Origin of the sequence: Zobellia barbeyronii, from assembly GCF_018603515.1 — a bacterium.
GTDB lineage: Bacteria > Bacteroidota > Bacteroidia > Flavobacteriales > Flavobacteriaceae > Zobellia > Zobellia barbeyronii.
The window spans coordinates 230,686-288,356 of the sequence record NZ_JACATN010000001.1 but is presented as its reverse complement, the minus strand read 5'-3'; the positions used below and the strand labels follow the sequence as shown (position 1 = coordinate 288,356).

Below are 57,671 nucleotides of genomic sequence, written 5' to 3'. Positions count from 1 at the left end.
TATTGGTACCGAGCTAGAGAAATTTGTAATTAATAGGCCGGAATATTGGCACGGGATAATTGCTGAAATCAGAACTATTTATGATGGAAAACTTACCTATGCGGCCAATTGGGATGAGTATTCTCGTGTTCCTTTTTGGGAAGATTTGGATTATATAGGAATTGATGCGTATTTTCCGCTGTCGGAAGAAAAGACACCTTCGGTAGAACAACTACGAGAAGGTTGGCAACGGTGGAAAGGAGATATTGCCGCTCTTTCAGAAAAAACAGGTCGTTCTGTTATGTTTACGGAATTTGGTTATAGAAGTATGGATTATACGGCTCATAAGCCTTGGTTGGTAGATAGAAATGAAGATCAGGTAAATCTAGTTGCTCAGGTAAATGCTAAAAAAGCCATCTTCGCAGAGTTTTGGGATGAAGATTGGTTTGCCGGCGGTTATGTGTGGAAGTGGTTCATAGATTATAAGAAATCTGGTGGAGAAGCAGACAATAGGTTTACGCCACAAAACAAACCGGCCCAAGAAATAATAAAAGAAGTCTATAAAAATCATTGATATGCGTTCAGTCATTTTTTTTATTCTATTGCTTATAACGGTGAGCTGCTCATCCGATTTAGAAAACCAAGATGTTACCCTGAAGGATGCTTTAATGGACAAGACGTCTGTAGTAGATAATGTTATTGCCTGTGCGGCCAGTAACGAAAACGATGATTTGGTAAGTGTGTTTTTCTATCCCAGAGACGGAGTGTCTAATATTAGGTATTATGAAACCAAAGATCTTGATGTATCTAAGAATGATTACAATCAATATTATCGTTTAGATATTGCGTCTTTTGAGGTCTTTAATGGATATCTAAGGAAATTTGAAGTAGCAGTTTCCAAAGAAAAATGGGTCATTGTTAGTTTTGAAGAAGCAGGGAAAACACATCTTTCAAACCCAATTAGGTTAAAGCATTTTACCAAGCCTACGGAGTATGCCTCAGATAATGTTAAGGTTGATTCACTGCAAACCGGTATGCCATTGTTCTCTTGGGAGGATGGAGAATATACAGATACTAAAATCTATTTTCAAGTGGTATCTGATGCTGCAGATAACCTGATTTCTGGATCGTATACCTACGAGAATAGTTTCCAATATTACGACCTTAAAAACGTGGTCCTGAATATTACAAAAGGGAACCCTCTTGCATTAAAAATAGAAGAAAAGCATAATTTCACTTTAATGGGGGTTAGTGAAGATAACTGGGTGAATCTTTTTTCTGAAATAGAATTTTAATGAGTATACATTATATCTACAGTTCCTTAGCTTAAAGTATGGTTAGAAGAATACTTCTTTTTTTTATTTTAATATTAAATGGAGTGTTCTCTCAAGCACAAGAAGGGACGGTGCTAAATGTAGAAATTCAAGGAGCTAAACGTACAAAAACTTCTTTCTTAAAAAAGCTAATCACCTTAAAACCGGGTATGGTGCTAGATTCCGTTCTTTTGGAACAGGATATTGCCCGTTTACAAAGGCTTCCGTCAGTATCACATGCCTATTATCAAGTTTTTTCCTCAGATGCTAACGAGCATAACGTATTCTACAACGTAGAGGAGAACTTCACTTTAATTCCTTTTGCCAATCTTTTTTCATCTTCAAACGATGCTTTTGCCTTTAGGGTAGGTTTGCAAGAATTTAATTTTTTAGGTAGGGATATAAATATCGGAGGTTTCTATCAATATGATGTCTTCAATTCGTTCGGAGTGGCCGTGAGAGCTCCTCATCTATTCAGTAGAACTACAGGTTTATCTTTTAGCTATAATGATTTTACGACCCAAGAACCTGTTTTTTTTGATGGTACAACGGCAGATTATAGATATAACAATCGTGGTTTTGAGGTTATGGGTTTACATGAATTCAACTTCAAAAACCGAATAGAATTTGGAGGGAGTCTTTTTACAGAAGATTACAGATACATATCTGGCGCTACAAATGACATTGTGCCAAGGGCTTTGAAAGTGGACAAGCATCTCATTAAATTGATTTACAATTATGAAAATATCAAGTACTATTTCTATTTGTTGGACGGCTTCAGAAGCACTCTTAATTTTCAATATGTGGGCAGTACTAATGAGAATCTGCCGGAATTTTTAATTGGCTTTAATGACTTTGTTTACTTTAAACGCGTTGGTGATAAGGGTAATTGGGCGAACCGTCTTCGGGTGGGGTTGGCAAGTAATGTAAATACTCCTTTTGCACCTTTTACGGTAGATAATAACTTAAACATAAGAGGCGTAGGTAATACTATTGATAGAGGTACGGGGGCTATTGTTTTTAATACGGAATATCGTCATACCCTTATTGAGAAAAACTGGTTTGTATTACAGAGCAATGTTTTTATTGACGGTGGGTCTTGGCGTAACCCAGGAGGTGGTTTTAGTGATTTTTCAGATAAACAGAACATTCGTATTTACCCAGGAGTAGGGTTGAGGTTTATGCACAAACGCATCTTTAATGCTATTTTTAGAATAGACTATGGCTACGGTATTACCAAAGATGCTTCTAGAGGACTTGTTTTTGGAATTGGTCAGTACTTTTAATTAGACCTTCCAGTAGGTATCGTACTCTTCTTGAAAAGTTAAGGTTTCCATATTTGGCATACGATCAATTAACAAAATCCCGTTGAGGTGGTCTAGTTCATGTTGGGCAACTATAGCCGAGAAATCATCCAAAACCTTTTCGAACTTTTCTCCTTTTATATCAAACCCGCTTAGTTTAATCTTTTTGTAGCGTTTCAGCCTACCTCGTATTCCGGGTATGGATAGGCAACCTTCCCATCCTTCAACTTCTTCGGACCCTAAGGGTTCTATTTCTGGGTTTATGACCGTTGTGAGTGCAAAAGAGCCTTTATCCGGATAGCGGTCGTTCTTTTTCATTTCCATGGTAAATACCCTTTTGAGCACGCCCACTTGTATAGCAGCGATACCTGCACCACTTTCTTCTCGCATGGTTTCAATCAGGTCGGCTACAAATTGTTGAAAATCGGCTGATAGTATTTCGTCCGGTGTAACCGCTTCGGATACCTTTCTTAATAAAGGATTACCCATTTTTATAACTTCAAGGACAGCCATAATTTCTGTTTTATTTATCCAAATTTACAACGTTCTCTGTTTCTATTTTAGAAAGCTCTTCCAGTTTTTCTTTTTCTAATAAAGAAGGTAGGTCTGTTAGCGTAGTACCAATAGGTGCTTTGTAGTTAATGTAATCTTGAAATATTATGCCATCTACGGTCCTACGATTATAGGAACTCCTTAAGCGTACGCCACCATCGTTTGTTTCGTATTTGTAAGCTAAATAATCTATGGTTTTAGATTTTGCGTTGATCCAATACATAAACACATCATCATGATCGGTGCCTCCACCTTTTTGGTCAAAAGTCACCTCTATGGCTTTGTAATCTTCGCCTTTGATCGTAGTGTGCTCGATATAGGTTTTGTTTACCGCCTTATCATTTAATTTATGCGGTAAAGTGGCAAAATAAATGACAGAGTTTAAGGCTTCGGTGTACTTGACGTTATCTTTTGGGGAAAGGGAGACAGGTTTGCCATTTACTTTACGTAATAATTTACCATTGTCAAGTAGGTCTATGATTTCATTACCTTTTTCTTTCATTGATGCGGTGTAGATATATGTATTACCATCGTTTTGAAAAGTATAATCTTTGTCGCGAAAGGTAAAGCCGTAATGGGCCTTGTTATAACGATCTCCGCCATGTGCGGTAATTGCCTGCTGAACCAAAGTTTCTGCTTCGTCCGGTTCTTCTCTTTGAGTAGTCTTATCAATAGACTGTGTAATTTTAAGAATAGGTTTTTCTACTATTTTCTCCTTTTCTTTTGACTTGCAAGAAGATAATCCTAGGAGTACTAATAGGGTGATAAGATAATAGCTGATTTTCATAAGTGTTTAAATTTCTACAACCCCTTTTGGGCTTTGTATACTAGCCTTTAGACTAATTTTTTCGTTAGGTTCTATTCTTAGCTGCACGCCCAATTTATTGAATGTGTTATAAACTATGTCGGGATTTGGGTGTGTACCATACAGCTCAATCAATTTGCAACCCATATTAGGTAAAGCATCATGTGGATGCGTTTCTGTCTGGCTCCAGTCTACCATAAAAGGAACAAGCTCTATTTCTGGTGTGGGCAAGGGCAATATAAGTTCCCATTTTAATAGTGCTCCATTTGCCGTATTACGACTTCCGCCTGTAATATTTCCCATTTCTGGGAGGTATTGTTTTACTATGATGGCATCTTTTTGAAGCTCGTTAGATTTTAATGCCCAACGCGTTATTTGATCATGCGTAAGCATATCTACGCCCATCCATCTTGGTGGTGCTATATTTTTATTGGACTCATCCGCGGCTAAAAGTTCAAGATACGTTCCGTTGTCTAAGTTTATTAAAGCATTTTTGGTGCCTTGTGTAGGATGGTGTCCTCCAAAAATAGCCTTAACACCTAATTTCTTCTCCAGAGCAATAACTGCAGAGTCTAAATCACTAACGGTATAAACAATATGGTCTAATAATCTCTTATGTGGATTTCCTGAATTCATTAAGTTAAAGATATTTGAAAAGTAAACAGTTGCATCATATGTTTCCGAAAATTACCATGGATTCTCTCTATTGTCCCGTTCTCGACCATAGAACCAAAATACCTTTGTTCTAACAAAACTCTAAAAAATATAATACGATGAAAAGAGCATTGATAATTGGCGGCAGTAGTGGGATTGGAAAAGCAACGGCTCAGAACCTTTTGAATGAAGGTATAGAAGTTCATGTTGTTGGCACAAACCAAGATAAACTTGGAGTTTTTGAAATAGAAACAACGGGTAACTTAATAACTCATAAAGTAGATATTACAAGTGCGAAGCAATTGAAGGAGTTGAATAATAAAATTGATAGTTGGGATAATCTGGACTATTTGGTAAATGCTTCGGGAATTTTTGGTCCAAAACCTTTTTTAGACCATAGTGAGGCAGATTATGATTCATATATGGATTTAAACAGAGGGTTCTTCTTTATAACTCAAACCGTAGCTAAAAAGATGGCGGCTACAGGTGGCGGTTCAATTGTTAATGTTGGTTCTATGTGGGCCAAACAAGCGGTAAAAGTTACACCATCATCTGCATATTCTATGCAAAAGGCAGGGTTACATTCACTAACGCAACATTTAGCTATGGAGTTGGCGGATTCAAACATTAGGGTTAATGCAGTGTCTCCTGCAGTGGTAGAGACTCCTGTTTATGACGGTGTTTTTGGAGGAAAGGAAGAGGCGCATAAGGCTTTACAAGGTTTGCATAGTTTTCATCCTATTGGGCGATACGGAAAACCGGAAGACGTGGCAAATACCATCTCTTTTTTACTATCCGATAAAGCTTCCTGGGTAACAGGTGCCATTTGGGATACGGATGGTGGTGTAATGTCAGGAAGAAATTAATAGTTTATACTTATCAAGTTTAAACGCAGTTCAAAATGCTTGCATTTCTGAATTGCGTTTTATTGCTGCAAATCATGTAATTTCATATTCTAATTATGACAGAAAAAATCTCAGAATATATCATTATAGGAGCCGGGTTATCTGGGCTTACTTCCGCGTATTATTTGAGTAAAAGCGGAATAACCGATTTTAAGATACTCGAATCCCGTGACCGAGTTGGTGGACGTATTGTAACCCGAGATGGCATTGATTTTGGTGCTACTTGGTTTCAGACCCATCATGAAGAAGTTATAGCACTTTTGGATGCACTTGGTGTTGAGAAACATCATCAATATAATGAAGGAAAGAGTGTTTTGGTTTACAGTACCATGGCTCCGGAGCATTATTTTGAGAATGATCCAGATACGCCATCTGCCTATCGTATGAAGGGGAATTCTCAAGCTTTGATTCATGCTTTGGCCAAACCTTTATCCGAAAAAATAAAATTGAACACCAATGTTGTTGGTATTCATGAGACTGAAAACGGAGTAAAGGTAGAGACCGATAAAGAAACGTTTTTTGCAAAAAAGGTTATTGTGACCATTCCGCCTTTAATAGCTACTCGCATTTCTTTTTCTCCTGAATTGCCTCCCGAGGTAAATGAAACAATGAAAAAGACCCACACATGGATGAGCAATGCCATTAAAGTGGGCTTGACGTTCAAGACACCTTTTTGGAGAGCTAAGAATTTTTCGGGTATGGTCATTGGGCAAGTAGGTGCGGTAACGGAGTTATATGATCATAATGATGCAGAAAACTCACATTTTGCACTCATGGGATTTGTAAATGAAGGGCTTAGGGACGTGTCTGAAGAAAATAGAAAACAACGTATTTTAAATTATTTATCTAAATATCTTGGAGCTGAGGTTATAGATTATCTTACTTACGAAGAAAAAGATTGGTCTCAAGACAAGCATACTTCTTGCGAAACTATTAAGTCTATTTATATGAGTCCGTCTTATGGAAATCCAGTATTTGCCAAAAGTTTTATGAGCGGTAAGTTGCGGTTCTCAGGAGCAGAGACATCACCAATTCATGGCGGATATATGGATGGCGCCATTTACAGCGGAATCAATACAGTCAAAAAATTTCTAGGTTGATGCGTTAGTGAGCCATTTTTTTTGCGACCAAGAGATTATAAAATAGTCCCAAGCTAAGCGAATGCAAAATTCGAAGACCAAAATTGAACAGTACCATTTGCATAAGGAGCATCCTAGAAAGCTTCAGTTTGAACTGTACGACCTAAATACCTACAGAAAAAAAAGTGGGGATTTAGCTGCAGTGCCCCATTCCCATAGTTATTATCAAATTATATGGTTCTTTAATGAAGGCGGCACGCATGCCGTAGACTTTAAGAAGTACGATGTAAAGAAAAACACAGTCCTGTTTGTTACTAAGGACCAAGTGCACGCTTTTGATGAAAATGAAGAGGTTCAAGGTTGGTTAATTCATTTTAATGAAAGTTTTTTTAAGCATACAGATATTGATATGTTTTTGAAATTCAACATATTTCATATGTTGGAAAAACCTTGTTATACCATTGATGAAAATAGTGTAACCGTGGCATCTACTTATATTTCTTTGATTCAAAATGAATTGCAAGAACGTGATCGTTTTGGTTATGAAGATATCATACGGTTTTTGTTGAAAGCTTTTTTAATTCAATTGGAGCGCATTCATCGAAGTGATGCTAGTAAGCCTATTCAACTCAATAGCCTTTATGAAAGGCAGTTTTTTGAATTCAAAGAGCTGGTAGAATTGCATTTTAAAGACGGGCTTTCGGTTGGTGAGTATGCCAATTTTATGAACGTTTCTCCTAAAACATTATCTACACTTACAAATGCAATCGTAGGGAAATCTCCATCTCAGATTATTGCCCAAAGGACCATACTGGAGGCTAAGCGTCTGGTAAGGTTTACTACTTTGCAGATTAACGAAATCGCTTTTCGATTGGGGTTCGAAGATGCTTCTTACTTTGTAAAATATTTCAAGAGACATATAGGGCAATCTCCTAAAAGCTATCGCCAAAGTCGGTTTACTTAAAAGTCAATAAAATATAGACTGTTGAAGAAATCGTTAACTAAATTATTCAAGGTCTGGTAGTTTTAATGTTTGGTTCTTTAATTTTGCATCGGATTCAAATAATTTTAGGCATTGTTTTTGATTTTCTGGAATTAGGTAGTTTACCGCAGGAGTAGATGTATGATGGTTTTTTTGATAAAGTTGATTAATGAATTATAGTTTTTCTTATCGTTTTAAGGTGCTAGGCCTCTTAGTTTTTTTTATGGGTTTCACTGTGTCGTCCTTTTCACAGGATACGATACAGACTGTTGTTGCCCAAAAAGGTGATGGTATACTTTCTTTATTGAGAAAACAAGGTGTAAATCCTTATGATCATTATGATGATTTTATTTCATTGAATATTGAAAATCTACGAGATAGCATTCACCTGTATGCAGGTAGAACTTACCGCATTCCATCTGCAGACCTTGATACGGTAGCTATTGTAGACACTATCCAAAGTAAAACCAAAGAAATCAAAAAAATAGAAGGGAAGGTCTATCCTATTTTTGGTAAAGATTATGAAACAGTCCTTCCAAAAAGTAAATTATTGAAAGGGGCGGTCTATTACTTGGTTTCCGGACATGGTGGTCCAGATCCTGGTGCCATGGCCACATATGGAGGTAAATCTATTGCGGAAGATGAGTATGCTTATGATATCACATTACGTCTAGCCAGAGAGCTATTAGCTCATGGAGCAGAAGTGTATATTATAATTAGAGATGAGAATGACGGGATTAGGGATGAGCGTATCTTGGAGATTGATCATGATGAGGTTGCCTATCCTAATAAAACCATTCCTTTAAATCAGGTAGCTCGTTTAAGGCAACGTGTAGATATTGTAAATAGTTTATACAAGAAAAATAGAGGTAAGTTCCAACGCCTAATTGTTACTCATATAGACAGCCGTAGTGTGGGGCAGAATATAGATGTGTTTTTCTATCATCATGAGAAGAGTAGAAACGGTAAGAAACTGGCCGAAAGCATACATAAAACCTTCCAAAAGAAATACAAAAAGTATCAACCTAATCGGACATATTCAGGAACTTTTGAAGATAGGACTTCTTTGTATCTTGTAAAAAAGACACACCCAGCAATGACTTTTATTGAAGTGGGGAATATTAAAAATAAGAAAGATCAAAGGCGTATTCTTGATCCAGAAAACCGACAAGCTTTAGCAAAATGGATTAGCGAAGGGGTACTGCTAGACCATAAATTAGGAGAAATAGGGCCTATTCGTTAAACTGAAATCTTCCGCTTGTAATAATCGTACAGTTGATCTGGACCAGCACCCAAGTAATTTTTTAAATGCATTATTCCAAAGTGATATTGCAGTTTTACCATACCTCTTTCTTGATACCTTCTTGCTGATGTTTTTACGTGTCGCGGTAAGATTTTAAAGAATGTACTTTTATATAATCTACCAATAAATTCATTGTCTTCATAGACCACATAAGCTTCATTAAAACCACCTGAGCTATTAAAGAGTTCTTTTGTAATGAACAAAGATTGATCGCCGCCTCTGCATATTTGATGATTTACCCGCGTAAACCAAGCAAAAAAGCTTAGAAAGATACTATTGCTGTCAAATTTCATTTGAAAACAACCAGTTTCAAAACCGTCTTCTACAGCGTCTTTCACAGATTGGTCAAAATTATGAGGAGGCAAGGTATCTGCATGTAAAAAATAAAGAATAGCTCCCTTCGCATTTTTGGCTCCATAATTCAGTTGTTTTGCCCTGCCTTTTGCAGAATGTATAACTCTTGCGCCATGATGTTCTGCTATAGCCGCAGTGTTATCTGCACTTCCACCATCTACAATCAATATTTCTTTGATGTTTTCTGGGGAGCTGTTCGCGGTTAGATAATTGATTGTTTGAGCAATACCTTTGGCCTCATTCAATACCGGAATAACAATACTTATTTGGAGTCTATTTTTTTTCATTTAAACTCCAGTCGTATGTAACATATTTAATGTCGGCCTTCGGGTCTATGTCTTTTTGGCTATAAGTTTTGATATAGTCTATAAGGCTGCCGTTTTCCGTAAAATCTTTCTTATACCATTTAAAAATGTTGGAAAGCTGTAATTTTTCTTTGGAAATAATATTTCGGGTAGGATCGTTTACAAAGTCTTCCGAGGCTTGTTGCAATTGGTCTTCAATTTTTTCTGAAGTATAGGCTTCGTTCAATAGCTTCGGACAGGAGAAAGATGCGCAGTTTATGGCAAAATGAATACGAGGCTCGTTCATTTTACGAAGAATTTTGTGCTCTATATCTCCTAAAGAAAAGGTTTCGCTACCAATTCTTACCCATTCTTTGCCCCAAGGGTCTTTAATGTCTTTAATACTTTTAGTAGGGTAGTTGTTTAAAATTAATTGAACCGTTGCAGCATTGTAAAGATTAATATAGTAGGCTAGAGCTTCTTCTTTAGACCATATATCAGACGGACTTGTGTTTCCTAAATACTCTAAATAGGAGGTAAGTGCTGCCTGGTCATTGTTGAAGCCTTTATAGTCAACATTACCTATGTTGTCTACATATTTTTTTAAAAGGGAGTTCCATGCGGTGTGGTCTAAAACCTCACTTTGAGAAGTGCCTGAGAATTCATATTGAGGCATTTCTTTGCCTCCAAAGAAAGAAAAAAGCCCAGCTAAAGAAAAAATAGATAAAACTGTCATTTGAGCCATTAGTTTAAATTGCATAGCGTGTAATTTCTAATAATAAGTAGTGCTTACTTGCAAAAACTTACATTGGAGGTTATAGCAATTTTGCTGGAGACCTCATTATTTGCGCTAGAGCGTCTTTATTAATTCTCTAAATAGTTTAACCATTTTTGGTTCTGCTGCTTCAGCGGTTTTGAGAATCTGTTGTATGTCAGCCGGCTTTAAATTGTCTGGATTACATTCATCTGTAATAACAGAAACCGCTATGATTGGAAGGTTAAGGTGGTTTGCTACAATAACTTCTGGCACTGTGCTCATTCCAACAGCGTCTGCGCCAATTATTTTAAGCATGCGGTATTCTGCCTTGGTTTCTAGTTGCGGCCCCACTACAGATGCGTATACTCCTTTGTGTAAGGTTATATTTTCTTTTTCGGCAATACTTGTCAAAGCTTTGCACATGGGTACATCGTACGGTTCTGACATATCCGTGAAACGGGAGCCAAATTGCCCAACACCTTTAAATGCTAATGGGGATCCGCCCTGAAGGTTAATGTGGTCTTCAATTAGCATTAAATCACCTTCCTTGTAATCTAAATTGATGGCGCCGGCAGCGTTTGAAATAAACAATTTTTTAATACCTAATTCATGCATTACCCGAATAGGGTAAGTAATATCCATAAAGTCATAACCTTCATAAAGATGAAAACGCCCTTGCATAACTACAGTCTTTTTGCCTTCTAAAGTGCCATAAATTAGCATTCCGGAGTGAAATTCTACGGTTGCTAGCGGGAAGAATGGAATATGGTTGTAGTGTGCTTCAATCGCGTCTTCTATCTGATTCGCCAGTTTGCCTAAGCCAGTGCCAAGTACAATTCCAATTTCAGGATTATCAAATCCTTTACTTTGCAAGTAGGCTACGGATTCGTTCAATTGTTTTCTTATCATGCTTTAATATGTTTTAAATAAGGCTCAAAAGCTTTAATGTCTTTAATATCTTCGTAGATATCCACATCGTTTCGTTCCTCTAAAATATGATGTTTTTCGTTTTTTAAATCTTCTAATGTGTTGGTTAGAACAGTATCATTACCCCAATTTTTATTAGAAAAGAGCTCCGGTTTAAAACTGTTCATGCCTAAAAGGTAATATCCTCCATCTTCCGCGGGTCCTACAACAAAATTGTTTTTCTTTAATTCCGAAAAAGCGTTTTGTAAGTCATTTTGGTCTAGGTCGTACATATCACTACCTATCACAATAATCCGTTCAAATCCTGAAGCAAACCCGTCTTGAAAAGCTTTTGCCATGCGAACACCTAAATTCGGGCCATGCTGAAGTCTCTTGTCAAATATGCTTGAACTCCAAATGTCATCTTCCCAAATCTCCTCTGAATACCAAACTTGTTTAGCGGCATTTAGATTTTCTGTGATGTTTGCAGTATGGTCAAGTAAAAATTTATAGATATCCAAAGCTACTTCGTTACCAACGGTAGCTGCTAACCTGGTTTTACATTTACCTAATTGCGGATTCCGTGTAAAGATGAGCAGTAGGTTCTTAGATGCCACATTAGTATAGTTTACCGTAGCGGCGTCTTTCTGTTTTTCTTGCGGAGATATGATACTCAAATGATAGTGATTTTATTGATTTATGATTTATTGAAAAGGAAATTCTGTAAAAAATATTAGACGTTTTATTTGTCGTAAACTTTCTCTCCGCTAGTAAGTAGTTTTCCCCAATGTTTATTAAAGGCATGTATCTTTTCGGTAGTGTTTCCTATAGAATCATATACCGGAAGCCCTTCGTTCTTCCATTCAAAAATACCTCCATATAGATTTTTGACATTGGTATAGCCAGCCTCTTCTAATTCTTCTCCAATATTTTCAGAACGTACGCCTATAGAACAGTAAACGACTATTTCACTGTTTTTATTTTGAACTTTTTGTAGAACAGAATCCAATTGAAAGGTGTCATAGCCTACCCAAATAGCATTTTCTAGGTGGCTAACATCATATTCCTTTTTCTCACGGGCATCCAACAAAATACGGTTTTCGGTCTTTTCAAGTGCTTCAACGTGAATGTAATCAACTGATTCTTTGTTGAGTTTTCTCAGGGTCTTATCTATCTTGCTTTGAGAAAAAGAAGTAGAAGCTATCAAAAAAAATAAGAGGGTACTTAATATAGTTTTCATGAGAATTTAACTTGTAGTACAATAACAAATATACTATTAAAATGATCTGAGCTTTGTTAAGTAAAGGCTAAGGGAGTTCAAAGTCTATGTACTTTTTTTCAACCATTTCGCGCGCTAGTGCCTCAAGATCAATGCCCATATTTTCTTTGTTTACTTTCAGAGCTTGGGTGCGCAGCGCCACAGGTAGATTGGAATAACCGTCTTTAGCGCCTAATATCATACCTGCTACCGCTGCAACTGTGTCATTGTCACGACCGTAGTTCACTATAAATTGCATGGTTTGTTCAAAATCGCCTTCGCCATACTGCAGGGCGGTAATCAGAATTTGCCAGATTTCCCCAGAGTGAAAGGGAATAGCTTTTTCATGCTCTTCTAAAAATTGATAAGCCATTTCTTGACGCGTCCAGTCTTTTTGATTTCCTTGAAATCCTTTGGGAACTTTAAAAATAATGCTGTCTTGAACCGTTAAGGTATCAGTTAAGGCGAGTTGCTTTAAAGCGAGTATTTTTTTAACGGAGGCATCTGCCATGTCATATGAAATGCGGCCTACCAACCTGCTATCTTGATAACCCAGTGGGTCTACAAAAGTTGCAGTGTTAATAATAGAATCCATGTTCGTGGTGCGAAGCGCCATATGCGTCATAGCTGAAACCAAAGCAGAAATATCTTTAGCATATCCCAAGTCGAACAAAGTGTGCTCGTAAGCAAGTTCATAGGCGCTTTCAGGGGTGTTACTAACCAATCCTAGCATAGGTGTGTACAATTGCCCTGCACAAGACATTTCGCCGCCGTAAAAGCGATTCATGGCTTTTAGGTAAGTATCAGTATCTTTTTGATAGGCCATACTTACGCGGGCCCATTCTTTGATCCAGTCTATTTTCTCAATTTGGGTATCTAAGAAATCGGTATCGGGTACGGAACCGCTATCGCTTATGGTTTTTGTTAGCGACCCATAGTATTCGGTAATAAACTTAGCAAAGTTAGAGGCGTTGAGGTTTTCCTTGTTTTGAGATAGGTACTTTACCATTGCATATTTCCAACGGGTATCATCAGTGGTAGCGCCAGCAATTAAGTTATGACCCCAAGTGCCTTCAGGAGATTGTTGGCGAACGGCAGGGGTTAATGTTGTAATATATCTATATTTAAGTTGAATGTCTTTTCGGGACCACATTTCTGTAGAAGCGCCCATGGCATCGCCAATGGCAGAACCTACAAGCGCACCCAGAACCTTGTCATAATAGACTTCTTCTGAAAGGCGTAAGGTGTCTGAGGTATATGTAGTTTTCTTTGGAGCGGGTATGTTTATAGAGGTAGTATTCTCTTTGCAACCAATGGATAAGAGAATTAGAAAGAAGCCTATTAACTGTTTCATGAAGCCAAAATGAGTTTACGCGCTTTTTTTAAAAGCTTGCTTTTTTCTTTCAAGGAACGTTCTAGGGGTAATTGCGCTAGTCCAATTAGTCGTCTCATAATCTCAATACCTGCCACTTGAGACATCAATTTTAAATCGGCATCACCTTGGTAAGCGGTATGAATACGTTTTAAATAGCCTTTCTTGCCTGTGGCAATAATAATATGCGCGGCCATAACACCTAAATCAAATTCAGGAAAACCTACAAAACCAAATTCTGGATCTATTATGTAAAGATTATCTGCTTCGGTCATCCAGCTGCCAGGGTAATAATCGCCATGTAGCAAGGTGTTTCCGGGTGATAAGTATTTTTTTCCAACCTTTTTTACTACTTTTTTTATCTTCTTGTCTTTTTTAAACTGAAGTGAAAGTTCTTGAAGGCCAGGTTGTATGTCATCTAATTGAAATCCGTTGTCTTCTAAAAAAGGAAGCTCAAAAACGTGTTGGTGATTAAGTTGGCGCATTTCCATGTTCTCTGGAAAACTGCTAGGAGCTTCTTTTCTATGAATAAGGCCTAGAATAAAAATAAGTCGGTCTAACTGCCCGTTTGATATATTCTGTTTGCCATAGATGTAGGTCATGTCTTCACAATGTCCTAAGTCTTCTAGCAACAATAGATTTTCGGCGGCATCAAAACCAATAATTTTTGGAACATGTGCATGAACAGCATTGTCTCTAACCGCTTGATAGAATTTTTTTTCTACTGCAATCCGGTCCAAAGGCGCTTTGATCTGCTGATACTTTTGTACATATGGGCGCGATTGCTTTAAGATAAAAGAGCGTTGGTCCGTTATAACGCGGAGTACCACGTTCATATTTCCATCACCTGGTTTTTCTACAGCAGTTATTTTTTCTGACGTATGTAGCCATTCTTTAGATTGTAGATAATTCTGAAGATCTTCTAGAGGGGTGTTGGTGTCTATTGCAGTCAAAACAGTTGTTTTATGCAATATAAGTCCAAAAACAAAAAAATCCTTACGTGAGTAAGGATTTTTTGTGGTGCCTCCAGGAATCGAACCAGGGACACATGGATTTTCAGTCCATTGCTCTACCAACTGAGCTAAGGCACCATGCCCGTTTGCGGGGTGCAAATATAATTTCAATTTTATGATATGCAAACAAAAATCGAAAAAAAGATGTTTTTTAGGTAACATTTTTTGATCTTTGCATCTATGAACTTAGTAATTGATGCTGGTAATACTTGTGTGAAACTAGCGGTGTTTGAGGGAGATATCCTCATATTCCGGCAGAATTCAGACGTGCAAAACGTAGCTCGAGAAATAAAAGAAATTTGTGACCATTATCCCAAAATAAAACGCGGAATCATAGCTTCAGTTGGAAATTTAGACCGAAAAGTGATGTCAGTGTTGACTGTTTTCTGCGAAGTTCACGAATTAACATCCTCAAGCAAAACCCCTTTTAAGAACTCATATGCAACTCCACAATCTTTGGGTGTTGATCGTATTGCTTTGGCAACTGCGGCCTTTTATCATAATCCAAAAGGCAATAGTTTAGTCATTGATGCTGGTACTTGCGTTACTTATGATGTAGTAAACGACTATGGAGAGTATTTAGGTGGAGCTATTTCACCCGGTTTGCATATGCGTTATAAGGCATTGCACGAACAAACTTCAAAATTACCGTTATTAAAGCCCAAAGAATTAATAGACTATATCGGAAACTCTACAGAAACCAGTATTCATAGTGGGGTAGTGAATGGCATATGTCAAGAAATAGACGGTGTAATAGATCAATACAAATCTCGTTTTGCAGATTTAACAGTTATTTTAACAGGTGGTGACATGCTATTTTTGTCTAAACGGTTAAAAAATACCATATTTGCGGACTCCAAATTTCTCCTAGTAGGATTAAATTATCTGTTGGAATACAACAAACGCTAATGATCAGAAAAATATTTTTTGCCATAATTTGCCTTTTTGCAACGGGTATGTACGCTCAAGATGGTTCAGTTTCCCCATATTCATATTTTGGTTTAGGAGAGTTAAGAAGCGGTTCTACTGCGGAAAACCAAATGATGGGTGGGATAGGAATGTATGCCGATAGTATTCATGTTAACCTCAAAAATCCAGCTGCTTATGGTGGGTTGGGGATTCAAGGTCGTGATGATTTTGGTATAACCACATATACTGCTGGTCTGTCTTACAAACAAACTAGTTTAAAGAGTTATACGGAGAGTCAGACTACTGCGGTTACCAACTTAGATTATCTTTCCATAGGCTTAAGTATTAAAAAGGGTCTTGGTGTAGGTTTTGGTATTCTGCCGTATTCTTCTGTGGGATATAATTTTGAAAATTTAATAGGAACCGAAGGTTCTAGAGAAATAAATCAATACTCTGGAGACGGTGGCGTAAACAAGGTTTACATGTCTGTTGGGTATGAGTTTGCCAAGGATTTTAGTTTTGGTGTTACGGCAAATTATAATTTCGGAAGAATAGAGACACTTAAGGTTCAAAGTAATGAAGGTGTGTTGTTGGGTTCTAAAGATGAGAGAGTCTCAAGAATAAACGGTGTAGATTTTAATTATGCGCTTAGTTATTCTCCTGCAATAGATGAGAGTCACACTTTATTTACATCTGTACGTGTAAATACTCAAGCCAATCTTACGGCAAGAAATACACAGAGAATAGGTTCTTTTATAGGAAGCCCTACTCAAGAACGTTTTGTAAGTGAGGTAGACTTAGCTGCCCAGGGTAGAGAGGATACAGGAATAACTATACCTACGACGACTACGTTGGGTGTAGGTTACGGTAAAGATATGCAGTGGTTCGTAGGTGTAGAGTATAGCTTTCAAAAGCTTACCGATTTCTCGAACGACTTTTTAGAAATAGATAATTTGGTTTACAAAGACGCCAGTACATTGGCATTGGGTGGTTTTTATACTCCTGAGAGAAATTCTTTTGGAAGTTACTTTAAGAGAGTGACTTACAGGGCTGGTGTGCGATTAGAGAAGACCGGAATGTATGTTAACGAGAAAGACATAAACAATTTTGGCATAACTTTTGGATTGGGTCTACCGTTGGGTAACAATCTCTCAAATCTTAACTTAGGTTTTGAAGTTGGAAAAAAAGGGACTACAGCCGCAGATTTAATAGAAGAGAGTTACTTTAAAGTTAACCTAGGATTGTCTTTAAGTGATCAGTGGTTTAGAAAAAGAAAGATAAACTAAGATTATAAAAATACCTGAGGCTTTATTAGGGTTTAAGCGATAAACTAAAGGATTATTGAATAAATTCGTAAAAAAAATCTCGAAAAGGCATTTTCTATATTTCTCTTAGAGCTCTTGATAAAAAATTAGTACATTACCCAACCAAAAATTAGAACATAATAACGAGCCATATTGACTCTGGACACTAACCACGATTTTGATTGGCAATTTGTAATTTGAAAAACAAGTAAAAATTAAGAAATGAAAACAAAACTTTACTTCACGGCGATTATGCTTTTAGGGTTTATGGGAGTAAGTCATGCCCAAGCTCAAAATCAAGAATGTATGACCAACTTATCTATATATGTTGAGCATGCAAAAGTTAAAAATTATGAGGCCGCATATACGCCTTGGAAAATGGTCTATGATAACTGTCCAGATATTAACCGGGCGAATTTTATCTACGGAGAAAAAATATTGGAAGACAAAATAGAAAAGTCTTCTGGTGCTGACAAAGATGGTTACATAAAAGATATGTTGGCTTTGTATGATAATAGCGCAAAGTATTTTCCAAAAAAATATTCTCCAGCTGTAGTTGGTATCGATAAAGCGTTGTTTTTGTATGATAACAAAATGGCGTCTGATGGTGAATTGTATGACATGTTAGGTTCTGCTTTTGAGAACGATCCTAAAAACTTTAAGAATCCAAAAGCTTTATACTTATACTTTTCAAGTTTAGTAGACTTACATAAAGGTGGTAAAAAAGATTTGCAAGAAGTTTTTGATGTTTACGATAACGTAAATGATAAAATAGAGGAAGAGAATAAAAAACTTACTGGAGTAATTACACAATTACTTCCTAAAGATTCTACAGGTACAATCACTTCTAAAGAAAAAAGAAGTTTAAAAATTGCAACTACAAACTCTGAATCTTACGGTAAGATTGCAGGTAGTGTAGACTCTAAGCTTGGTGCTTTAGCAGATTGTAGTAACCTTATTCCTTTGTATGAGAAAAGTTATGAAGAGAAAAAAGGAGATGTTACTTGGGTAAAAAGAGCGGTAGGAAGAATGTTCAACAAAGAATGTACAGATGATCCTTTGTTCCAGAAGTTGTTTGAAGCTCAATTAGCTTTAGACCCTTCAGCAAGTGCTTACGTTTATGGTGGTACTTTAAAAATGAAAAACGGAGATACTAAAGGAGCCCTTGCGGATTTTGACAAGGCAATGAGTTTAGAAACCGATTCATATAAAAAATCTGATATTGCTTATAAAGTAGCAGTTATCAATAAAAGAAAAGGTAGTAAGTCTACAGCTAGAAAGTATGCTCAAATGGCTATTAGCGCTAACAAAGCAAACGGTAAAGCTTATTTATTAATAGCAAACCTTTACGCTACAAGTGCTAACGATTGTGGTAGTACTCCTTTTGAAAAGAGAGCTATCTATTGGAAAGCCGCAGATATGGCTCGTCAGGCTGGTCGTGTAGATCCTGCTGTTAAGGGAGCTGCTAATCAATCTGCTGCTAGTTACGCTGCAAAAGCACCGTCTAAAACAGATATTTTCAACTCAGGTATGGCTGGTAAAACAGTAACTTTTAGTTGTTGGGTTGGTGGTAGCATAAAAGTACCGAACTTATAGAAAGATGATTTCATCTTACGGATATAGTCTTAAAAGTATTGCCATGGTTTTCACCATGGCAATACTTTTTTTTTCGTGTCAGGACAACTATAAAAGGTCTGGACAGGAAAAAGCGCCTTTAGTATACCCTATGGGGATTGCTGAAAATTTTACGGCAACATATACTGAGGCCAGAGAGATGCTAGAGAGTGAGGACTCTACCTCTACAAGGGTCATAGCGGTGTTGACAAGCCCTTTAAACGAAGATTATAATAATTTAGAGTTTCCCTATCGTACCTTTCCAAATGGGCTGTTGGTTCATTATTTTAATGAAACAGGGGAGAAGAGTATCATTAAGGCTGATTATGGTATTATTTATTCTGCCACAAATGTGATAGATTTACAAGGGAATGTAGTTATTGAAAGCCACGACGGAAAGAAACTAGAGACCCCACAATTATTTTGGGATCAAGATGATAACTGGATTTTTACTCAAGAAAAGTTTAAATTTACGAACCCTGAAGATGGGACTATTATGGATGGTGAAGGAATGGATTTCAATAGAGATTTAAGTTTTTTCAATGCCCATAAAACTTATGGTCTAATGACTATTAAAGAAGAATCGAATGACTAGAATTTTAAAATATACCGAATATTTATACGTGGCTGTTGCCTTTTTTTCGTTGTATAGAATTTTTACTGACTGGAATACGGATAGACAATCTTCCTATTTGTTTATTTTCTTCGCGGCAGTTTCAATAGGAATGTTCTTTTTTAGAAGAAACTACAGGAAGAAGTTTGAACAGCATAAACAAGATAATCAACAATAATTGTGGAAATACCCATTTTAATTATTGTTTTGTCCCTGCTGTTTTCAGCTTTTTTTTCAGGGATGGAGATTGCATTTATCTCTGCCAATAAAATACACATAGAAATAGAGAAGAAACAAGAAGGTCTTTTGGCCAAGGTGTTGACGCGTCTAACTAAAAAACCATCTAAGTTCATTGCTACAATGCTTATTGGGAATAATATTGCCTTGGTAATATATGGTCTTTTCATGGGGGATCTTCTCATGGAATGGTTTCAGGGCATGGTGCCTACCAATAGTGAGTTTCTTAATCTTATCTTGGGAGATTTTAGTTTGGTGACGCAAACTGTTATATCTACGCTTGTTATACTTTTTACAGCAGAATTTCTTCCTAAAGTACTTTTTCAGATTTATTCTAATGTTCTACTTAAGTTTTTAGCGGTACCGGCTTATCTTTTTTACCTTCTTTTTTCGGTAATTTCGGACTTCATCATTTGGGTGTCGGATGCAATTCTAAAAGCTTTCTTTAAGACCGAAGGAGACGAAGTTCAACTTGCGTTTAGTAAAATAGAATTAGGAGACTACATTACGGAACAAATGGAGGCCGTAGAAGAAGAGGATGATGTTGATTCTGAAATCCAAATTTTTCAAAATGCTTTGGAATTTGCTGCAGTAAAGGCGCGTGAGGTAATGGTCCCTAGAACAGAAATCATGGCTGTAGAGCTTGATGAGAGCCCTAAAAACTTAGCTAAATTATTTACGGAAACAGGGTATTCAAAAATCCTAGTTTATAAAGACACGATAGATAATATTATAGGTTATGTACATTCTTATGAGCTTTTTAAAAAGCCAAAGACTATAAAAAGTATTCTTTTACCCGTAGAATTTGTACCTGAAACGATGCTAATTCAGGATATTCTAAATGTTTTGACAAAAAAGCGAAAGAGTATTTCTGTGGTTTTAGATGAGTATGGTGGTACGTCTGGTATCATGACAGTAGAGGATATTGTGGAAGAACTCTTTGGTGAGATTGAAGACGAGCATGATACTACGGATTTAATTGAAGAACAGTTAGAGGATAATACCTATAAATTTTCTGCTCGTTTAGAAGTAGATTATTTAAACGAGGTGTATAAGTTGGAGCTTCCTAAAAGTGAAGAGTATGAGACACTTGGAGGAATGATTGTGAATGGAACAGGTGAAATTCCTGAACAAGATTCAGAAATACAAGTAGAAAATTTCCTATTTAAAATAATTGAAGTCTCAAATACGAAAATCGATTTAGTGTCAATGCAAATCATTGATAAAGAATAGTTTTTCAATCCTTTTATAAATTGAAGGAAAAATGGTAATTTCGCACACTGATTAAACAAAAACCTAATTAATGGCAATTTTAGAAAACATAAGAAAACGGACCACCGTTCTAATACTTATTATAGGCTTGGCCCTTTTCGCATTTGTTATTTCCGGCGTATTTACCAACGGAGATGTTAACGGTAAAGTAGGCTCTAGTATAGCTGAAATTAATGGTGAGGAGATTTCCATAGATGCGTTTCGCCAGAAGGTGGATGTAGCTTCAAGAAGATCTGCTAATGCATCTACGATGCAAACAGTAAATCAGGTATACGATCAAGAAGTTCGTAACGCGGTTTTAGGACAGCAGTTTGCAGATTTAGGTGTTGATATAGAGCAAGATCAAATTTTGAACTATATAAGTACAATACCTTCTTATTCTCAGAGTCCACAATTTCAGAATGAAAGTGGTGTTTTTGATCAAAACAAGTTCAGAAATTTCGTAGCTGAACTTAAGATGAACAATCCTGAGCAATACAACCTTTGGTTGCAAGATGAGCAGGCAATTGTTCAGAGTGCTAAACAGCAAACATATTTTAACTTAATAAAAGCTGGTGTTGGCGCAACTTTAAAGGAAGGTGAACTAGACTATAAATTAGCAAACGATAAAATAGACATCAAGTATGTTCGTATTCCGTTTACTTCTATAGCAGATAGTACTATCTCAGTTTCTAAAAGTGAAATCCAAACGTACATTAATAATCATAAAGAAGATTTCAAGCAAGAACCTGCTAGAGATATTCAATTCGTTTATTTCCAAGAGAAAGCTTCAGCTGCAGATGAGTCTGCCGTAAAAGGGGCTATCACTAAATTGATGGACAATACAGTAGAGTACAATGCTCAGACTGATAAGAATGATACTATTGCTGGTTTCAAAACTGCTACCAACATGATGGCATTTTTAGATCGTAATTCAGATATTAAGTTTGATACTATCTACAAGTCTAAAAAACAATTGCCTGCTAAGTTTGCAGATACGTTAATGACGTTGCAAGTTGGTGAAATGTTCGGTCCATACAGAGACGGAGATTTCTTCAAGGTTTCTAAGATGATGGATAGAAAACCTAACGGTTCTGTAAAGGCTAGCCACATTCTTGTTGCTTACACTGGGGCTGAACGAGCAAATCCGGATGTAACAAGAACTAAAGAAGAAGCTGAGGCTGAAGCTAAGCGTTTACTTAAAGAAGCTAAAAAGAAAGATGCCAAGTTCGTAGAATTGGCACGTGATAATTCTGATGGTCCTTCTGCACCAAATGGAGGTGATTTAGGTTATTTCCAAGAAGGTAGAATGGTACCTGCTTTTAACGACTTTGCTTTTGCTAATAAAGTTGGAACAGTTGGTATGGTTGAAACTGATTTTGGTTTTCACATCATAAATATTGATGATAAAGAAGATGTGGTTCAAATAGCTACTTTAGCTCGTGAGATCGAACCATCTGAAGAAACAACTAACAAGTTGTTTACAGATGCTACTAAGTTTGAAATGGAGTCTATTGAATCTAGCAAGGCATTTTCAGATTTAGCAAAAGAAAATGAATATTTGGTTCGCCCTGTGAACAAAATAAAAGCAACTGATGAAAACTTACCAGGTCTTTCTGCACAAAGAAATATTGTACAGTGGGCATTTCAAGAAGACGTTAAGGTTGGTGATATCAAACGTTTTGACTTAGCAGGCGGTTACGCTGTAGCTCAGTTAACTAAGACGTACCAAAAAGGTCTTATGTCTGTTGAAGATGCTTCTGCACTTGTTCTTCCTAAGCTTAGAAAAGAACGTAAGGCAGCACAGATCATCGCTGCTAATAAAGGAAAGTCTATAGAGGATCTTGCAAAAGATAATAATGTAAGTGCATCTACGGCATCTGCTTTAACCGTGAAATCTCCAACTATTCCGGGAGCTGGTTCTGAGCCTGCTATTGTAGGTACTGCCTTTGCAATGAAAGATGGTGCTACTTCTGACCTTATTGAAGGTAATACAGGAGTTTATAAGTTAACGGTTACCAAGAAGACGGAAGCTCCAAAATTGGATAACTATAGCATGTATGCTACCTCTGTAAAAAGCTCACGTGAGTCAAGAGTTAATACTGCGGTTTACGATGCATTAAAAGAAGCTTCTGTAATTGAAGATAAAAGAGGTTCTTTCTATTAAGAAATAACTTTACAGGATATAAGAAAAAAGAGCCTTTCATATGAAAGGCTCTTTTTTTATAGTACCATTTCTAGATAAGGTATGATAGTATTGTAGCCTTTTTTTGCAAAGTAGTCTGGTGTATGTTTATTTCCTGTAGCTAGAACAAAATCTCCTCCCCAAGCACCTAAACTCTTAATTATTCCCGGATAGTCAGGAAAAAGTTGTTGTTTAATGGTCTTGGTTTGTAGTATTTGGGCTAAAAGCATTTCGTGGCGTTCCATTAAAGTTTCAAAAGTGGCTAAGTCTTCGCTTTTATATATCTCTAATGTTAGTCTTGTGATGCTTTCCGTAAGCCTGTGAGCGTCGAATTCCATTTTACGGTATTGGGCAATGCCTTCTCTGCTGTTTTGTTTTTTATCAAGGTGAATAAAGAAAAGAGATTCTTTGAATTTAGGATTAAAAGTTATCGGAGTTACCGTTGGAATTTTATCTTTTACTTGATAAAGAATGGGACTATCGTTTTGAGCGCATGCAATGTCATAACCACTTCCCGAAAAAGCATTCCATAAAAGTTGGAATGCATCTACTTCCGCCCATTGGGCAATGTTGTTTATGAATGTTGATGAAGAGCCCAATCCCCAATCTCGAGGAAAATCTAGTTTGGTCTCAACTTTGAAACCTTCTGTACCAGATAAAAATTTAGGATTAAGTTTTTTTGCTTCCCTTAGGATGTTGCAAAGCACACCCTCTACAGATTCTTCTGAGGTTTCTTTTTTTACTTCTAGTATTTTGTGAATGTGTAGAGTGGTCTTAAACCAAGTTGTTCCTTCGTTATCCAGGCTTTTCCAATCCAGTTTTCCGGTTTGGTTAGTGGCTATTTTAAGTGATTGACCATATTTTGTGGGTACAGCAAGACCTGTGGCGCCATCTAGTATTGCGTATTCGCCAGTTAGAAGTAGTTTTCCGTTGCTGTAGAATTCTTTTGTCATTTGCTGTTCCTGAGCTTTTCAAAAGCTTCTACTACCGCACTGTGGGTGGCAGGATGCTTTTTAAAATGATGGGTCAAGATTTTCTTTTCTTCATCCGTAGCTCCCAATTGGTTTAAAATGTTCAAAAGGTGCATTTTCATATGCCCTTCTTGAATGCCTGTGGTGACCAAGGAACGGACAGCAGCAAAGTTTTGTGCCAATCCGGCAACGGCAACAATCTGCATTAACTCTTTTGCTGATGGTTTTCCTAATAATTCCATTGCCAGTTTTACAAGAGGATGAAGACTTGTAAGTCCGCCTATGGTACCAAGTGCCATGGGAAGCTCAATCCAAAATCTGAAAATACCGTTTTCTATAGAAGCGTGCGTTAAGCTGGTGTATTGCCCATCTTTGGCTGCATACGCATGTATTCCAGCTTCTACGGCTCTAAAATCGTTCCCTGTGGCCAATACAACGGCATCTATACCGTTCATAATACCTTTGTTGTGAGTAACGGCTCTATGGGGTTCAACCTGCGCTATATTCACTGCTTGCACCATTTTTTCTGCAAACTCTTGTGATGTTTCTGTGTTTCCGTTTTTCAATTCTGTTACGGGGCAGCTTACTTCGGCACGGACTAGGCAGTTGGGAACATAATTAGATAGAATGCTCATCACAACTTCAATAGCCTTTTCGTCTTCTGTAAAAAGAGAAAATAACTGTGCCTCGGCTTTAAAAGTCTTGGCAAACTGTTCCAGACATGAATTTATAAAGTTGGCACCCATGGCATCAAGTGTCTCAAAGGTGCAATGCAATTGGTAATAGTTGTCTAGAGCATCTGTTTTGTCACGAAGTTCTATGTTGTTGACTCCGCCACCTCGTTTCTCCATGTTTTTGGTAATGGAAGAGGCGTCAGAAAGAAGTTTGGAGCGTACTTGTTCAAAGAATGAAGTAAGATGCTCCTTACTGCCATGGTACATAAAATGTACTTGTCCTATTTTTTCAGTACCCAGAACCTCGGTTTTGAATCCTCCTTTGTCCAGCCAAAATTTGGCTGCTTTACTTGCGGCAGCAACTACAGAACTTTCTTCTATGGCCATGGGTATGGCGTAAAGTTTATCGTTTATTAAAAAGTTGGGAGCTATACCAAGAGGTAGGTAATAATTGGTTATAGTATTTTCTATAAACTCATCATGCAATTGCTGCACGTCTTCGTTCACGTTCCAGTACCTTTCTAATAGTATTTTTGCTGCTTCTGGATCGGCTGTGTAGTTAGTCGTTAGCCAATCTATTTTTTGATTTTTGGTCAGTTTTGAAAATCCCTCTATGGGCTTGGTCATAGCATTTGGTTTCGGTCAGTAAAGATAATGATAATCGTTTATACGTAAGATTGAGATAAAGTGCGATAAAACAAGGGATTTTTATGATTTAAAGTTTATTTCTTTGTAAAATAATCACTAAACTTGGGCGATTTAAACCTTTTTATAACATTCTATGCGGAAAATAGTTTTAAGCGTCTCTTTTGTCTTCGTCTTTTTGGCGTTTTCTTATGCACAAAAGAAGCAAGTAACAGTAGAGGCAGTCTATGGTGGTGAGTTTTCGATTGAAAGACTTGATGCCCTAAGATCCATGAAAAATGGTAAGCAATATACCATCTTAAATAGGGGTGAAAACGGAGCCACTACAATTGATAAGTTTGATTATAGCACTCAGAAAAAAGTGGAAACTATTGTTAGCTCAGCAGATTTACCGGAAATTAATAGTTTCAGTGCTTATCAGTTCAGCGATGATGAATCCCAAATATTATTAGCTACCGAATTAGAGCCTATATTTAGACGTTCTACACTCGGTATTTTTTATGTATTCGATTTAAAAACAAAAAAACTTACAAAGGTTTCTGAAAATAAGATTCAAGAGCCTAGACTTGCGCCCGATGGAACAAAAGTTGCTTATGTAGCCGAGAATAATCTATATCTGTTTGATTTGACTTCTGGTGATACCAAGCAACTAACGACGGACGGAGAGAAGAATAAAATCATTAACGGTGTTACAGACTGGGTATACGAAGAAGAGTTTGCTTTTGTTCGTGCTTTTGATTGGAATGCTAACGGAACTAAAATTGCCTTCTTGCGTTTTGATGAAACTGATGTTCCCGAATTTTCTATGGATGTTTTTGGAACGGATTTATATCCAACTCAGGAAACGTTCAAATATCCTAAAGCTGGTGAGGCCAATGCTAAGGTAAGTTTACATATGTATGATGTAAAGGTGGGTAGTACTGCCTCAGTTGATTTAAACGATGCCTATTATATTCCGCGAATAAAGTGGATGAACAACTCAAACTATCTTAGTGTTCAGACCCTCAATAGACATCAAAACGATTTAAAGTTGTACTCTGTAGATGCAAAAAGTAATATGGCATCTGTACTTCTTGAAGAGAAAGACAAGGCGTATATTGATATTACAGATAACCTTACCTTCTTAGAAGACGATAGCTTTATATGGACAAGTGAAAAGGATGGTTATAACCATATTTATCTTCGCGACCAAGATGGTAATCTTATTACGCAAATAACAAAAGGCCCTTGGGAAGTAACTCAGTACTACGGTTACGACCAGAACGAAGACAAAGTATATTACCAATCTACCGAAAATGGTTCAATTAACCGTGGTGTTTATAGTATTGAGAGTAGCGGAGAGAATAAAAAAGCTTTGGTAGCAGACGAAGGAACCAATGCTGCAGATTTTAGTGCAGATTTCACCTACTTCATTCATACGTATTCAAATTCCAAAACCCCTCCTGCTTACATGTTGCATAAAGCGCTTAACGGTAAAAAGGTAAAGGAGATAAAGAACAATAATGCCTTAATTGAAAAGCTGAAGGGTTATGAACTGAGCGAAAAAGAGTTTTCTACCATCACCATAAATGGCAATGAGCTAAATATGTATATGGTGAAGCCTAAAGATTTTGACGCCTCAAAGAAATACCCTTTGTTAATGTACCAATACAGCGGCCCAGGTTCACAGAGTGTATCCAATAGTTGGTTGGATGCTCGAGATTTCTGGCATCAACAATTAGCTTCTCAAGGTTATGTGGTTGCCTGTGTGGATGGTAGAGGAACAGGTTTTAAAGGTGCTGATTTTAAAAAATCAACATATTTGAACCTAGTTAAGTATGAAACTGAAGACCAAATTTCGGCGGGTAAAGAACTAAGTAAATTACCTTTTATAGACGAAAACAGAACTGGTATTTGGGGCTGGAGCTTTGGTGGGCATATGGCTACTAACTGTATCCTTAAAGGGAATGAAGTTTTTGAAACCTCTATTGCGGTGGCACCTGTTACAACTTGGCGTTTTTATGATACCATTTATACCGAACGTTTTTTACGTACACCAGAAGAAAATCCTGCAGGTTATGATGAGAACTCTCCACTTAACTATCCTGAAATGTTGAAAGGTGATTACTTGTTGGTTCACGGTTCCGGTGATGATAATGTGCATGTTCAGAATTCAATGCGAATGATAGAAGCATTGGTACAGGCTAACAAACAATTTGATTGGGCTATTTACCCTGATAAAAACCACGGGATTTATGGAGGCAATACTCGTGTGCACCTTTTTAATAAAATGACAAATTTCTTAGGCGAGCACCTTCTGCAGCCAAAAAAGTAAACGTCCAAAACAACAAAGATTAGTGAAGGAAGTTCTTGGAAACAAGAAGGTGAGCCCGATTAAAAAAGAGTACTTTAATCGGCTCTTGAGCTAATCTTGATAGAAATCAATTTAACAAACAACAAAATTTATGGCATTAGTAGAAAAGGCACCGCATGAAAAGGAGCTGTTCGGGCATCCGGTAGGTTTATATATTCTATTCTTTACTGAAATGTGGGAGCGGTTTTCGTACTACGGAATGAGAGCACTCTTTACCTTGTTTTTGGTTGCCGAAACCACATCCAGTAACGCTGGTTTTGGATGGAGTAATGATGATGCGTTGGCTCTCTATGGTTGGTATACTATGTTGGTCTACGTTTCCTCAATTCCTGGAGGATGGATTGCCGATAGGTTTTTGGGACAAAAAAAGACCGTAATGGTTGGTGGTGCGCTACTATGTATTGGGCATGCCATATTAGCAATGAATTCAGAGACTTCATTCTATGCTGGGTGTTTCTTTATTATTCTTGGTGTGGGCTGTCTTAAGCCTAATATTTCTTCTATGGTAGGTGGGTTATATAAGCCTAAAGATGAAAGACGTGACCTAGGATTTTACATATTTTATATGGGAATTAACATAGGTGGTTTTCTTGCACCTATACTATGTGGTTACGTTGGAGAGAACATAAACTGGCACTATGGTTTTGGTTTAGCTGCTATTGGTATGTTCTTTGGACAGGCTGTTTATGTTTGGGGTCAGAAATATTTAACTCACGTAGGGAATCTTATCAGCAGGAAGAATGTGGAGGATCGAGAAATTTTGGATAGACCGCTATCTCATATAGAAAAGGATAGAATAAAGGTGCTTCTGATTTCATTCTTACTGATTATTTTATTTTGGGCTGCGTTTGAGCAAGCTGGTGGACTTATGAATCTTTACGCTATGCAGAAAACAGACCGTAATTTCTTTGGTCTGTTTGAGATTCCTGCATCAGTTTTTCAATCTGTAAATTCATTTTTCATCGTTACACTAGCAACCGTTGTGGGTGCATTTTGGTTAAAATGGCGAAAGGCTGGCAAAGAATCATCATCAATTTTTAAAATTGCCGTAGGTATGGTTATCATGGCGCTTGGTTTTGGTTTTATGAGTGCAGCATCCTTGCAATATGAAGCTAACGGTTCATCTGCCATGTACTGGTTGATCTTTGCTTATCTATTGCATACTATTGGTGAGCTTTGTGCCTCTCCGGTTTCCTTATCATACATTACTAAATTAGCACCCCTTAAATATGCTTCTATAATTATGGGAATGTATTGGGCTGCCACAGGTTTAGGTAATAAGGTGGCTGGTTTAATTGGGCAGGCTTCACAATCTTTAGGTGAGTTCGAAATTTTTACTGGAATAGCTGTTATCTGGTCTATTATTGGAATTTTGGTGATTATAATGCTAAAACCATTAAAAAGATTGGCTCATGGAGCAGAAGATGACGAAGCTAAAATTTCGGATGATGGACAAGAAAATTTTGGAATAGAAGAGCACGTTTAATTAGACCGTTCAAAATAATAAGCTCCCTTTTCGCCAGTTGCGTGAAAAGGGAGTTTTGTTTTTAGGCAGGTTTGTTTCCATCTATCTATATAAGAGGTATAGTTGCTACCATCTGCAATAATATACTTTGGTCGAAGTGCAGTAATTGCCCTTTCAAGATTCAGTTTGGGGGATTGTGTAAGAATGAGATAATCAACAGGTATTTCTGTTTTTTGATACACGCCAAGGCTATCAATGACCAAAACGGTCTTATTCTGCCACAAATAGCTGTTCTTAATTGTAGAGTAGGAGATGTTAGAAATTCGCTCAGCAACGCTGTAATCATCAATTATGTTATCTAGACGTGTGGTATCATTAGCTGTAATCACTAAAGTTCTTGCGTTTTGATACATCAGCGCTGTGTTTTTAGTTTGATGCGCAAGAAACAGCAGGTTCTTTTCCGAAGTTTGGTAGTCGGTATAAATTCCCCACAGTTGAAACCCTATAATGAATGTGGCAAGTGCAATAACCTTTTTAAAGTTGGGACGGGTAAATAGAATCACACAACAAAAAAGGATTCCATATGCCAGGACCATTTGGACAGCATCAAAAGAGATATTTTTAAAAATAAAAGCCTCCTGTTGAGCAACCCAACTAATAACCCAATTCATCCAACCAATTAAAGTGTTATAGATAACTACTAAAAAATTGGGTAGTGAATCTAATAATGATAATAAGATTACGAGAATGCCCATCCCTAAAGTAACTCCCAATGCTGGAACAATTAGCAAATTGCTAATAAAAAATAGACCCGGAAATTGATGGAAATAAAATAAACTTATAGGTAGTACGCCCAGTTGTGCAGCTATACTAACGGATAGTAGTTGCCAAATTTTTCGGACAATTTTGTTCTTTGGGAACCACAATTTCTGTAAAAGCGGATAGAGCCAAACTATGGCTAAGACGGCTGCATAACTCATTTGAAATCCTACCTGAAAAAGAAGGTTTGGATTTATAACCAATAGGATGAAGAACATGGATAAAGCGAGAATGTTAAATGTGTTCTTGGGGCGATTCAGGTACATGCTATAGGCCACAAAGGAAAACATGGTCACCGCTCTTACCACGGATGCAGATAACCCTGAAAGCAAAGCGAAGCCCCATAACAAAATTACGATGAAGACTAGTTTTAAGGTCTTGCCTTTTGGAAGTCGTTCAATAGGTCGTAAAAGAAACTGCAATAACACTAAAAGAATTCCAATGTGGAGTCCCGAAACAGCTAGAATATGAACGGCTCCGGCATTTTTGTAATCCGTGTAGGTCTCTTCTGAAATATCGTTACGCTGACCGAGGAGTAACGCCTGTATAATACTTAATTCATCTTTTCCAAAACTAGCTTTTCGTAGTTGGATGATAATGTGGGTTCGAGCCTTTGCGGCCATGCCATATATGGTAACAGAAGGATTTTTAATAGGGATAAAATATTCTTTGCCTAGCAGAAACTGATGTGATATCCCTAAACCTTTTAAGTAGTTTTTATAGTTAAATTGATGAGGGTTTAATGGCCCTCTTATTTCTTTTGGAGAACCGTAGAAAACCAATTCATCATCAACTTGAAGCCTTTGAAGAGAAGAGTCAGTTACAAAACTGAGTAAAATCTTTCCTTCGGAATATTTTTCATCTAATGCTCGTATTTTGGCAATATACCTATCGGAAAAGGAAGTTGGTTTCAGTACCTCTGCTACTTTTACACGCCAAGTGTGAGAGCCGGAAAAATCGTGGTTAAGATAATGATCTGCTTGGTTTTCTGGTAGTGAGAGCGTTGTAGCTAAAACACCAATGCCTAAAGTAGTAAGAACGGTTAAGTAACCAAAAATAGGGGATACATTCTTTTTGTCCGTGAAACGTAAAATACCTAAAACTAAAAGAAGAATAAGGCAGGTTGATAAGAGGAGGCGTACGTCTAATTGGAAATAATTACCAACTACAATGCCCAAAATCAAAACTAATGTGAGTTTTATGGGTATGAAGCGCAGTAACTTCATTTATAGAATTCTAGTGGCTTTTATAAATGCGCTGCTCCAATAGCCTTCTCGCAGGGAAGATACCATTACCCCTCGTGAAGAGGATGCATGAACGAATTTAATTTCATCGTTTTTCACGGAAACAACCATGCCTACATGATTAATACGTTTACTACGTTTACTTGTTTTAAAGAAAAGTAAATCTCCTTTTACGACATCTCGTTTACGAACGTTTTTACCCTCTTCGGCCATATGATATGAAGTGCGCGGTAGCTTAATATTATTTTCTCCAAAAGCTACATAAAGTAGTCCCGAGCAGTCCATTCCTTTTTTAGTTGTCCCGCCATACTTGTATCTAACACCCGAAAATTTTAATGCAGAATGGATAACGTCATCTGCTTTTGAGTGCTTATTAGAAGCAGGTTTTCTAACCGGTGTGCGTTCTCTTTTTGGAGTCTCGGTTCTTGCCGCCACTGTTATTTTGCGAGGTTGCCTCTGTGCTACTTTCTTTTTTGAAGACCCACAACTGGCAACAAGACAAATAATTAGAATGAAAAAGAGTTTACGAATCATGTAAGCGATTACTTTTCTTGATAAGCATCAAGGGTATATACCAAAATTAAACATTTTCTATTATACGGGTTGCGGCATTTTCACTTGCCCCTCTACCACCCAGTTTTTTTTCTAGCTCATTATAGGCTTGAATCTGTGTTTGGCGGGCTGGTCCTTCAAGTATTTTATTCAGTTCGGTTCGGAGGTTATTGGTAGTCAAATCGTTTTGAATAAGCTCTTTTACAACCTCTTTTTTCATAATGAGGTTTACGAGAGAGATATACTCTAGGGTAATAATGCGCTTGGCAATCTGGTATGATAACCAATTGGCTTTGTAACAAACAACCTGTGGTACTTTAAAAATGGCAGTTTCTAGAGTGGCAGTTCCGCTAGTGACCAAAGCTGCATGAGAAATACTCAAAAGGTCGTATGTTTTATTAGCTATGAAATTTACGCTTGGGTTTTTGAGAAAAGGTTGATAAAAATCCAAATCAAGACTAGGTGCCCCTGCAATTACAAATTGATACGCGGAAAAATCTTTAACTACAGATAGCATTAAGGTGAGCATCTTCTGAACCTCTTGCTTTCGGCTTCCAGGCAATAAAGCAATAATTGGCTTTTTAGGGTCTAAATTGTTTTCCTTTCGGAATTTCTGTTCATCAACCGCATCTCTATCTTCAATGGCATCAATAAGAGGGTGGCCAACAAAGTTAACTGGGTAATTGTGTTTCTTTTCGTAAAAATCTTTTTCAAAAGGAAGAATAACATGCATGGCATCAATGTCTCTTTTGATGTCTTTTATACGGCCTTCCCTAGAAGCCCAGATTTGTGGTGAAATATAGTAATTGGTCTTAAACCCTTGTTCTTTGGCCCATTTGGCAATACGTAGATTAAATCCGGAGTAGTCAATAAAAATAATAACGTCTGGCTGAAATTTCTGAATATCGGCTTTACAAAATTTAATGGCTTTGGCTATCGTGCCTAAATTCACCAATACTTCTAGAAAACCCATAAAGGCCATCTCTTTGTAATGCTTTACCAAAGTGCCTCCTGCATTTTGCATAAGGTCACCTCCCCAAAAACGGATATCTGCCTCAGGGTCTTTGGCTATAAGGGCTTTCATAAGGTTAGAACCGTGTAGGTCTCCTGATGCTTCGCCTGCTATTATATAGTATTTCATTACAAATTAGATACAGTTTATACCTGCCCTTTAAAAGGAGAACTCGGTTAGAGGGAAATTCGTATGCCCCTTTCCGTTAAATTTATGACTTAAAATATTTTATAGTATAGAATTGCCAGTGCAGTAAGAAGTGTGGCTATTAGAACACCTTTTGCTCTGTTGTCTCTTCTTAAGCGTAAAAAGCCAAAGAATGCAACAAGATTTAGAATAGCACCTAAGGCCAAAAGACTGCCAACATGACCTTGTTGTACTGCCGCCTTAAATGTGTCAGCTATACCAAACTCTGAAAAGAATAAGATATAAAGCAGGGTGCCAATGGTATTGGCGATAATCCCAACCACGAATCCAATGGCTAGTTCTTTTTTAACATTCATGTTTTTTAAGTTCATTCAATGGTATTTGGTCATGCAAAGGTATGCTTCTGTGATAAATAATGGTTAGTTATTCAAATTGCCACCCGTTCAATTGTTGGATTACATGATGCGCAGTAAGATCAAACTGGGTAGGTACAACGGATACATAATTGTTGGCTAACGCCCACTCATCCGTATCTTCGCCTTTGTCCAGTAATTCAAATTCGCCTGTAAGCCAATAGTAATCCTTACCACCTGGGCTAGTGCGTTTATCAAATTTCTCTTTCCAGTTGGCTCGTGCCTGTCGGCAGATTTTTATTCCTTTAATATCTTCTTTTTGAGCTTTTGGAATATTTACGTTTAGAACAACCCCTTTTGGGATTCCATTGGCCAAAGATTCGCTAACTATTTTTTTAATAATTTCTGCGGCTTGGTCAAAATCGGCATGATATGAGTAATCGCATAGAGAGAAGCCAATTGCAGGAATACCTTCAATACCAGCCTCAATGGCAGCACTCATTGTTCCTGAATAAATAACATTTATAGAAGAATTTGATCCGTGGTTAATACCGCTCACGCAAATATCTGGTTTGCGATCTAGTAGTTCTTGGAGGGCCATTTTTACACAATCTGCAGGTGTACCGCTGCAACTATGTTCCTCTAGGGCACCATGTTTTTCGTCTACAACAATTTTATTTGCAAACAATGTATTGTCTATGGTTATAGCGTGTCCTTGACCCGATTGCGGACCGTCTGGCGCAACTACCACAACATCGCCTAATTCCTTCATGTACCGTATCAGAGCGCGTATGCCCGGAGCGGTAATTCCATCATCATTTGTAACTAAAATTAAAGGTTTTTTCATACCAAATACTTTATGGGACAAAAATACGTTTACAGAACACAACGACCTAAGTTCGTTTAACAAAAAATTAGTGTATTAGCTCAAAAGGTGGCATGGTTTTTTCAGTATCTTAGGGAATTCATTACTTTTAAGTGTGAAAATCTCAATCTTCCCCAAGATTGGCCATTTTAAAAATTTCGAAAAAAAAATATATGAAAAGGAATCTTGCCTATTCTCTTTTGGTAATGCTAATATCGGTTGCTTCGTGCAGTTTTACCAATCAGTCTTTTGAAACCGATGATAAAGATAAACTGCTTTTAGATCTAATTACTTATGTACTAGAAAAGGGTCATTATGAGCCTAAGAACATTGACGATGATTTTTCGGTAAGTGTTTTTGAGGATTTTATTGATGTTTTAGATCCTACTAAAAGATATTTCTTGGAAGAGGATATCAATGAATTTGAACAGTACAAATTTCAATTAGACGATCAAATTAAAAGTACGGACATCTCTTTTTTCAATCTTGTATACGATAGACTTATACAACGTATGGAGGATGCTAAAGTAATGTACAAAGAGGTTTTAGAAAAACCTTTTGATTACAGTAAAAAGGAAAGCATCAATATAGATTATGAGAAAATGACTTTTGCAGCTTCAAGAAAGGAGTTGAAAGAGCGTTGGAGACAACAACTTAAATATGCAACTTTAGGAACCTATGACTCCAAAATGAAAGGAGTTAAAAGAGGTGATGCTGCTGATACAAAAGAAGGTTCTGAAAAGTCAAAACCAATGACGCCAAAAGAAGCTGAAAAATCTTCGAGGGAATCTACACAGAAGACCTTAGATGAATTTTTTGATTTTGTAAACGATCTTGAACGTAAGGATTGGTTCGTACAATACATAAATACTATTGTAGATGAATTTGATCCACATACGTATTACTTTGCTCCTGATGAAAAGGATAAGTTTGACACTAGTATGTCGGGTAAATTTGAAGGTATTGGTGCACGTTTGCAGAAAAAACCAGAAGGTGCAAAAATTGTTGACATTATTTCTGGAGGTCCCGTATGGAGAGATGCTCGTTTAGAAGTTGGTGACCAAATTATGAAAGTAGGTCAAGGTGGCGAAGAGCCAATTGACATTGTAGGTATGCGTTTAGATGATGCTATTAAATTAATAAAGGGACCAAAAGGTACTGTTGTTGCTCTTACGGTTCGTAAAATAGATGGATCTTTAGACACGGTAGAACTTACAAGAGATGTTGTTGAGTTGGAAGAGTCTTTTGCCAAGTCAGCAAATATTATCAAGAGCGATGAGAAATTCGGTATTATTGATTTACCTAAGTTCTATGTTGATTTTGATGATTACACGGAAAGAAACGCGGCTTCGGATGTGGCTAAAGAAGTAGAAAGGTTAAAAGAAGAAGGCGCTGAAGGTCTTATTATAGATTTAAGAGATAATGGTGGCGGTTCGTTAAAGACCGTTGTTGAAATGGCAGGTCTTTTTATAAAGGATGGTCCAATAGTTCAAGTACGTTCTTCTGGAAAAGGTAAGGATGTATACGATGATAAAGATGAGCGCATTCAATGGGATGGCCCACTTGTAATACTTGTTAATGAATTATCTGCCTCTGCTTCAGAAATTTTGGCAGCTGCTATGCAGGATTATAAGAGAGCTATTGTTATTGGAAGTAAGCAAACTTTTGGTAAAGGAACCGTACAGAACGTAATTCCTTTAGATAATATAGTTCGAAGCAATGAACATGGCGATTTGGGAGCTATTAAATTAACTACCCAGAAGTTTTACCGTATAAACGGTGGCTCTACTCAGTTAGAAGGAGTGAAGAGCGATGTGGTCGTTCCGGACAAGTATAGCTATATTGATTTAGGAGAAAGAGATCAGGCAAACCCTTTAAAATGGGATAAAATTTCTCCAGCAGATTATAAGCCATGGGACGGTTATATAGATTATGAGCAGACTGTTGCCAACAGTGCTAAAAGAATGGCAGGTAACGCTCAGCTTAAATTAATCGAGGAAAACGCCAAGTGGTTGAAATCTGAAAGTGACGAAATGGAAATTTCTTTAAACTATGATGCCTACCGTGCAGATGAAAAAGAGCACAAGAAAAAAATGGATTACTTTAAAGCCATTGGTGAATATGATTCTAAACTATCTTTTGGGTCATTGAAGTATGAAGAAGAATTGTTTACGAAAGATTCTGTATTGCGTGAAAAGCGCGACAGATGGCACAAGAATTTAGCTAAAGATGTTTATGTTGAAGAAGCTGTAAACGTTCTTGAGGATTTAAAGAACAATAGTCTTAAACACGGTAAATTGGCCGCTGTAAAAGGATAATAAGAATAATACTAAATTGAGAAGCCCTGGTACTGTAAGGTATCAGGGCTTTTTTTATGTCGTAATTTTTACTACTACATCTGCCTTTGTATGTTCTCTATATTTAGCAAGTAAGAGTTGTAGTTTAGGATTAATGTGTTTCTGGCAAAATGGTTTTTCAGGATTGTTGTAGTAATAATTTTTGAACTCTTTTTGAGATGGTTTAAAAGCCTTAAAAGGGAATACCTTGGTAATCAGTGTATCATCAAAACTAGTTTGTAGCTCGTTTAAAATATGATGCGCTTCATTTGTTTGGTCTGATGAATAAGTATAGACCGCAGAGCGATATTTGTTACGCATACTATGATTAGAAGTGCTTTTGTGTGTATGTAGATGTATTTCAATAAGGTCTTTTAAGTCGATGACGATTGGGTTGAAATGAACAATAATCGCTTCGGAGAAAGCACTATAATTTCCTGTTGATGAAATAAAACCTTGCTCAACTTTAGTTACTCCTTTTAATGATTGAAAAACCGCTTCTGTGCACCAATGGCAACCTCCGCCTAAAGCTATTTTATCCATAGAAGATATTTGTTCCTTTTGTCGTAATGTTCTCGCTGAACTTCCTACTATCCTAAAAATAAAAAGACCTGCTGGAAAAGCAGGTCTTTTAAGTCGCAAAAATAAAGCTGTAGCGCCCAAATCATGCTACAGTTTTTAGCGTAGGTTGAGTATATATATCTTTTGAAGTTATTTTACTTTGTTCAGTAAGTCTTTTGTTTTGTACGTAGGTTACATAAAGTGCTATAATACAAAATACGGCAGAAGCTCCGTTTCCATCTTTAATCATTAGGTGTGCTATAATACCAAATACAAAGTTTAGAAAGAATCCGGCAAAAGCCCATTCACGAATCCAATTACTTTTGCTGAAAACAAGAGTGGTTAGCCCTAGTAATTGGGCAGCTCCTAATACAAATATTAAATATGACGGGTATCCTAATTCTGCAAACTTTGTAACTACAGCTTCGTAGTTGAAGAAAGAATTGGCTACAGCGTAAATGATAGCCAAAGAAAACAAAGAAAGCGCAATACGGTAGTAAAGTTGTGTGGTTTTCATAGAATTGGGTTTTAAGATTGTTTGGTAAAATTACTTTCTTAAAACCCATTTCTTGAAGACAGGCAGACCAAATACGGTTTCCTGTAGACTAGTGGCGTAAAACTGGTTACGAGCTAGTTTGTGGCTGTTTTAGTTTGTCGCCGTGCATTTTCCTTAACTTGGCTAGCTTAGGCGTAATTACCGCGCTACAATACCCCTGCGAAGTGTTATTGCGGTAATAGTCTTGGTGATGCTCTTCTGCATCATAGAAAGTAGGCAGCGGGCTTAATTCCGTAACAATAGGGTCATCAAAGTAAGAAGCCAATTCTTTTATTACAGTTTCGGCCACTGCTTTTTGGGTGTCATCATGAAAATAAATTACAGAACGGTACTGCGTACCCACATCACCACCTTGACGGTTAAGAGAAGTAGGGTCATGGCTTGTCATGAACACAATCAGTAAATCTTGATATGAAATTACTGAAGGGTCAAAAGTAACTTGTACCACTTCTGCATGACCGGTTAAGCCGGAACAGACTTCTCTATACGTAGGCTTGCCCGGTGCGTTGCCACCTGTATAGCCAGAAACTAATTTCTCTACACCTATTAATTCTTGTAAAACTGCTTCTATACACCAGAAGCACCCACCACCAAGGGTGGCTATTTCTAAATTTTTATTGCTCATTTTTAATGCTTTCTTTTTGTAATTGCATTGATTCTGAATTAATACAGTAGCGCAGTCCGCTTGGTTCTGGGCCATCAGGGAAAATATGTCCCAAGTGGGCATCGCAAGTGTTACACATTACCTCTACGCGTATCATACCAAAAGAGGAATCTTTATGATATTTAATAGCGTTTTCTTTTATAGGTTGTGTAAAACTAGGCCAACCAGTACCAGATTCAAATTTAATAGTAGAATCAAACAAAGGTGTGTCACAACAGATACAATTATACTTTCCTGCATCATGTGCACTACATAGGGCACCGGTATGTGCTTGCTCTGTACCTTTCTTTCGGGTGATTCTAAACTGCTCAGGAGTAAGAAGTTCGCGCCATTCGGCCTCGGTCTTCTCCACTCTTTTGTCTGGTTCGGGATTTCCTTTTACACTAAAATTGATTACATCTTTCCATGTAAGCATAACTTTCCTTTCTTTAAACTAATTCGTTACGTGAATTAGATAATACAAAATAAATACATTGCACTTTATGAAGTGTGCTTATTTGTCGAAAATTTTAGCTTTCCCTTACAGTAAAAAGCCACCCAAACGAATAGCCTTATATATTTGATGGTGTTATGGTTGTTTCTGAACCTTAAAAACAAATAGTGTGTCCGCTCTCTCTGGCTTAACCTAAAATTTGTTCTATTTTTGAACGGAATGAAAAGAAAAACAATTTATACCATTTTGACCATCTGCTGCGCAATAGGCTTTTGGTTGTTCGAAAATTTTTATACTCCGGACACGTATTCACAGCAAACAGAAGACGGTCCTAAAACTTCTGTAGCGAGTAATTTAATGCCAAGTTCTACAACAGGGGATGTAGTTAAGCATAGCCATTTTATGCTTTCTTACAATGAACCGTTTGAACAAGCAGAATGGGTGGCGTATACTTTAAAGAAAGAACACTTAACGCATGATGATCGTAAACGACCATATTTTATTGAAGATCCAAAAGTGAGAACTAAATCTGCGGATTGGCGAAATTATAAAGGTTCTGGATATGACAGAGGCCATTTGTGCCCTGCAGGAGATAGAAGGTTTACCAAGCAGGCGTATAATGAAACTTTTTATACCAGTAATATAAGTCCGCAAAACCGTGAATTTAATGCGGGTGTTTGGAATGAGTTGGAAATGCAAGTACGTATGTGGGCCAAGCAGTACGGAGAAATTTTTGTTGTCACAGCTGGTGTTCTAGAAAATGGGTTAAAAGAGATTGGTGATGAAGATGTAGATGTGCCTAAGTATTATTATAAAATAGTAGCTAGAGGCAAAGGTGATAATTTAAAGATGGTAGCTTTTTTGATGGAAGGAAAACAGAGCTCAAAACCTTTAAAACAATTTAGCGTTCCCGTTGATGAGATTGAAAAACGCACAGGTATAGATTTCTTTGAGAAACTCCCTAAGCAACAGCAGAACCAATTAGAAAGTAAGGTTGATACTGGAAGCTGGAAGTTTAAATTCTAACCTGTAAATTTTTGCTTTACCAGATATGGGAACCCCTAGGTTTAAATACCTTCCTTTAATCGGTTTGCATCTAGTTTTAAGAAAATAAACAGTAAGGCCGTAAAGAATAATAGTCCTGAACCTCCATAACTAAAGAAGGGTAGGGGAATACCAATTGTAGGTAATACGCCTATTACCATACCAATGTTTATAAAGTAGTGCACTAGCAATATGGAAATAACGCCATAACCGTACATTCGGGCAAATCCTGTTTTTTGACGCTCCGAGAGGTAGACCAGGCGCAACAATAAAAAAGTAAAAAGTAAGACAACCGTTGCGGTTCCTAAAAAGCCCCATTCTTCACCAACGGTACTAAAAATATAATCCGTGTGTTGCTCGGGTACAAAATCACCTTTGGTTCGGGTTCCTTCCAGAAAACCTTTTCCGAAGAAACCACCAGATTCAATAGCCTTTTCAGACTGATAGGTGTTGTAACCTATAGTTTTTCTAATATGTTCTAATTTGGCAGGGTCCTTTTCTAATCGTAACCAGAGACTAAAACGATCTCGGTGACGTTGTTCAAAAACATTGTTAAAAACAAAATCTACAGAAAGCGAAAATAAAATGGTCAGAACCACGGCTATTACAGTGGGAATGATTGGAACTCGAAATTTTTTCTTTTTTAGAAGGAAGAAAATCACCAAGATCAATGCAATACTGATTGTAATCCAAATGGTACCAAACATCAATGTAGTTACAAAGACCATGATAGCAAAAAAGACAATCCCCAGATAGTAAATTGGAAGCCCTTCTCTAAAGATTACAAAACTTAACGAGAAGAAGACTAGCGCACTACCAGGATCCGGTTGTGGTATAATCAATATAGCTGGTATTAGTATAATCAGGAAGGCGTAAAGCTGATCCTTATTTCGTTTTATATCTGTCTGAATATCACTCAGATACTTTGCTAGTGCCAAGGCTGTCGCTACTTTGGCTAGCTCAGAAGGTTGTAGGTTAAAAAATCCTAAATCGTACCATGAGGTAGCACCTGCAATAGTTTTACCAAAAACAAACAAACCCAGCAGCAATACCATGGATATGATGTAGAGCACACTAGAGAAGCGTTCGTAAAAGTTGGCCTCTAGAGCTAGTAGAATTACAATTGATGCAAAGCTGGTAAGGATAAAGAAAAGCTGTTTGCCGTGTAATGTCCCAAAATCGAATATAGAAGAATCGCTTTCGGAAAAGGTACTTGAATAGATGTTTACCCACCCAATAGTTAATAAGAGTACGTAAAATAGAACAGTAAGCCAATCAAGACGTTTGAGGACACTTTTGCCGGTCATATGCTATTCTTCTGATTGGTTGTTTTGCAATTTATATACACTAGAATGCTTACTCCAATCGTATTCGTTTATTTTGAATTCTTTACCGCTATATGGTTTGGCATATTCGTGTTCCAAAGTTCTTTCTAACATCCTTTTTTCAAGATCTGTCCGAGTAATCTCTCTCTTTATATATTTTTCAATCATTAAAGAGGCGATATGGCCTGCATATCTAGAGCCATAATATCCGTTCTGAATATATACGGCAATTGCAATTTTGGGATTATCTACAGGGGCAAAGGCTACAAAAACGGAGTTGTCCGTTAACTGAGTTCTAACGCTATCTATTTTAACGTAGTTTTCTACTGTACCTGTTTTTCCTGCAATTTCAATACCGGGAATCTGTACGTACTTAGCTGTTCCTTTATGGTAAACATCTGCCATACCCTGAATTACAGGTTCAAAATGTCTTTTGTCTATCGTGGTGTATTTAGGCTCTACAAAATCTGGAATATCAATTTTTTTCCCATCTACTTTTTTAAGCACATGGGGCGTAAAGAAATATCCTCTATTGGCAATTGCAGCCGTCATGTTTGCCAATTGTATTGGTGTAACATTTACTTCTCCTTGGCCAATGGCATTAGAGTATGTGGTGGTGGCAGACCATCTTTTGTCTCCTACTCCGTACCATTTGTTGTAGAGATCAGTGCTGGGAACAGTACCTGGTCTTCCTGTATAAAGGTCAGAGCCCAAATAAGACCCTAAGCCAAAACTTTTGACATGCTTTTCCCAAGCATCCATAGCTTCACTATTGGAAGGGAATTGCTCGAATATCTTTTTGTAAACACCTACGAAATAGGCATTACACGATAGGTATATTCCATTATTCAAGTTTCTTGCTCCACCTCCACAGTGGCAGCCTTTTTTATGTCTACCAATAAAAAAACCATGATGACATGTAAAAGATGTAGAAGGTGTGATGGCTCCTTCTTGTAATGCAATTAGGGCATTAATAGCCTTAAAGGGAGATCCAGGACTTTTTTCAAAAGAAATAGATCTATCAAACGTTGGTTTTGAAATAGAGTCGTAATGTAATTTACTATAATTAGCAGACCTTTTTCTACCTACTAAAAGTGATGGGTCATAGGTAGGACCTGAAATCATAGACAATATTTCGCCCGTAGCAGGTTCAATGGCAACAATGCCACCCCATTTACCAACCATAAGTCTTTCGCCATATTCCTGTAGTTCTTTGTCAATAGTTATATTGATTTCAAAACCTTGTTCAGGTAAGGTATCCAAAGTTCCATTTTTATAAGGACCAATATCTCTGTTGAAACGATCTTTTTGAATATACTGTACGCCTTTTCTGCCTCTTAAAATATCCTCGTATACCTTCTCTACTCCTGTACGTCCGGTAAGTTCACCTTGAACATAGTATGGGTTTTTGGTTAAGTCTCTTTCGTTTACCTCACTAATGTAGCCTAAAACATTAGCGCCGCTATTGGTGTCATAGTAGCGTAAAGATCGTTTTTGGATATAGAAACCAGCGTAATGGCGCATTTTCTCCTGAAGCATTGCATAATCTTCTTTGGAGAGTTGTGGTACAAAAACCGAAGGTAATCTTGGGGAATAGATTCTGGCTTTTCGTAATTCTTTTTTAAATTTTTCTTTATCAATTTTAAGAAGTCCACAGAGCTCTAAAGTGTCTAATTCGCGAACCTCACGAGGAATAACCATGACATCATATGCTGGGTCGTTACCAACCAAAAGCTTACCGTTCCTATCATAGATGTAACCACGCTCTGGATAATCATAGACCCTTTTTATAGCGGGATCTTCCAAAACTTGGTCTGGCGAAAAGCTGAATATCTGCAGATAAGAGAGTCTGCCGAGAAACGTAATGCCAATGATTACGATAATGGATGATAATAACAACTTTTTCATCTTAGATGAAATTTTAATTTAAGGAGTTTATACTTTTTTGCTTTTTTACTCTTTACGGACACTGAACAGTGAACCAAATAATAAGCAAAGAATAAGAGTTGCGGTGCCCGTAGCTAATACTTTCTTCAAAATTAATAGGAAATTAGCCAAACTAAAAATTTCCAGCGTAAAGAAAACAAGGTGATGTACTATAATTAATAACGCCAAATACGTAATTTGTTGTACCCTAGTGGTATTACTTAATTTAAAACTTTGAAATTCAAAGTTTACACCAAAAACAAATCTCATTATTGCGGGCCTCATGTAAGCTATGGTAATGGTAGATGCCGCATGTATAGCCATAGTGTCCGAAAAGAAATCTATCGCAATCCCTAATAAAAAGCCCAAACCAATGAATGCTGCTCTGTTCTCCTTTATAGGGTACCAATAAAGAAATAAAATATAAACCATTGGGTTAATGAAGCCGAAAAAATTCAACTTATTGAACACTAGTACTTGTACTAGTACCAATAGTATAAAACGAATGACATTTAAGAAGTAATAATTACTGACCATTTGTCTCCGTTAGTTTTTCTAGTTTTAAAATTTCTTCGCGATAAGAATTATCTATTATATAGACGTTCTTAATATTGGTCATATCATTAAAAAGTGCCACATCTATAGTATAAAAACTTTGAGACGTATTTAAATCAAATTTTCTAATGGTACCAATAGGAATGTTTTCAGGAAAAATACTACTCATACCTCCGGTTACAATGGTGTCACCAATAGTTAGGGGTACTAATCTGGGTATATCTATCAATTGTACCACATTGTACCTTTTTGTGTCCCATACTAAGGAACCAAAATGATCTGTGTTTTTTATTTTGGCATTAATGTTAGATTTCTCGTTCAGAATAGACTGTACGGTAGCAAAGTTTTTGGAAGTATTCTCTACAATTCCTAAAATACCCTGACTGGTTATAACACCCATATCTGGTGCAACACTGTCTTTGCTTCCTTGGTCAATAGTTATATAGTTACGAGGATCCGCAAAACTATTTTTAATGACTTTACCAGTTGTAATCGTATAAGTTAATTGAACGGAGTCTAAGACAATAGTGTCTAATTCTTTCTTATTGAAAAGTAACTTGCGCAAGTTTTGATTCTCTCGCATAAGCTTTTGGTTCTCAGTATCAAGGCCAAAATAGGTAGAAACATCATTAGAGGTTTCTAAAATATTGCCAGTAATCCAATTAGAAGAATTGAAAAAACGCGACTGGTGATACGAATGCGATTGAATCGTAAAGCCCAAAGAAACAATCATCAAGAAGACATAAAGAAGGAAATTCTTATATCGTATGATAAAATTGATGATCTGCTGCATTCACTATTAGATTTGGTGAAACCTGCGAAGCAATTCCGAATGGAAATAAAGTTTAAAACCTTTTGAAATCGCCCCGAAATCTTTAGGTTTTATTTGATAAGGATACTCTTGTAGCGCTCTAAGTTTTTAAGTGCTATACCTGTACCTCTAACTACTGCTCGTAGCGGGTCTTCGGCAATGTATACAGGTAGGTCTGTTTTTTGTGATAACCTTCTGTCAAGTCCACGTAGCATAGAGCCACCGCCAGCTAAGTAAATACCGGTGTTATAAATATCGGCAGCTAGTTCTGGAGGTGTTTGTGAAAGTGTCTCCATAACGGCATCTTCTACACGAAGTATAGATTTGTCCAATGCTTTAGCAATTTCACGATATGAAATCTGAACTTGTTTAGGCTTACCAGTTAATAGATCACGACCTTGTACAGATTTTTCATCTGGTGGAGTCTGTAAATCTTCTGTAGCAGAACCTATTTCTATTTTTATGCTTTCTGCGGTAGCTTCACCTACATAAAGGTTGTGCTGTGTACGCATGTAGTAAATAATGTCATTAGTGAAAACATCACCTGCAATCTTTACAGATTTATCGCAAACAATACCACCTAAAGCTATTACGGCAATTTCTGTAGTACCACCACCTATATCAACAATCATGTTTCCTTTAGGTTGCATGATATCTAGACCGATACCTATAGCTGCTGCCATTGGCTCGTGAATTAAGTAAACTTCTTTGCCATTTACACGTTCTGCAGATTCTTTAACCGCACGCATTTCTACTTCTGTAATACCAGAAGGAATACAGATAACCATGCGCAATGCAGGTGGAAACCATTTTTTCTTTAAAGCAGGAATGTTCTTTATGAACATATTGATCATCTTCTCAGAAGCATCAAAATCTGCAATAACCCCATCTTTTAACGGACGGATAGTCTTAATGTTTTCGTGAGTTTTACCTTGCATCATATTGGCCTCTTTGCCAACGGCGATGATTTTGCCAGAAATACGGTCTCGGGCTACGATAGATGGACTATCTACAACGACCTTGTCATTGTGTATGATTAGGGTGTTCGCCGTACCTAAATCGATGGCGATTTCCTCAGTCAAGAAATCAAAAAATCCCATTTGTAATCTGTTTGGTTATGTTACTAGCTTGATAAGGGGTGTATTTCATCGACAAAAGTAATGAAATTAATGCTTGAAATGACGTGTGCCTGTCATAACCATAGATACGCTATTTTCATTACAATAATCGATACTTAATTGGTCCTTAATGGACCCGCCCGGCTGTATAACGCTAGAAATACCACTTTTATTGGCTATCTCTACACAATCTGGGAAAGGAAAGAACGCATCGCTCGCCATTACGGCTCCTTTTAGGTCAAAATTAAATGATTTAGCCTTGTGAATTGCTTGGTTAAGAGCGTCTACACGAGAGGTTTGGCCTGTTCCACTAGCACATAATTGTTTGTTTTTTGCAATGACAATTGTGTTAGATTTTGTATGCTTACATAATTTTGAAGCGAAAATTAAATCTTCAAGATCTTGTTCTGATGGTTTGCTCTCGGTTACGTACTGTAAGTCTTCTAAAGCATCCGTTCTATTATCTTTATCTTGAACTAAGTATCCATTAAGACATGTTCTTACTGAAGTCTCAGGTAGTGCTACTTCTTTTAGGATAAGAATAATCCTGTTCTTTTTACCTTTTAGTATCTCAAGTGCTTCTGCAGAATAGCTAGGTGCTATGACAACTTCACAAAACAAACTGTGAATTTCTTCTGCAGTAGGTTTATCTATTTCAACATTACTTATTAAAATACCGCCAAAAGCTGAAACAGGATCACCGGCCAATGCATCTACATAAGCTTGGTGAATAGTTTCGCGTTGCGCTAGACCACAAGCGTTATTGTGCTTTAAGATGGCAAAAGTAGGCGCATCGTTTTTAAATTCGTTCATTAGGTTAACAGCTGCATCAACATCTAAAAGGTTGTTGTATGAAAGCTCCTTACCGTGTAGTTTGTCAAAAATAGCATCGAAATCACCAAAGAAGAATCCTTTTTGGTGTGGGTTTTCGCCATAACGCAATACCTGCCCATTATCTTCGCTTATTTTAAGCGTTGGTTTTTGTTGCTCTTTATTAAAATAGTTGAAAATAGCTGTGTCATAATGAGATGAAACGTTGAATGCTTTTGAGGCAAAACGTTTACGGTCAGCAAGACTAGTATTTCCGTTTCCTTCTGAAATAACATTTAAGAAGTCTGAGTAGTCTTCCATTGAAGAAACACAAAGCACATCTTTAAAGTTTTTTGCAGCTGCACGAATTAACGAAATACCACCTATATCTATTTTTTCAATAATATCTTGCTCTGGTGCGCCACTGGCTACGGTCTTTTCAAAAGGATAAAGATCTACGATTACAATGTCTAATTGAGGAATTTCAAATTCTTCTAACTGGGCAACATCACTTTCGTTGTCTTGTCTGTTTAAGATTCCGCCAAAAACCTTTGGGTGTAATGTTTTAACTCTGCCTCCTAAAATAGAAGGGTAACTAGTTACATCTTCTACTGGTACGACTTCAACACCAAGGTCTTTTATAAATTTTTCGGTACCTCCTGTGGAGTAGATAGTAATACCAAGTTCTTGAAATTTTTTGATGATTGGTTCCAATCCATCTTTATGGAATACGGAAATCAGTGCAGAAGAAGCTTTTTTGATGCTCATTTTAATGGGATGTAGTTACTAAGTTTTAAAGACATGCAAAAGTACTTTTTTTGAAAGAAAAAATGCACGAGGTTATCAACAAAACTACTAAAGTTTTAAACCGATTGGGTCAAATAACACGGGGCAGTATCGATAAACGGCATTATGATAACTAAAAAGGTCTTTTAAGTTATATTAAAAAGTGTAAATTTTGGCAACTTCAGCATTTACAAACTCTAAAAAGCGCTCATCTTCTTCAGTGAACGGGTCAGGAGTATTTGAGTCAATATCAATCTGACCAACATTCTCCCCATCTATAAATAAAGGAATTACAATTTCTGCTTTAACCGTAATGCTACAGGCAATATAATTGTCTTGAGCCTGTACATCTGGCACTACAAAATTTTGATTAGAAACAGCTACTTGTCCGCAGATTCCTTTTCCAAAAGGTATGATAGTGTGGTCAGTAGGGGTGCCAGCATATGGGCCTAGTTTTAGTTCTTCTTTGTTCCCGTTTTTAAAATAGAATCCTACCCAGTCATAATGAGGTACGGTTTCTTTAAGAAGTTCGCAAAGATGCTGCAGGCGCTCATCTACGGTTAATTCAGTAGAGTGGAGTATAGCTGCGGATTGTGTTCGTAATTCGTTAAACATGCTAATTTTTTATGCAAAAATAAGTTTTTAAAAACAAAAAAAGGGATGCCGAATTAACGACATCCCTTTTCAATAGTTTATTGTATAGTGATTATTAAGGCTGTATTTTTACATCAAAAGCAATGTAGTCAGCATTGTTGTAAGTGCCTTTTATCTCTTTAATCTTAATAAGACCTTTTTTACCATAGTTATCTACAATTTCAATAACGTCGCCAACGGCCAATACGCCTGATTTTTGAAAAGTTGATTTTGTCACGAAGTCTAGTTCGCTAGATAATGTAATTCCGTCAAACATTGTGCTAGTTGTAGTGGATAGTTGGAAATAAGCTTCATTAAGGGTTTCAGTGTCAGCATTTTCCTCATTTTCTTCAGCTTGTAGGCCTTTTACAGGAAAGCCAAAAGAGTCATCATAGGAATTTGCAGAAGCAAAATAGGCTCCGTTGTTGACGTAGTAATATCCAAAATCCCAAAATGCTCTGTATTCCGCTTGGTCTAATGTGTTTTCTGGGTCATATACTAAATATTCCAGATCGTTTAAAAGAGAGTAAAACGTCTTACTGGTACCATTAACATCTGGCGCAAATAATTTAACGTCTGTAAAAGAGTGAACTTCGGCTGCGGGGTTTGTTCCGTTACCTACTGTAACAGTAATAGTACCTACACCTAAAGCTTTTCTTTTGTTAGCATCTCTAAAATCTCCTTTTCCAGTTGTTGTCCAAAAATGGTAAACAATCTCACCGTTATCAATATCAGGAACAGGAAGTTCAAAAGTAAAATCAATAGCTTTTTGTGAATCTCCGTCTAAATCAACCGAACCATCACCTTTAAGTGCTTTTGTAAGGTCTTTGCCTTCAATGTTAAAGTTGTTAAATGGCATTTCGCCACCACCGGATACGTTTTGGGTAATATATAATCTTTTTTGATTTGATTCAGATGTATATATAATACGCCCTGGTACTGTTGTGTTTACTTCACCAGAGGCTGTGGCAACTATAATATCACCAGAAGGGTCAGTTTCATTAATGACTAATGTGGCTATTGTTGGGCCATCTGGGTTATCTTGTTCATCGTCTATGGGTGTGTCAAACGCAGAGCCATCGTCGCTACTACAACTAGATACCATAAAGGCTAGAGCAAATATTGCAAATCCCGATTTTACTACTGTTCTAATATTTTTTTTCATTACTAAAAATTTAAGTTCAACGTGGTTAGTGAATCGGATGTGTTGTAAGTTTAATCCGTCATGTCATAACTCAAAAACCGACTGATAAGTATGTGAAAGGCTAAAAAAAAAGTTAAAATTACCGGTTTGCCTGTAAATAAGGAGTTGGAAGTTATTCGGTTTTAGTGATGATTTTTATGAATTACTGTTATTATGGGTTGAATTATCAGCCACAATTTTGGAATGAATTATTAAGGTGATGTTAAAAATGAACAATTTGTCTATCATTTATAGCGTTTTAGCAATGTTGGTATTTTAGAGCCTAGTGGATTGAAAAATTAATATGTAATTTTGCAGCAATGAAAGATGTGTTACATAGAATAGTTTCTCTTGTTATGGCTGTATTGCTTTTGACAACTACTACCTCTTGGAAAGTAGAGAAGCACTATTGTATGGGGCATTTGGTAGATGTAGCTTTTTTTGGTGAAGCTCAAGATTGCGGTATGAGCATGACTTTGGATGAGGAAATAGAATCCACAGTTGAAAAAATGTCTTGTTGTAATAGTGAGGTGATTGCTAAAAAAGGGCAAGAAGATGTTAAGCCATCCACAAATGATTTTGATTTAGATCAAGAGATTTTCTTTGCTGCCTACGTTTATTCTTTTATTGGTTTGTTTGAGCCCGTGGTTCAGAAAAACTCTGATTACACTCATTATCTACCTCCTAAAATTGTCAAAGACATCCAACTTCTGGATGCTGTTTTTTTGATTTGATTTTTTTCAATTTCTTATAGTTTTTCATAAAGTAGTTCCTTGTTTAATAAGGCCTATTGCAGCAGTTATATGGTAATAGGTATAACAATTTCTACTTTGTGTTTTCGGTTTTCAGTTTTTGGATTACCGATGAATAAAAGTTAATTGAAAAAAATATTTCATCAAAAAATGAATAAATATATAATAGTACTTATTTCTGTAGTGCTACCGTTACTGTCATTTTCGCAAGAGAAGGTAGAGGGAATTGTCTTGGAAGAAGGCGATTCCAGTAAAATGGGGATTGCAGGAGCCAATGTGTATTGGTTGGACTCGCAGATAGGAGTCGTGTCTGATATGGATGGGAAATTCTCCATTCCCTTTAAAAAGGAATATAATAAATTAATTGTCAGTTATGTGGGGTATGAGTCCGATACATTAACTGTGGATAAGCCTAAAAGTGTTCGTGTAAAGCTAAATCCTTCAAACGAATTAGATGAGGTAGTGGTGCAGCAAGAGCGAGATGATATACAGAAAACGTATTTCAGCCCGCAAAATGTGGTTACTGTAAATAGTGCAGAGTTGTTGAAGGCAGCCTGTTGTAATTTGGCAGAAAGTTTTGAAACCAATCCTGCAATAGATGTAAATCTTTCGGATGGGTTAACGGGTACAAAACAGATTCAGATGCTAGGGTTGACCAGTCCGTATTTGCTAATCACTCAAGAGAATATTCCTATGGTTCGTGGTGCTTCACAGGCATATGGTCTAACTTTTACTCCCGGAACTTGGATTGAAAGTATTCAGATAACCAAAGGTGCTGGTAGTGTGGTTAACGGGTATGAGAGTATTTCTGGGCAGATAAATACCGAGTTGGTTAAACCGCTTACGGATAACGCTGTTTTCATAAATGCATATGGTAATGAAAATGGGCGCTATGAACTTAATACCCACTTCAATAAAAAGTTGACGGATAAGTGGAGCACGGGTCTTTACGTTCATGGGAATAAAAGAACCCAAAAAGAAGATGATAATGGAGACGGATTTCTTGATGCTCCTTTGGCTAATCAACTTAATGTAATGAACCGTTGGCAGTACCAAGATGCTGAAAGTGGCTGGGTGAGTTTTTTTAATGTTCGGTTTTTGAATGATGAGAAGCAAGTAGGGCAGACCAATTTTAATCCAGAAACGGATAGAGTAGATAATAAAGCAGAAACCCCAACACTGAGCGAAGACGAAGTGTGGGGTGGTGAAATTAATACGCGCCGCTTTGATACTTCTTTAAAATTAGGTTACGTTTTTCCAGAAATGCCGTTCCAAAGTTTTGGCTTTCAAACTGCGTATAGCTTGCATAAGCAGGATTCGTATTTTGGGATTAAAACGTATGACATTAACCATGAAAGCATTTATACGAACTTACTTTTTAGCTCTATTATTGGTGATACCCGAAACAAGTTTAAAACCGGACTTACATTTGCCTATGATGGGTATGATGAGTTGGTGAATAAAACAGATTATTCAAGAGAGGATAGGTCTGTTGGGGCGTTTGTTGAATACAGTTATGAGAACTTGGAGAAGGTGAGCTTAACGGCGGGGCTTCGCGTAGATAATCATAATAGATTAGGTACGTTCGTAACGCCTAGATTTCACATACGTTATACTCCTTGGGAAAAAGGTAGTTTGCGAGGTTCTTTTGGACGCGGAAAACGAGCAGCCAATATTTTTGCGGAGAACCAGCAGTTGTTTGCATCTTCTAGAGAAATCAAAATTTTAAATTCAGGGGGAGAAGTGTATGGTTTGGATCCAGAGGACGCTTGGAACTATGGGGTTAGTTTTTTGCAAGGCTTTAATTTTTTAAATAGAAAAGGGAGTATAACTTTGGATTACTACATTACTGATTTTAAAAATCAGATTGTTGTAGATTGGGAAACTCCGCAAGAAGTGTCATTTTATAATTTAGATGGAGAAAGTAGAGCTGATAGTTTTCAAGTAGAGGTTGATTATGAACTTTTGCCTGGCCTTGATTTGCGTACGGCTTATAAATACTATGATGTTTCTACTGATTATAAAAGCGGTAATCTACAGAAGCCGTTACAGGCGCAGAATTTATTTTTTGCTAACTTGGGTTACAAGACAAAAGCAAAAGAAAACGGTGCTCAGTGGAAGTTTGATTATACGTTACACAGCTTAGGTAAAAAGCGATTACCGGATACAAGTTCAAATCCTGTAGCATATCAATTGGCAGCCTATTCATCTCCTTATAATCATATGAGCGGCCAGATAACAAAAGTGTTCTCTAATACGTTTGAGGTTTATGTAGGAGGGGAGAACTTAGCAGGTGTGCAGCAGGATAATCCAGTTTTAGGAGCTGATAATCCTTTTGGCCCTAATTTTGATACGACAATAATATATGCGCCTATCATGGGTAGAATGTTCTATGGAGGTTTTAGAATTAAAATTTAATAACGATAACAAATAATAAGCTATATGAAAACTACAATTTTATCAATTGCAATGACCTTAATTTCCTTAGTAACGTTTGCTCAGGAAAAGAACAAGAAAATGACTTTTGATGTTGATGGTAAATGTGCTATGTGTAAAGAGCGTATAGAGAAGGCTGCGCTTAATGTAAAAGGTGTAAAATATGCTGCTTGGGATATTCCAACACATCAATTAGCTGTAATCATGGATGAACGAAAAACAGACGCAATGAAAATCAAAACTGCCATTGTTGCTGTTGGTCACGATACCAAAGAATTGAAAGCAACAGAAGAAGCATATGAGAGTGTTCATCCTTGCTGTAGATATAGAGAGGATAATTCAGATGATGGCGCTAATCATTAAGATTAGGTAGCTATTAATTTGAGCATTAAAGCTGATTCTAATTGAGTCAAAGTGCCTTGAAATATTTTAGTTAATTTTTAGCCAAAGAAAATATAACGAATCAAAAAGTGATATATCTTAGATTAGTTTTATTTAATACTAGAAATTATGGCACAAGCAAAAAACGCAGGTAAATCATCTGTTAAGCCGTTATCAGCTAAAGCTGGTAAAAAGGCCGCTCCGAAAGCTGCTCCTAAAAAGAAGTAGTCAGTAAACCCGATAGGGTTTAGACATCGGACAGGAAAACCATCTCTTAAAAAAGGATGGTTTTTTTGTTTGATATATGTACATAAAAAAACCGCTCTTGAATTTACAAGAGCGGTTTTTAAGTTGTTAGCACAACCAAGCTAATAATTGCTTATCCGTGCTACGGATTACATCATGCCTGGCATTCCGCCTCCACCCATTGGTGGGCCAGCAGGAGTATCCTCTTTAATGTCTGTTAAAGCACATTCAGTAGTTAAGATCATACCAGCAACAGATGCAGCATTTTCTAACGCTACTCTAGTTACTTTAGCAGGATCAATAATACCGGCTTTCATCATATCAACATATGTTTCCGATTTTGCATCGTAACCAAAATCACCTTTACCTTCAAGGATTTTTGCAATTACTACAGAACCTTCACCACCTGCATTAGATACGATAGTTCTTAAAGGAGCTTCAATGGCACGGGCTACGATTTGTAAACCTGTTGCTTCATCTTCATTCTCGGTTGCTATTTTAGCAAGAACAGACTTAGCTCTTACCAAAGCAACACCACCACCAGCAACGATACCTTCTTCAACTGCAGCTCTCGTTGCATGTAATGCATCATCAACACGGTCTTTTTTCTCTTTCATTTCAACCTCAGAAGCAGCACCTACATAAAGTACGGCAACACCACCAGCCAATTTGGCTAAACGCTCTTGAAGTTTTTCCTTATCGTAGTCAGATGTAGTAGTCTCAATTTGAGATTTTATCTGATTAACTCTTGTTTTGATATCTTTTGCAACACCACCGCCATTTACGATTGTAGTATTGTCTTTGTCTATTTGTACTTTCTCACAAGTACCTAACATATCAAGAGTAGTGTTGTCTAAAGAGAATCCTCTTTCTTCAGAAATAACAGTACCACCTGTTAATATTGCGATATCTTCTAACATTGCTTTTCTACGGTCACCAAATCCTGGAGCCTTAACAGCAGCAATTTTTAAAGAACCTCTTAATTTGTTTACAACTAAAGTAGCTAATGCTTCACCATCAACATCTTCAGCAATAATCAAAAGTGGTTTTCCTGATTGAGCAACTGGCTCCAATACAGGAAGAAGATCTTTCATTGAAGAAATCTTCTTGTCAAACAATAAGATATAAGGACTTTCTAATTCTGATACCATCTTCTCAGAATCGGTAACAAAATATGGAGAAAGGTAACCTCTGTCAAATTGCATACCTTCTACAACATCAACATAAGTGTCAGTACCCTTGGCTTCTTCTACGGTGATAACACCTTCTTTACCAACTTTTCCGAAAGCTTTAGCGATTAAGTCACCAATAGTTTCGTCATTGTTAGCTGAAATAGAAGCTACTTGCTTAATTTTTTCAGAAGAATCCCCTACTTTTTTAGATTGCTTTGCTATGTTAGCAACAATTGCTTCTACAGCTTTGTCAATACCTCTTTTCAAATCCATTGGATTTGCACCAGCAGCAACATTCTTCAATCCTTCTTTAACGATAGCTTGAGCTAAAACAGTTGCAGTAGTAGTACCATCACCTGCAAGGTCATTAGTTTTAGAAGCAACTTCTTTAACCATTTGGGCGCCCATGTTTTCTAGAGGGTCAGCCAACTCAATTTCTTTTGCAACAGTTACACCATCCTTAGTCACCTGTGGGGCGCCAAAAGATTTACTGATGATAACGTTTCTACCTTTAGGTCCTAATGTTACTTTTACCGCATTTGCCAATGCATCGACACCTCTTTTTAGGCCGTCGCGTGCATCGATATCAAACTTTATATCTTTTGCCATAATAAATATTAGTATTAGTTTTTCTCACCTAAGTGAGAGTATTTTAAATTAATCTTATCTATTTCTTTAAGAACTCTAGTGGTTGCTAGAATGTGAAAGAAACTATATGATAGCTAAAACGTCACTTTCACGCATCATTAAATAATCTACGCCTTCAAGCTTAAGCTCAGTGCCTGCGTATTTACCATATAAAACAGTATCACCAACTTTAACTGTCACCTTTTCATCCTTAGTGCCAGGTCCAACTGCAACAATTTTACCTTGTTGAGGTTTCTCTTTGGCAGTATCTGGAATGTAAAGACCTGATGCTGTTTTAGTCTCAGCAGCCATAGGCTCGATAAGAACCCTATCTGCTAATGGTTTAATGTTCACTTTTGCCATATTTTTAGTTTTTAGTTTGAAAAATTATATTCTTGAATCCTAATGGGCAGAAATTATGCCATTACATGAAAACTGACACATTGTTAAACCAAAAATGCCAGCTTGTCACTAAGCTGGCATTTTTTGTATGTTATGTTTGGAATTTATAAGCTATTCGGCAGGCGTACTTACCGGAGCAGGTGCCTGTTCTGGCAAAGCTTCTGGAACTGTTTCCGGAACAACGGTCTCAATGCCGTCTCCGTTTAACAGTTTTGAATCGGTGTCGCTAAAGTTTCCTTTAAGGGCAACGTTAGATGCCAATATAAGAACTACTAGTAGTATGGATAATGTCCAAGTACTTTTGTCTAGGAAATCTCCTGTCTTTTTTACACCACCTACGATTTGACTGCCACCGCCACCAAAAGAGGACGATAACCCGCCACCTTTAGGGTTTTGCACCATGATGACTAGGATTAGCAAAAAGCAGACTATAACAATGAGGATTAAAAATATTGTAAACGTACTCATAACTACTTTACTTATTATCTTGTTGTAACTTCTCTACCGCTTTTATTCGGTCTGCAAAGAAACCACTTTTTTCCGGATATTTCAAACTTAAAATTTTATAAGATTGAATCGCTTTTTTATACTTTTTCTGTTCTAGATAAACCTTGGCCAAAGTTTCTGTCATCAGCTCTTTCTTATCAAGGGTGACAGAAGTTTCAATCACAACTTTTTGAACGTCTTTATTCGGATTAATTTTTGGATTATCTGCAATGAATTTGTCAATAAGGTCAAACTTTTTTCTCTTTAAAATCTCTTCTTCTAAAGGAAATGCGATTGCCTCGGGCTCTTCTTCAACAGGTTTCGTTGTTGGTGTTTTGGCATCATCTCTCTTAACCGATTTGAACGTGGTGAGTTGCAGCCATTCTGCAAACGAATATTTTTCTCGTTTGGTGAAGGGTAGGGGTTCTCCCAATTCTAAATTTTCTGAAGCTTTTCTTTTTGCTTCCGCAATTTCTTCATCGACCTTAGGGTCTTTGGATCTAAAGAGTTGTGGGTCTAAAAGTTTGTCTGCATCGGCAGGGGTGAGGGGTATTGGAATTTCTGTTGAGCTATCACCATTTGTAGTATTTTCAACTTCTTCCGAAATTATTTCGGTTTCGACCAAAGCTATCGTCTTACCAGATATTTTATCGGCAATGGTATTCTGTAAAAATTCTTCCGAAGTAATAAAATCAAAAAGGACATCCCGATCAGTGGTATAGGCTGCGGTAACTTTTAATGCATTATTGTATTTAAAACTATTTAGATTTTTAAGTCCCTTTAGTTGCAATGCACGTGCCGCCTGAAAGTACGGATACTCTTCTAGCACATCTTCCAGTTGTTTGGTCTGAATTGGAGAGACCACTTTGTCTGGGTGCTGTAATAGGTATGTAAAATCTTGTACGTTCATTCTATAGGGTTACTAAATAGGTATGTTGGTTCTTAGTTTTTTTTGTAAGCTGAGTGCAACTTACCAATCTGCTAATGATGCGTTAAATATGTCTTGGGTAATTCGTTCAAAAATTGTTTCTAATGCTTCAGTTTTTACAGAGGAAAGTTGTGAGTTTGCAGGGTAATCATAGAAAAAAGAAAAGCGTTGTTCAAAATCTGCATCTTCTTTAGTCTTATTGTAGAAACGTACTTTTACCGCCATAGATAAACGGTTCTGAGCAGCGGTCTGGTTAGCCGTTGCACTCATTGGGGATATACGGTATTCTACAATTTCACCTTCGTACAATAAATCTCCATTCGAAGAAGCTAAGTCAAGAGTTGTCTGGTTTAAAATACGGTCTTGCAGCGCTAACGTAAAATCTCTTTCTAGACCGGGTTCAAAAGTAGAACCAGGGTTTTGAGTAGCGTAGTTTTGGAAAGTAGGTATCGTAAAAGTAGTAGCCGTACCTACATTGCCTCCGGTAAAGTTATAAACACCACAGCCGTTTAGGGTAAGGACTAAAATTAAACTAAAAACTATGTATGCGTTCTTTTTCAAAATTCTATTATTTATTAGGGTTGTGGCGTTTCAGTTTCATTAGTAATATGGGCCTGCTATAAATCGTATTGTTTTATTTTACGGTATAGTGTGCGTTCTGAAATACCAAGTTCCGCAGCGGCGGCTTTTCTCTTTCCGCGGTTACGTTCTAATGATTTTTTTATGAGCTCAACTTCCTTTTCTTGTAAAGATAGGGTTTCTTCTTCTTGAATTTCTTCGGCAAAATGATACTTATCTTCTGTTGGAGGTTTTGGCGCAGGCATCTCTGCTCTAGGTTCCGGCAAGCGTAAAACTTCGCGAGAATCCCTGTAGTCATCTTCTACCTCTTCGCCATTATCACCGTAGATTTTTTTGATGAGGCCTTCATTTTCTTCTTGAACCTTTTCGCCATCATTGTTTTTCATTAGCTCTAAGGTGAGTTTCTTTAGATCATTAAGGTCACTTTTCATATCAAAAAGAACCTTGTAAAGAATTTCTCTTTCATTACTGAAATCGCTTTCGGCTTTCTTTTGTCCAACAACTGCTGGAAGGTTGGAGTTATTGGAATTTGGTAGGTAGCCATTGAGTGTAGCCCATGATACACTTCTACTTTCTTCAAGTACGGATACCTGTTCTGCAATGTTTCTTAACTGACGGATGTTACCTGGCCAGCGGTATTTTAATAAGAGGTCTACGGCATCATCATCCAAACGGATGGTAGGCATTTTGTATTTCTGTCCAAAATCTGAAGCAAATTTTCTAAAGAGCAAATGAATATCATCCTGTCTTTCACGTAATGGTGGAATACTTATCTCTACAGTGCTTAATCTATAGTAGAGGTCTTCTCTAAATTTTTCCTTTTTAATAGCTTCGAACATATTTACATTCGTTGCCGCTACAATACGCACATTGGTTTTTTGAACCTGT

At 37.1% G+C, this 57,671-nt stretch carries 56 protein-coding genes and 1 tRNA gene (2 of these 57 only partly in view); 21 read left to right on the top strand and 36 right to left on the bottom strand.

Annotated features, from left to right (window positions below; all coding sequences use genetic code 11):
• The 3 genes in view from HW347_RS01210 to HW347_RS01200 are tightly spaced (at most 38 nt apart) and all read left to right on the top strand, a layout consistent with a single transcriptional unit that may run on beyond the window.
• Positions 1–553, top strand: the 3' portion of a protein-coding gene (locus HW347_RS01210) for a glycoside hydrolase family 113 (RefSeq protein ID WP_214610138.1). The gene continues 449 nt to the left of window position 1, outside the view; the window shows 553 of its 1,002 coding nt (coding positions 450–1,002); the start codon falls outside the window, past its left edge; the stop codon is at positions 551–553.
• Position 554: 1 nt separating this feature from the next.
• A complete protein-coding gene (locus HW347_RS01205; RefSeq protein WP_214610137.1) occupies positions 555–1,274 on the top strand; it encodes a hypothetical protein in 720 nt (239 codons plus the stop codon).
• Between the two features lie 38 nt (positions 1,275–1,312).
• The gene (locus HW347_RS01200) at positions 1,313–2,578 is read left to right on the top strand and encodes a POTRA domain-containing protein (protein ID WP_214610136.1); all 1,266 of its coding nucleotides are present in this window, start codon (positions 1,313–1,315) and stop codon (positions 2,576–2,578) included.
• Here HW347_RS01200 and def read toward each other — a convergent pair whose 3' ends face one another.
• The 3 genes from def to HW347_RS01185 are packed head-to-tail and all read right to left on the bottom strand — an operon-like array spanning position 2,579 to position 4,589.
• The gene (def, locus tag HW347_RS01195; RefSeq protein WP_214610135.1) at positions 2,579–3,109 is read right to left on the bottom strand and encodes a peptide deformylase; all 531 of its coding nucleotides are present in this window, start codon (positions 3,107–3,109) and stop codon (positions 2,579–2,581) included.
• Between the two features lie 10 nt (positions 3,110–3,119).
• Positions 3,120–3,935, bottom strand: a complete 816-nt coding sequence (locus HW347_RS01190; protein WP_214610134.1) for a DUF6503 family protein — start codon at positions 3,933–3,935, stop codon at positions 3,120–3,122.
• A gap of 6 nt (positions 3,936–3,941) precedes the next feature.
• Positions 3,942–4,589: a VOC family protein gene (locus HW347_RS01185; RefSeq protein WP_214610133.1), complete on the bottom strand. Its 648-nt coding sequence runs from the start codon at positions 4,587–4,589 to the stop codon at positions 3,942–3,944.
• A 137-nt stretch (positions 4,590–4,726) separates the two neighbouring features.
• Between HW347_RS01185 and HW347_RS01180 the strand changes: the two genes are divergently transcribed.
• The 4 genes from HW347_RS01180 to HW347_RS01165 all read left to right on the top strand — a co-directional run bounded on the left by HW347_RS01180 (position 4,727) and on the right by HW347_RS01165 (position 8,816).
• The gene (locus HW347_RS01180) at positions 4,727–5,473 is read left to right on the top strand and encodes an SDR family NAD(P)-dependent oxidoreductase (RefSeq protein WP_214610132.1); all 747 of its coding nucleotides are present in this window, start codon (positions 4,727–4,729) and stop codon (positions 5,471–5,473) included.
• Positions 5,474–5,568: 95 nt separating this feature from the next.
• Positions 5,569–6,612 carry a flavin monoamine oxidase family protein gene (locus HW347_RS01175; protein WP_214610131.1) on the top strand — a complete coding sequence of 348 codons (1,044 nt, stop codon included), beginning with the start codon at positions 5,569–5,571 and terminating at the stop codon, positions 6,610–6,612.
• A gap of 61 nt (positions 6,613–6,673) precedes the next feature.
• Positions 6,674–7,555 (top strand): AraC family transcriptional regulator, encoded by an 882-nt coding sequence (locus HW347_RS01170; protein ID WP_214610130.1) that lies wholly within the window; start codon positions 6,674–6,676, stop codon positions 7,553–7,555.
• Between the two features lie 241 nt (positions 7,556–7,796).
• Positions 7,797–8,816: an N-acetylmuramoyl-L-alanine amidase family protein gene (locus HW347_RS01165; RefSeq protein WP_225901791.1), complete on the top strand. Its 1,020-nt coding sequence runs from the start codon at positions 7,797–7,799 to the stop codon at positions 8,814–8,816.
• Here HW347_RS01165 and HW347_RS01160 read toward each other — a convergent pair.
• The 8 genes from HW347_RS01160 to HW347_RS01125 all read right to left on the bottom strand — a co-directional run bounded on the left by HW347_RS01160 (position 8,813) and on the right by HW347_RS01125 (position 14,898).
• Complete coding sequence (locus HW347_RS01160) at positions 8,813–9,517, bottom strand: TIGR04283 family arsenosugar biosynthesis glycosyltransferase (RefSeq protein WP_214610128.1); 705 nt, start codon at positions 9,515–9,517, stop codon at positions 8,813–8,815. The two genes, HW347_RS01165 and HW347_RS01160, sit on opposite strands and share 4 nt — an antisense overlap.
• Complete coding sequence (locus HW347_RS01155; protein ID WP_225901790.1) at positions 9,504–10,274, bottom strand: DUF547 domain-containing protein; 771 nt, start codon at positions 10,272–10,274, stop codon at positions 9,504–9,506. Before HW347_RS01155 ends, HW347_RS01160 begins: the two co-directional genes overlap by 14 nt.
• 90 nt (positions 10,275–10,364) lie before the next feature.
• Entirely contained in the window at positions 10,365–11,180 is an 816-nt protein-coding gene (locus HW347_RS01150) for a purine-nucleoside phosphorylase (protein WP_214610127.1), read from the bottom strand.
• The gene (locus HW347_RS01145; protein WP_225901789.1) at positions 11,177–11,854 is read right to left on the bottom strand and encodes a TIGR04282 family arsenosugar biosynthesis glycosyltransferase; all 678 of its coding nucleotides are present in this window, start codon (positions 11,852–11,854) and stop codon (positions 11,177–11,179) included. The genes HW347_RS01150 and HW347_RS01145 overlap by 4 nt, the downstream gene beginning before the upstream one ends.
• A 65-nt stretch (positions 11,855–11,919) precedes the next feature.
• Positions 11,920–12,417 (bottom strand): rhodanese-like domain-containing protein, encoded by a 498-nt coding sequence (locus HW347_RS01140; RefSeq protein WP_214610126.1) that lies wholly within the window; start codon positions 12,415–12,417, stop codon positions 11,920–11,922.
• Between the two features lie 67 nt (positions 12,418–12,484).
• Positions 12,485–13,789 (bottom strand): ADP-ribosylglycohydrolase family protein, encoded by a 1,305-nt coding sequence (locus tag HW347_RS01135; protein ID WP_214610125.1) that lies wholly within the window; start codon positions 13,787–13,789, stop codon positions 12,485–12,487.
• The gene (locus HW347_RS01130; protein ID WP_214610124.1) at positions 13,786–14,760 is read right to left on the bottom strand and encodes a phosphotransferase; all 975 of its coding nucleotides are present in this window, start codon (positions 14,758–14,760) and stop codon (positions 13,786–13,788) included. Before HW347_RS01130 ends, HW347_RS01135 begins: the two co-directional genes overlap by 4 nt.
• A 65-nt stretch (positions 14,761–14,825) precedes the next feature.
• Positions 14,826–14,898, bottom strand: a tRNA-Phe gene (locus HW347_RS01125).
• Positions 14,899–15,000: 102 nt separating this feature from the next.
• On the opposite strand from HW347_RS01125, the gene HW347_RS01120 reads away from it, so the two are divergent.
• The 7 genes from HW347_RS01120 to HW347_RS01090 all read left to right on the top strand — a co-directional run bounded on the left by HW347_RS01120 (position 15,001) and on the right by HW347_RS01090 (position 22,915).
• Positions 15,001–15,729, top strand: coding sequence for a type III pantothenate kinase (locus HW347_RS01120; protein ID WP_214610123.1), 729 nt, complete (start codon positions 15,001–15,003; stop codon positions 15,727–15,729).
• Positions 15,729–17,015, top strand: a complete 1,287-nt coding sequence (locus HW347_RS01115; protein WP_214610122.1) for a hypothetical protein — start codon at positions 15,729–15,731, stop codon at positions 17,013–17,015. The genes HW347_RS01120 and HW347_RS01115 overlap by 1 nt, the downstream gene beginning before the upstream one ends.
• Before the next feature lie 240 nt (positions 17,016–17,255).
• Positions 17,256–18,629: a tetratricopeptide repeat protein gene (locus HW347_RS01110; protein WP_225901788.1), complete on the top strand. Its 1,374-nt coding sequence runs from the start codon at positions 17,256–17,258 to the stop codon at positions 18,627–18,629.
• A gap of 4 nt (positions 18,630–18,633) precedes the next feature.
• The gene (gene lptC / locus HW347_RS01105) at positions 18,634–19,242 is read left to right on the top strand and encodes an LPS export ABC transporter periplasmic protein LptC (protein WP_214610121.1); all 609 of its coding nucleotides are present in this window, start codon (positions 18,634–18,636) and stop codon (positions 19,240–19,242) included.
• Positions 19,235–19,438, top strand: coding sequence for a hypothetical protein (locus HW347_RS01100; RefSeq protein WP_214610120.1), 204 nt, complete (start codon positions 19,235–19,237; stop codon positions 19,436–19,438). The genes lptC and HW347_RS01100 overlap by 8 nt, the downstream gene beginning before the upstream one ends.
• Before the next feature lie 62 nt (positions 19,439–19,500).
• Entirely contained in the window at positions 19,501–20,730 is a 1,230-nt protein-coding gene (locus HW347_RS01095) for a hemolysin family protein (RefSeq protein ID WP_394370270.1), read from the top strand.
• A gap of 70 nt (positions 20,731–20,800) precedes the next feature.
• Positions 20,801–22,915, top strand: coding sequence for a peptidylprolyl isomerase (locus HW347_RS01090; RefSeq protein WP_214610118.1), 2,115 nt, complete (start codon positions 20,801–20,803; stop codon positions 22,913–22,915).
• A 56-nt stretch (positions 22,916–22,971) separates the two neighbouring features.
• On the opposite strand, the gene HW347_RS01085 is transcribed toward HW347_RS01090, so the two are convergent.
• The gene (locus tag HW347_RS01085; protein ID WP_214610117.1) at positions 22,972–23,886 is read right to left on the bottom strand and encodes a GYDIA family GHMP kinase; all 915 of its coding nucleotides are present in this window, start codon (positions 23,884–23,886) and stop codon (positions 22,972–22,974) included.
• Entirely contained in the window at positions 23,883–25,205 is a 1,323-nt protein-coding gene (locus tag HW347_RS01080) for a hydroxymethylglutaryl-CoA reductase, degradative (protein WP_214610116.1), read from the bottom strand. Before HW347_RS01080 ends, HW347_RS01085 begins: the two co-directional genes overlap by 4 nt.
• A gap of 154 nt (positions 25,206–25,359) precedes the next feature.
• Here HW347_RS01080 and HW347_RS01075 point away from each other — a divergent pair, with 154 nt between their 5' ends.
• Positions 25,360–27,537: a S9 family peptidase gene (locus HW347_RS01075; protein ID WP_214610115.1), complete on the top strand. Its 2,178-nt coding sequence runs from the start codon at positions 25,360–25,362 to the stop codon at positions 27,535–27,537.
• A gap of 130 nt (positions 27,538–27,667) precedes the next feature.
• Positions 27,668–29,062: a peptide MFS transporter gene (locus tag HW347_RS01070; RefSeq protein ID WP_214610114.1), complete on the top strand. Its 1,395-nt coding sequence runs from the start codon at positions 27,668–27,670 to the stop codon at positions 29,060–29,062.
• Here the strand turns inward: HW347_RS01070 and HW347_RS01065 are convergent.
• The 5 genes from HW347_RS01065 to surE all read right to left on the bottom strand — a co-directional run bounded on the left by HW347_RS01065 (position 29,059) and on the right by surE (position 34,015).
• A complete protein-coding gene (locus HW347_RS01065; protein ID WP_214610113.1) occupies positions 29,059–31,086 on the bottom strand; it encodes a ComEC/Rec2 family competence protein in 2,028 nt (675 codons plus the stop codon). The genes HW347_RS01070 and HW347_RS01065 overlap by 4 nt on opposite strands.
• Entirely contained in the window at positions 31,087–31,638 is a 552-nt protein-coding gene (locus tag HW347_RS01060) for a C40 family peptidase (RefSeq protein ID WP_214610112.1), read from the bottom strand.
• 46 nt (positions 31,639–31,684) lie between these two features.
• On the bottom strand, positions 31,685–32,797 hold the full coding sequence (gene lpxB / locus HW347_RS01055; RefSeq protein ID WP_214610111.1) for a lipid-A-disaccharide synthase: 1,113 nt from the start codon (positions 32,795–32,797) through the stop codon (positions 31,685–31,687).
• An 89-nt stretch (positions 32,798–32,886) separates the two neighbouring features.
• Positions 32,887–33,171: a hypothetical protein gene (locus HW347_RS01050; RefSeq protein WP_214610723.1), complete on the bottom strand. Its 285-nt coding sequence runs from the start codon at positions 33,169–33,171 to the stop codon at positions 32,887–32,889.
• 67 nt (positions 33,172–33,238) lie between these two features.
• Positions 33,239–34,015, bottom strand: a complete 777-nt coding sequence (surE, locus tag HW347_RS01045) for a 5'/3'-nucleotidase SurE (RefSeq protein ID WP_214610110.1) — start codon at positions 34,013–34,015, stop codon at positions 33,239–33,241.
• A gap of 191 nt (positions 34,016–34,206) precedes the next feature.
• On the opposite strand from surE, the gene HW347_RS01040 reads away from it, so the two are divergent.
• Positions 34,207–36,351 (top strand): carboxy terminal-processing peptidase, encoded by a 2,145-nt coding sequence (locus HW347_RS01040; RefSeq protein ID WP_214610109.1) that lies wholly within the window; start codon positions 34,207–34,209, stop codon positions 36,349–36,351.
• A 54-nt stretch (positions 36,352–36,405) separates the two neighbouring features.
• On the opposite strand, the gene HW347_RS01035 is transcribed toward HW347_RS01040, so the two are convergent.
• The 4 genes from HW347_RS01035 to msrB form a co-directional block, all read right to left on the bottom strand.
• Positions 36,406–36,912 carry a peptide-methionine (S)-S-oxide reductase gene (locus HW347_RS01035; protein ID WP_214610108.1) on the bottom strand — a complete coding sequence of 169 codons (507 nt, stop codon included), beginning with the start codon at positions 36,910–36,912 and terminating at the stop codon, positions 36,406–36,408.
• Between the two features lie 121 nt (positions 36,913–37,033).
• Positions 37,034–37,447 (bottom strand): DoxX family protein, encoded by a 414-nt coding sequence (locus HW347_RS01030; protein ID WP_214610107.1) that lies wholly within the window; start codon positions 37,445–37,447, stop codon positions 37,034–37,036.
• A 106-nt stretch (positions 37,448–37,553) separates the two neighbouring features.
• Positions 37,554–38,111, bottom strand: coding sequence for a peptide-methionine (S)-S-oxide reductase MsrA (gene msrA / locus HW347_RS01025; protein WP_214610106.1), 558 nt, complete (start codon positions 38,109–38,111; stop codon positions 37,554–37,556).
• Positions 38,101–38,565, bottom strand: a complete 465-nt coding sequence (gene msrB / locus HW347_RS01020; protein WP_214610105.1) for a peptide-methionine (R)-S-oxide reductase MsrB — start codon at positions 38,563–38,565, stop codon at positions 38,101–38,103. The genes msrA and msrB overlap by 11 nt, the downstream gene beginning before the upstream one ends.
• Positions 38,566–38,802: 237 nt before the next feature.
• Here msrB and HW347_RS01015 point away from each other — a divergent pair, with 237 nt between their 5' ends.
• Complete coding sequence (locus HW347_RS01015) at positions 38,803–39,609, top strand: DNA/RNA non-specific endonuclease (protein ID WP_214610104.1); 807 nt, start codon at positions 38,803–38,805, stop codon at positions 39,607–39,609.
• A gap of 41 nt (positions 39,610–39,650) precedes the next feature.
• Here the strand turns inward: HW347_RS01015 and rodA are convergent, their stop codons facing one another.
• The 8 genes from rodA to HW347_RS00975 form a co-directional block, all read right to left on the bottom strand.
• Positions 39,651–40,934: a rod shape-determining protein RodA gene (rodA, locus tag HW347_RS01010; protein ID WP_155598085.1), complete on the bottom strand. Its 1,284-nt coding sequence runs from the start codon at positions 40,932–40,934 to the stop codon at positions 39,651–39,653.
• Positions 40,935–40,937: 3 nt separating this feature from the next.
• Entirely contained in the window at positions 40,938–42,860 is a 1,923-nt protein-coding gene (locus HW347_RS01005; protein WP_214610103.1) for a peptidoglycan D,D-transpeptidase FtsI family protein, read from the bottom strand.
• Positions 42,861–42,905: 45 nt separating this feature from the next.
• A complete protein-coding gene (locus tag HW347_RS01000) occupies positions 42,906–43,310 on the bottom strand; it encodes a rod shape-determining protein MreD (protein ID WP_317195297.1) in 405 nt (134 codons plus the stop codon).
• 94 nt (positions 43,311–43,404) lie between these two features.
• Positions 43,405–44,226: a rod shape-determining protein MreC gene (gene mreC, locus HW347_RS00995; protein WP_214610102.1), complete on the bottom strand. Its 822-nt coding sequence runs from the start codon at positions 44,224–44,226 to the stop codon at positions 43,405–43,407.
• Between the two features lie 89 nt (positions 44,227–44,315).
• On the bottom strand, positions 44,316–45,344 hold the full coding sequence (locus HW347_RS00990; protein ID WP_155598089.1) for a rod shape-determining protein: 1,029 nt from the start codon (positions 45,342–45,344) through the stop codon (positions 44,316–44,318).
• Positions 45,345–45,410: 66 nt separating this feature from the next.
• Positions 45,411–46,940 carry a bifunctional phosphoribosylaminoimidazolecarboxamide formyltransferase/IMP cyclohydrolase gene (gene purH, locus HW347_RS00985; RefSeq protein WP_214610101.1) on the bottom strand — a complete coding sequence of 510 codons (1,530 nt, stop codon included), beginning with the start codon at positions 46,938–46,940 and terminating at the stop codon, positions 45,411–45,413.
• Positions 46,941–47,114: 174 nt separating this feature from the next.
• On the bottom strand, positions 47,115–47,573 hold the full coding sequence (locus tag HW347_RS00980; protein WP_214610100.1) for a GAF domain-containing protein: 459 nt from the start codon (positions 47,571–47,573) through the stop codon (positions 47,115–47,117).
• Positions 47,574–47,667: 94 nt separating this feature from the next.
• Positions 47,668–48,756: a hypothetical protein gene (locus HW347_RS00975; RefSeq protein WP_214610099.1), complete on the bottom strand. Its 1,089-nt coding sequence runs from the start codon at positions 48,754–48,756 to the stop codon at positions 47,668–47,670.
• 338 nt (positions 48,757–49,094) lie between these two features.
• On the opposite strand from HW347_RS00975, the gene HW347_RS00970 reads away from it, so the two are divergent.
• The 3 genes from HW347_RS00970 (at position 49,095) to HW347_RS00960 (ending at position 52,325) form a co-directional block, all read left to right on the top strand.
• Complete coding sequence (locus HW347_RS00970; protein WP_214610098.1) at positions 49,095–49,508, top strand: HYC_CC_PP family protein; 414 nt, start codon at positions 49,095–49,097, stop codon at positions 49,506–49,508.
• A gap of 168 nt (positions 49,509–49,676) precedes the next feature.
• Positions 49,677–51,944: a TonB-dependent receptor gene (locus tag HW347_RS00965; protein ID WP_214610097.1), complete on the top strand. Its 2,268-nt coding sequence runs from the start codon at positions 49,677–49,679 to the stop codon at positions 51,942–51,944.
• Between the two features lie 24 nt (positions 51,945–51,968).
• Positions 51,969–52,325 (top strand): heavy-metal-associated domain-containing protein, encoded by a 357-nt coding sequence (locus tag HW347_RS00960; protein ID WP_155598095.1) that lies wholly within the window; start codon positions 51,969–51,971, stop codon positions 52,323–52,325.
• Between the two features lie 413 nt (positions 52,326–52,738).
• On the opposite strand, the gene groL is transcribed toward HW347_RS00960, so the two are convergent.
• From groL to HW347_RS00930, 6 genes are all read right to left on the bottom strand, one after another.
• Positions 52,739–54,370, bottom strand: coding sequence for a chaperonin GroEL (gene groL / locus HW347_RS00955; protein ID WP_194533617.1), 1,632 nt, complete (start codon positions 54,368–54,370; stop codon positions 52,739–52,741).
• A gap of 102 nt (positions 54,371–54,472) precedes the next feature.
• Positions 54,473–54,751 (bottom strand): co-chaperone GroES, encoded by a 279-nt coding sequence (locus HW347_RS00950; RefSeq protein ID WP_038235730.1) that lies wholly within the window; start codon positions 54,749–54,751, stop codon positions 54,473–54,475.
• Between the two features lie 150 nt (positions 54,752–54,901).
• Positions 54,902–55,258 carry a preprotein translocase subunit SecG gene (secG, locus tag HW347_RS00945; protein ID WP_155598097.1) on the bottom strand — a complete coding sequence of 119 codons (357 nt, stop codon included), beginning with the start codon at positions 55,256–55,258 and terminating at the stop codon, positions 54,902–54,904.
• A gap of 7 nt (positions 55,259–55,265) precedes the next feature.
• Positions 55,266–56,186: a hypothetical protein gene (locus tag HW347_RS00940; protein WP_214610096.1), complete on the bottom strand. Its 921-nt coding sequence runs from the start codon at positions 56,184–56,186 to the stop codon at positions 55,266–55,268.
• Positions 56,187–56,246: 60 nt separating this feature from the next.
• On the bottom strand, positions 56,247–56,765 hold the full coding sequence (locus tag HW347_RS00935) for an LptE family protein (RefSeq protein ID WP_155598099.1): 519 nt from the start codon (positions 56,763–56,765) through the stop codon (positions 56,247–56,249).
• 56 nt (positions 56,766–56,821) lie between these two features.
• Positions 56,822–57,671, bottom strand: the 3' portion of a protein-coding gene (locus HW347_RS00930; RefSeq protein ID WP_214610095.1) for a sigma 54-interacting transcriptional regulator. Its footprint extends 419 nt past the window's final position; only the last 850 of its 1,269 coding nucleotides appear in the window; its start codon lies beyond the right edge, outside the window; the stop codon is at positions 56,822–56,824.

Coding starts and splice junctions, on each gene's coding strand:
- HW347_RS01205 (WP_214610137.1), top strand. CDS start 555: ATGCGTTCAGTCATTTTTTTTATTCTATTGCTTATAACGGTGAGCTGC.
- HW347_RS01200 (WP_214610136.1), top strand. CDS start 1,313: ATGGTTAGAAGAATACTTCTTTTTTTTATTTTAATATTAAATGGAGTG.
- def (WP_214610135.1), bottom strand. CDS start 3,109: ATGGCTGTCCTTGAAGTTATAAAAATGGGTAATCCTTTATTAAGAAAG.
- HW347_RS01190 (WP_214610134.1), bottom strand. CDS start 3,935: ATGAAAATCAGCTATTATCTTATCACCCTATTAGTACTCCTAGGATTA.
- HW347_RS01185 (WP_214610133.1), bottom strand. CDS start 4,589: ATGAATTCAGGAAATCCACATAAGAGATTATTAGACCATATTGTTTAT.
- HW347_RS01180 (WP_214610132.1), top strand. CDS start 4,727: ATGAAAAGAGCATTGATAATTGGCGGCAGTAGTGGGATTGGAAAAGCA.
- HW347_RS01175 (WP_214610131.1), top strand. CDS start 5,569: ATGACAGAAAAAATCTCAGAATATATCATTATAGGAGCCGGGTTATCT.
- HW347_RS01170 (WP_214610130.1), top strand. CDS start 6,674: ATGCAAAATTCGAAGACCAAAATTGAACAGTACCATTTGCATAAGGAG.
- HW347_RS01165 (WP_225901791.1), top strand. CDS start 7,797: ATGGGTTTCACTGTGTCGTCCTTTTCACAGGATACGATACAGACTGTT.
- HW347_RS01160 (WP_214610128.1), bottom strand. CDS start 9,517: ATGAAAAAAAATAGACTCCAAATAAGTATTGTTATTCCGGTATTGAAT.
- HW347_RS01155 (WP_225901790.1), bottom strand. CDS start 10,274: ATGCAATTTAAACTAATGGCTCAAATGACAGTTTTATCTATTTTTTCT.
- HW347_RS01150 (WP_214610127.1), bottom strand. CDS start 11,180: ATGATAAGAAAACAATTGAACGAATCCGTAGCCTACTTGCAAAGTAAA.
- HW347_RS01140 (WP_214610126.1), bottom strand. CDS start 12,417: ATGAAAACTATATTAAGTACCCTCTTATTTTTTTTGATAGCTTCTACT.
- HW347_RS01135 (WP_214610125.1), bottom strand. CDS start 13,789: ATGAAACAGTTAATAGGCTTCTTTCTAATTCTCTTATCCATTGGTTGC.
- HW347_RS01120 (WP_214610123.1), top strand. CDS start 15,001: ATGAACTTAGTAATTGATGCTGGTAATACTTGTGTGAAACTAGCGGTG.
- HW347_RS01115 (WP_214610122.1), top strand. CDS start 15,729: ATGATCAGAAAAATATTTTTTGCCATAATTTGCCTTTTTGCAACGGGT.
- HW347_RS01110 (WP_225901788.1), top strand. CDS start 17,256: ATGAAAACAAAACTTTACTTCACGGCGATTATGCTTTTAGGGTTTATG.
- lptC (WP_214610121.1), top strand. CDS start 18,634: ATGATTTCATCTTACGGATATAGTCTTAAAAGTATTGCCATGGTTTTC.
- HW347_RS01100 (WP_214610120.1), top strand. CDS start 19,235: ATGACTAGAATTTTAAAATATACCGAATATTTATACGTGGCTGTTGCC.
- HW347_RS01095 (WP_394370270.1), top strand. CDS start 19,501: ATGGAGATTGCATTTATCTCTGCCAATAAAATACACATAGAAATAGAG.
- HW347_RS01090 (WP_214610118.1), top strand. CDS start 20,801: ATGGCAATTTTAGAAAACATAAGAAAACGGACCACCGTTCTAATACTT.
- HW347_RS01085 (WP_214610117.1), bottom strand. CDS start 23,886: ATGACAAAAGAATTCTACAGCAACGGAAAACTACTTCTAACTGGCGAA.
- HW347_RS01080 (WP_214610116.1), bottom strand. CDS start 25,205: ATGACCAAGCCCATAGAGGGATTTTCAAAACTGACCAAAAATCAAAAA.
- HW347_RS01075 (WP_214610115.1), top strand. CDS start 25,360: ATGCGGAAAATAGTTTTAAGCGTCTCTTTTGTCTTCGTCTTTTTGGCG.
- HW347_RS01070 (WP_214610114.1), top strand. CDS start 27,668: ATGGCATTAGTAGAAAAGGCACCGCATGAAAAGGAGCTGTTCGGGCAT.
- HW347_RS01065 (WP_214610113.1), bottom strand. CDS start 31,086: ATGAAGTTACTGCGCTTCATACCCATAAAACTCACATTAGTTTTGATT.
- HW347_RS01060 (WP_214610112.1), bottom strand. CDS start 31,638: ATGATTCGTAAACTCTTTTTCATTCTAATTATTTGTCTTGTTGCCAGT.
- lpxB (WP_214610111.1), bottom strand. CDS start 32,797: ATGAAATACTATATAATAGCAGGCGAAGCATCAGGAGACCTACACGGT.
- HW347_RS01050 (WP_214610723.1), bottom strand. CDS start 33,171: ATGAATGTTAAAAAAGAACTAGCCATTGGATTCGTGGTTGGGATTATC.
- surE (WP_214610110.1), bottom strand. CDS start 34,015: ATGAAAAAACCTTTAATTTTAGTTACAAATGATGATGGAATTACCGCT.
- HW347_RS01040 (WP_214610109.1), top strand. CDS start 34,207: ATGAAAAGGAATCTTGCCTATTCTCTTTTGGTAATGCTAATATCGGTT.
- HW347_RS01035 (WP_214610108.1), bottom strand. CDS start 36,912: ATGGATAAAATAGCTTTAGGCGGAGGTTGCCATTGGTGCACAGAAGCG.
- HW347_RS01030 (WP_214610107.1), bottom strand. CDS start 37,447: ATGAAAACCACACAACTTTACTACCGTATTGCGCTTTCTTTGTTTTCT.
- msrA (WP_214610106.1), bottom strand. CDS start 38,111: ATGAGCAATAAAAATTTAGAAATAGCCACCCTTGGTGGTGGGTGCTTC.
- msrB (WP_214610105.1), bottom strand. CDS start 38,565: ATGCTTACATGGAAAGATGTAATCAATTTTAGTGTAAAAGGAAATCCC.
- HW347_RS01015 (WP_214610104.1), top strand. CDS start 38,803: ATGAAAAGAAAAACAATTTATACCATTTTGACCATCTGCTGCGCAATA.
- rodA (WP_155598085.1), bottom strand. CDS start 40,934: ATGACCGGCAAAAGTGTCCTCAAACGTCTTGATTGGCTTACTGTTCTA.
- HW347_RS01005 (WP_214610103.1), bottom strand. CDS start 42,860: ATGAAAAAGTTGTTATTATCATCCATTATCGTAATCATTGGCATTACG.
- HW347_RS01000 (WP_317195297.1), bottom strand. CDS start 43,310: ATGGTTTATATTTTATTTCTTTATTGGTACCCTATAAAGGAGAACAGA.
- mreC (WP_214610102.1), bottom strand. CDS start 44,226: ATGCAGCAGATCATCAATTTTATCATACGATATAAGAATTTCCTTCTT.
- HW347_RS00990 (WP_155598089.1), bottom strand. CDS start 45,344: ATGGGATTTTTTGATTTCTTGACTGAGGAAATCGCCATCGATTTAGGT.
- purH (WP_214610101.1), bottom strand. CDS start 46,940: ATGAGCATCAAAAAAGCTTCTTCTGCACTGATTTCCGTATTCCATAAA.
- HW347_RS00980 (WP_214610100.1), bottom strand. CDS start 47,573: ATGTTTAACGAATTACGAACACAATCCGCAGCTATACTCCACTCTACT.
- HW347_RS00975 (WP_214610099.1), bottom strand. CDS start 48,756: ATGAAAAAAAATATTAGAACAGTAGTAAAATCGGGATTTGCAATATTT.
- HW347_RS00970 (WP_214610098.1), top strand. CDS start 49,095: ATGAAAGATGTGTTACATAGAATAGTTTCTCTTGTTATGGCTGTATTG.
- HW347_RS00965 (WP_214610097.1), top strand. CDS start 49,677: ATGAATAAATATATAATAGTACTTATTTCTGTAGTGCTACCGTTACTG.
- HW347_RS00960 (WP_155598095.1), top strand. CDS start 51,969: ATGAAAACTACAATTTTATCAATTGCAATGACCTTAATTTCCTTAGTA.
- groL (WP_194533617.1), bottom strand. CDS start 54,370: ATGGCAAAAGATATAAAGTTTGATATCGATGCACGCGACGGCCTAAAA.
- HW347_RS00950 (WP_038235730.1), bottom strand. CDS start 54,751: ATGGCAAAAGTGAACATTAAACCATTAGCAGATAGGGTTCTTATCGAG.
- secG (WP_155598097.1), bottom strand. CDS start 55,258: ATGAGTACGTTTACAATATTTTTAATCCTCATTGTTATAGTCTGCTTT.
- HW347_RS00940 (WP_214610096.1), bottom strand. CDS start 56,186: ATGAACGTACAAGATTTTACATACCTATTACAGCACCCAGACAAAGTG.